The sequence below is a fragment of the Lysobacter enzymogenes genome (assembly GCF_900106525.1).
Classification (GTDB): Bacteria; Pseudomonadota; Gammaproteobacteria; order Xanthomonadales; family Xanthomonadaceae; genus Lysobacter; species Lysobacter enzymogenes.
The window spans coordinates 428221-483447 of sequence record NZ_FNOG01000002.1 but is presented as its reverse complement, the minus strand read 5'-3'; the positions used below and the strand labels follow the sequence as shown (position 1 = coordinate 483447).

The following is a 55227-nucleotide window of genomic DNA, read 5'->3' as shown; positions in this document are numbered from 1 at the left end:
TGAGCGGGGGATGAAGTCGGGGTGATGGTGGCGCTGCGGTATGGCTCATCGCCGTGGCTGCGGCGGCTATCGAAACTTCGCCGTCATTCCGGCGAAAGCCGGAATCCATTTTGATCTGGCTTCGCTCGCAGCCTCGACGCAGCGACGGCAAAGGCAAAATGGATTCCGGCTTTCGCCGGAATGACGGGGTGGGGGAATGTCGCGGGACGAGTAAGCCGGATCGCGGCAGAGGGCGACTGACCGGAATCAATCCGAGCGCTTTTTCCCCGGCGTTCCCGGCAGTTTCTTCGCGGCGCGCTTATTCGCTGCGGTCTTCGTCGCGGCCGCTTTCGTCGCGACTTTCTTTGCGGCTGCCGCCGGCTTCGCGACGACCTTGACCACCGGCTTCGTCGCCTTCGTTGCGCCACCCTTCGCAGCCGCCGCGCCGCCACCCTTCGCCGCCGATTCGCGCACGCGCTTCCACACCGCCCCGATCTTGTCGATGCGCGCATACGCCGGACACGTCTCGCGATGCGCGCCCGGCAGATAGCTCAGGCTCATCAGGAACTCGTTGGTGATCTCGCCGCCGGTGAAGCGGAAGGTCTGCTTGAACAGCTTGATCCAGCCGGCCTTCTCGCGTGGGCGGCCCTCGTCCAGGACATGCGCGTCCAGCCACTGGGCGAAGCCGCCGTGGCTGGCGCGCATGCGCTGGATCACCTGGGCGTTGTGGATCGCCGCGTCGACCTTGAGCCGGTTGCGGATGATGCCCGCGTCTTCGAGCAGGCGCAGGCGGTCGGCTTCGCCGTACGCGGCCACGGCGTCGACGTCGAAGCCGTGGTAGGCGCGGCGGAAGCCCTCGCGCTTGCGCAGGATGGTCTCCCAGCTCAGCCCGGCCTGGTTGATCTCCAGGATCAGGCGCTCGAACAGGTCGGACTCGTCGCGCTGAGGGAAGCCGTATTCGCGATCGTGGTAATCGCCGTGGATCGGATGGCCGGGGGCGATATCGCAATAGCCGGACATGGGCAGCCTCGTGGCGGGCCGCGGACGCGGCGTGAGCGGGGATTGTCGCGGTGCGGCGGGCGCGAATCCAGGTCCATGGCTGGCCGGATTGCCCCGGCTCCCGAGTGCTGACAGCGGCGCTTGTGGGAGGGGCTTCAGCCCCGAAGCTGTTTTCTCGGATCGCCGCGCCTGCGAGGTCCGTCCCGATCGGAGCGCAGAGCATCGGGGCTGAAGCCCCTCCCGCAACCCTCTCCCACAAGCTCCTCCCACACGGCCTTCCCCTCAATCTCCCGCCATGCCCCAACCGTCCCGAATCGGCCGCATTTCGCGTTATGGCGACCTCGGCCCGCCGCTCGACCCCGCAGCCCGGCTCGGCACGCTAGAATGGCCCCATGCCGGTAATGCCCACGCCCCTCGCCAGTCAGGTCCTGATCGCGCTGCCCGCGCTGGCCGACACCAATTTCTCGCGCAGCGTCGCGCTGATCTGCCAGCACGACGACGACGGCGCGATGGGCATCGTGGTCAACCGTCCCTCGGAATACACCCTGGGCGAAGTGTTCGGGCAGATGGGCGTGGAAGGCGGCGACGAGGCCCTGCGCGCGCAGATCGTGCTGGCCGGCGGCCCGGTCCATCCCGAACGCGGCTTCGTCCTGCACGACGGCGGCGCGCGCTGGGATTCGACCCTGGCCATCACCGACGGCCTGTTCCTGACCACCTCGCGCGACATCCTCGAGGCGATGGCCAAGGGCGAAGGCCCGGACCACGCCATCGTCGCGCTCGGCTGCGCCGGCTGGGGTTCGGGCCAGCTCGAACACGAGATCACCGAAAACGACTGGCTGACCGCGCCGGCCGACGCCGAGCTGCTGTTCCAACTGCCGCTGGACGCGCGCTGGCATGCCGCGGCCGGCCGCATCGGCGTGGATTTCGCCCACCTGGCCGATTACGCCGGGCACGCATGAGCGCGAGCGCCCCCGATTCGATCCGACGCGACGGCACCGTCCTCGGATTCGATGTCGGCGCGCGCCGCATCGGCGTGGCCGTGGCCAGCGCGTTCGGCCACGGCGCGCGCGCGCTGGCGGTGATCGACGTGCACGGCGCCGGCCCCGACTGGGGCGCGATCGACCGCTTGCAGAAAGAATGGCGGCCCGACGGCCTGATCGTCGGCGACCCGATGACCCTGGAAGGCGGCGACCAGCCCGCGCGCCAGCGCGCGCTCGCCTTCGCCCGCCAACTGCGCGTGCGCTACAAGCTGCCGGTGGTGCTGGTGGACGAGCGTTCCAGCTCGGTCGAGGCCGCGCACCGTTTCGCCGCCGACCGCGCCGAAGGCCGCAAGCGCCGGCGCGACGCTGAGGCGCTGGACGCGGTGGCCGCCGCGGTGATCGTCGAGCGCTGGCTGGCCTCGCCCGACGACGCCACCCCGATCGATTCGATTCCGCATTCCTGAAACCGTCTTCCCCCGATCCGCAACGCCCAGCACCGTCATGACCACTTTCGTTTCCGCCCACGGCGGTTCGCGCCACCTGCTGAGCCTGCGCGAGGCCACGCGCGACTCGCTCGAAGCTCTGTTGATCCGCGCCCAGGCCTTCGCCGAAGGCCATTACGACCATCGCGCCCTGGCCGGCACCGCGGTGTGCACGCTGTTCTTCGAACCCTCCACCCGCACCCGCCTGAGTTTCCAACTGGCGGTGCAGCAGCTCGGCGCGCACGTGCTGAGCTTCGACGCCTCGACCTCGTCGACGACCAAGGGCGAGACCGCGCTGGACACGCTCAAGAACATCGAAGCGATGGGCGTGCGCGGCTTCGTCGTGCGCCATCGCGACGACGGCGCGGTCGCCGAGTTGGCCGCGCACGCGCGCCCGGGCACTTGCCTCATCAACGCCGGCGACGGCCGCAGTGCGCATCCGACCCAGGGCCTGCTCGACATGCTGACCCTGCGCCAGGCCAAGGGCAACGATTTCTCGCGCCTGCGCGTGGCCATCGTCGGCGACATCAAGCACTCGCGGGTCGCGCGCTCGGACCTGCAGGCGCTGCGCGCGCTCGGCACCGGCGAGATCCGCGCGGTCGGCCCGGCCTCGCTGTTGCCCGACGACGGCACCTTGGACGGCTGCAGCGTCGGCCACGACTTCGACGCCGCGCTGGACGGCGTGGACGCGGTGATGATGCTGCGCCTGCAGCGCGAGCGCATGGAAGAAGGGCTGGTGGATTCGCTGGAGGACTACCACCGCGACTACGGCCTGACCGTGGCCCGGCTCAAGCGCGCCGCGCCCGATGCGGTGGTGATGCATCCCGGCCCGATGAATCGCGGCGTGGAGATCACCGACGAAGTCGCCGACGGCCCGCAATCGCTGATCCTGACCCAGGTCGCCAACGGCGTCGCCGTACGCATGGCGGTGCTGGAAACCTTGCTCAAGGGTTGAGCGCGGGCGGCGCGGCGATTCGCGCGGCTGCGCGGATCGCCGGCGTTGCGTTCGATTTTCGAAGACGCGCGCCGCGATATTTCGCGATGCGTGCCTGTGCCGCGCCTTCGCTTCGCGTCGGCGCCGCTCAGCGGCCCGCCGACGCCGACGCCGCATCCGGCCGCCGCTGCGCGAACAGCCAGGTCCACAGCTCCTCGCTGGCATAGGCCGCATCCCAGGCGTTGTGGTCGGCCTCGGGGAATTCGGTGTAGCGCACCGGCGCGCCGGCGCGCTTGAGCGCGGCGACCATCTCGCGCGAGCGCTGCGGCGGCACCACGTCGTCCTGGGCGCCGTGGAAGATCCAGAACGGCTGGCCCTTCATCCGCTGCGCGGCGTCGTCCAGGCTCCACAGCCCGCCCAATTGCTCGACCCGTTCGCGATCGCCCGCCTTGGGCGCATCGAACCCGCCGCACACCGGCACCACCGCGGCGAAGCGCTGCGGCTGCATCAGCGCCAGATCGAAACTGGCGAAGCCACCCATCGACAACCCGGTCATGTAAGTGCGCGCGCGATCGCCGCCGAACTCGGCCTGCACCGCGTCCAGCACCGCCAGTGCGGTGCGGTTGAAGCGCTGCTGGTCGGCCTTGTCCTTGTGCATCTGCGGGAACGCCACGATCGCCGGGAAACTGTCCAGGCGCTCGCGGATCGCCGGCGCCAGACCGACCTCGACCTGCTTGCGATTGTCGTCGCCGCGCTCGCCCGAACCGTGCACGAACAAGATCAGCGGCGGCGTTTCGCCGCCGGCCGCGCGCGAGGGGATGAACACCTGATAGCGGTGGGTTACACCGTCGGCGAGCGAGAGTTCGCGGCTGACGAAGCGGCCGTGCGCGCGTGGATCGGTCATGGCGGAACCGGCAGGTGCGTGCGCCGCGATGGCGGCGTCGGGACGGGGCGCTGCGGATTGGCAGGCGGCGAGCAGGGTAAGAACGAGACAGGAAACTGCGATAGAGGACAGCATTTTCATCGGAAGTACGCCTTCTCTCAAAAGACTGATCGTGTCGCCGACGGGAGGCTGTGGGTTCGGGGATTTCGGCTGTGCTAGCGTGAAGTGGCGCCAGGATAGGAAGGGTTGAATATATATGCGCTCGACGTGTCTGCGTGCATCGCGACGGCATCTGGCTTACAGCCTTGCGTTGGCCTTCGCCGCCTGCGCCCTGATGTCTTGCAGTACGACGGGAGCTCGCGCACCTGAACAGCGCCAGGCCGCTGCGGATCCGGCCGGCTCGATAACCATCGAAAATTTGTTGCGCTGGCCGCTCGAGGGCGAAGCCGGCAAGCGCAGGGTCGACGCGGCATTACGACGGATCTTCGAAATGAAGCCGCTGCAAGCCCGGCAATTCTCCGGCGATGGTCCGGTAAAACTGTCCGACGGGAACGTACTGAGCTTCGCCTGGATCGCAGAGCTGAGCGGCCAGGTCGATATCGGCGTGGCAGGCGAGCCTTGCGTATCGCCCGAGCAGGCCGCCGGATGGATCGGTGCGCAAGCGGCGATAACCCAGGATGCGCACGGGCAAGACCGCGGGAAAACCTACCGGACGCAACGCGCAGGCAACTGGATCGAATTCACCACCACGCCCGCGACCTATCGTTGCATCGATTCGATCAACCTGTATCCGGCAAAGCCGCCGAAATGAGCGACGATGCCGAGCCGAAGCCGAGGCTGTCGCAGGCCCCGCAGTTTCGGCAAATGCCAGCGGCGATGCGCGAATGGATCCTCGAGTCGCCCAGCGCCACCTCGCAGTTCGACGGATTCTTCGCCCGGGGCGGCATCATCGATCAGCGGGCCGGCATCGGCCTTCCGTACTATTCCGCGGAGGATCCTCCCCGGATCGTCGTCGACCGGGGCGCTTGGAATGCGATGCTCGCGCCCGATGCTTCGCTCTGGCCGCAACGGCATATGTTCGGCACGCTCGCGCACGAAATCGGCCATGATCGCTTCAGCACCGGCTCGGTCCCGTTCGCCGGCGCCACTGCCGATGAATACGTGCGCTATCGCGCTGGCCTGGAAGCGAACGCCATTTTCAACGCGTTCCCGATCTTCAAGGAATTGGAGGCGGTTGCCGAGTTCAAGAGCAGCAAGCCGTTCGGTTCCATCGGGTATCTGAACGAAGTCGAGTTGGGCGTTCTCTATGGCGACTGGGAGGCCGGAAGGCTGGACGATGCCGCTGCCGTCGAACGGATCGCCGCGAAGGTGGCGGACGCGCCTTATACCTTGAACAATCCACCTGCGGACATGAATCGCGATGGTGCCCTCACCCACCGCGACGCCTATCTGCAGGATTACGCCAAGTACATCGAGCCCAAGCTGCAACAGGCGCCCGTGCCGGCTTCCTCGAACGGCCCAGGCGATGCGAAGCATCCCGATAACGGGTTGCTCGAACATTTGCGCGGGCAGGTGCGCGCATTGGACCGGCAGGCCGGAAAAGACTGGGATGAGGGAAGCGAAAGGCTGAGCGCCAGTGCGTTGGCGATGGCCAAGACGAAGGGCTTCACGTTGCTGGACGATCCGCAGCTCGCATTCAACCGCCCGACCGGCCAACTCGCGGCGGGCGAAGTGCTGCACCTGTTCCGGCAAGGTCCGAACGTGTCGCCGGATCCGGATGCCAATCGCATGCACATGCAAACGGCCGAGGCGCTTTCGATGCCTGCCGAGCAACGCTACCGACAAGCAGAAGCGATCGGATTGGCTCGGCTGGAGGAGCAGGCGCGGGTGGTGCAGCAAGAACCCGCGCGCGGCGTCGGCGATACCGAGAAAAGTGGTCCCGGGTTTACCCGGTAATCTGCGGATGCAGGGCAGAACCAATGGAGGCCGGAAGCATGTCCCGGTCGAGCCTCGCCTCCGGGCGCATGCGCGCGCTCAACGCAACAGAATCAACGTCGCCAACCCCAGGAAGCTCAAGAACCCCATCACGTCCGTCAGCGTGGTCAAAATCACGCCGCCGGCCAGGGCCGGGTCGAAGCCCAGGCGCTTGAGGGTGATCGGCACCAGCACGCCGCCGGTGGCGGCGGTGAGCAGGTTGATGGTCAGCGCGCTGCCGATCACGAACGACAGGCCGGGCTGGCGGAACCAGATCAGCACGATCAGGCCCAGGCCGATGCCGAGCACCAGGCCGTTGATCAGCGCCACCGACAGCTCCTTGCGCAGCAGCACGCCGACGTTGGACGCGCCGATCTGGCCCAGGGCGAGGCCGCGGATCATCAGCGCCAGCACCTGGGTGCCGGCGTTGCCGCCCATGCCGGCGACGATCGGCATCAGCGCGGCCAGCGCCACCAGCTTGGCGATGGAGTCTTCGAACTGGCCGACCACGCTGGCGGCGAGGAAGGCCGTGCACAGGTTGACGCTGAGCCAGATCAGGCGGCGGCGGAACGCGCGCCGGACCGGGCTGAACAGGTCTTCGTCCTCGTCCAGGCCGGCCGCGCTCAGGGCCTGGTGCTCGGCCTCTTCGCGGATGATGTCGACCACGTCGTCGATGGTGATGCGGCCGAGCAGGATGTTGTTGTCGTCCACCACCGGCGCGCTGATCCAGTCGTGGTCGGAGAACTGGCGCGCGACTTCGCCGGCGGTCTCGCCGACGTCGATGGCCGGTTGTTCGTCGTCGACCAGCTTGTTGATCGGGGTGCCGGGCTCGTGGGTCAGCAGCGCGGCCAGGGCGATGCGGCCCAGGTATTGGTGGCGGCGGCTGACCACGTAGAGGTGGTCGGTGTGCTCGGGCAGTTCGCCGCGCAGGCGCAGATAACGCAGCACCACGTCGATGGTGGTGTCGGCGCGCACCGTCACCACATCCGGGTTCATCAGGCGGCCGGCGGTGTCTTCCGGGTAGGACAGCACCTGCTCGAGCCGCTCGCGGTTGTCGCGGTCCATCGACTTGAGCACTTCGTCGATGACCGTGTCGGGCAGGTCTTCGACCAGGTCGGCCAGGTCGTCGATGTCGAGGTCTTCGACCGCGGCGACGATTTCGTCGGGGTCCATGTCCGCGAGCAGGCTTTCGCGCACTTCCTCGCCGACGTGGACCAGCACCTCGCCGTCGTCCTCGGGATCGACCAGCCCCCACACCACCTGGCGCTTGCCGGGCGGCAGCGATTCGAGCAGGTTGCCGATCTCGGCCGGGGAGAGGGTGTTGACCAGGCGGCGAACCGGCCCCAGACGGCCGCTGTCGAGCGCATCGGAAAGCAGGCGCAGCTGACGTGCGGTCTTGTCGTGGCGGACGGCTTCGGCCATGCGGTACTTCCTGGCGGGGGACGGATGCGGCCACGAAGCCGGCGGGATCCAACGAGTGCGCGGCATTATCGCCCGCAGCCGCGGCAAAGCCCAGTGACGATGGGGCCCGCGACGCCGGGCGCAGATGAACCGCGGCTGCGCGGCGGCGGCCGCGGCGCGTGCAGCGGCAAGCTGCATAGGGCTTGCGCGAGCGCAGCGGCGGTAGCGGCCGCCGCTGCGGGCAGCGAATCCGGCAGCGCCGCCGCCGAGCGTTTCAGCGCAAATGCAGCGCCGCGCGCGCGATCCGCGACGATGCGCAGAACGTGAGCGACAGTGAATCACCTCGCCGCGACAGCTCGCTAGACTCGCGCCCGGCCCGATCCGCGGGCGCTAAGGACAGCCGCCATGACCGCACCCGACCGGCAACGCGTCGGCGCACTGATCGCCCCGTTGTTCGAGCCCTTGATCGCGCCGCTGGACGTGGCGGAGAAGGGCAGAGTGCCCGGCGTGCTGGTCGGCGTGCTGCATCAAGGCCAGCGTTACTGCTACGCCTTCGGGCAAGTGCCGTTGCAGCAAGGCGGCAGCGCGGCGCCCGAGGACACGGTGGTGATGATCGCGTCCAACACCAAGGTGTTCACCGCGACCTTGCTGGCGATCGCGGTGCTGCAGTCGCGGGTCGAGCTGGACACGCCGGTGCGGGAATTGCTGCCGCCGGGCGTCGACATCCATCCTTACCTCATGGACCAGCCGGTGCGGCTGCGCCATCTGGCCACCCACAGCGCCGGCTTTCCCAAGGGGCTGTGCCCGCCGCGCGACGATGTCTTCGGCCACTATTCCTTCGATGCCGCCACGCGCTTCCTGCGCGAGTTCGAGCCGCAGTATCCGCCGGGGCAACAGTGGTGCTACAGCAATCAAGGCTTCGCCCTGCTCGGCGCGCTGATGTCGCACGTCCACCACGACTCGCCGCCGAGCGAGCCGGGCTGGGGTTCCAGTTATCGCGATTGGCCGCAGGTGGCGCGCCGGCTGCTGTTGGAACCGTTAGGCATGGCCTCCACCCAGGTCGAGCTGAGCCCGCCGGTGCGGACGAGGCTGGCCCAGTCCTACGGGTTGCGCCAGCCGGGGCAGCGCTATGAGCCGATCGGCGTGGGCGAGATCGACCCGCAGTCCGCGGCGATCGGCGCCGGCGCGCTGTCGTCGACCGTGCCGGACATGCTCGCCTTCCTCGCGCGCCAGATCGACCACGGCCCGGACGTACTCGGCCGCGCGATCGCCTCGACCCAAAGCCCGCAGGAGCCGCTCGGCCTGTGCATGGGATTGGGCTGGCAAGTCGGCGACGGCTGCCTGGCCAAGGACGGGCTGAAGTTGGGCTATGCCTCGTACATGATCGTGGACCCGTCTTGCCGCGTGGCGGTGTTCGCCTTCGCCAACGCCGAGGGCAGCGATCTGAACGGCGCGGCGCGCGCGGCGCTGGGCGCGCTGCGCGGATGCTCGGTGCAGTGGCCGCGGCCGACGCCGCAGCCCAAGCGCAAGCCGCAATGCCCGCCCGACGGGATGTCCGCGCGCTGAGCGTTGCGCGCGCCAGCGCTCAAGCGCTGGCTTGGCTCAGCCAACGTTCGATCGCCTTGCGGTCGCCGGCGCGCAGCAGCGCCGGCGCGCGCTTGCGCAGCGCTTCCAGGTTGAGGCCGCGGATCGCCCGGCGCAGCTCCAGCAGCGTGGCCGGGTGCAGGCTGAACTCCTCCAGCCCCAACGCCAGCAGCAGCGGCGCGAACATCGGGTCGCCGGCCATTTCGCCGCACACCGCCACCGGCTTGCCGCGCGCCTTGCCCAGCTTGATCACATCGCGGATCACCCGCAGCACCGCCGGATGCAGCGGCGTGTACAGGCCGGCCAGGGCCTCGTTGTTGCGGTCCACCGCGAGCAGGTACTGGACGAGGTCGTTGGTGCCGATGGAGAGGAAGTCGACCGCGCCGATGAAGGCCGGCAGCGCCAGCGCCGCGGCCGGCACTTCGATCATCGCGCCCAGCGGCACCCGCTCGGCGATCTCGTGGCCTTCGCGGCGCAGGTCGATGGCGACCTTGTCGAGCAGCGCGCGCACCGCGCGCACTTCCTCGCTGGCGCTGATCATCGGCACCAGCACCCGCACCGGGCCGTAGCCGGAGGCGCGCAGGATCGCGCGCAACTGGGTTTCCAGCAGGCCCTCGCGCGCCATCGACAGGCGCACGCCGCGCACGCCCAGCGCCGGGTTGGGCTCGTCGCGCAGGGCCAGGCCGGTCTTGTCGGCCTTGTCCGCGCCCAGGTCGAGGGTGCGGATGGTGACCACGCGGCCGGTCATGCCCAGCACCACGTCGCGGTAGACGCGGAACTGTTCGTCCTCGTCGGGCAGTTCGTTGCGCTGCAGGAACAGGAATTCGGTGCGGTACAGGCCGACGCCGGCGGCGCCGAGCGCGTGCGCCTCGGCCACGTCTTCGCGCGATTCGGCGTTGGCGTAGAGCTTGATGTCGACGCCGTCGCGGGTGATGGTCGGCTCGCGCCGCAAGCGGTGCAGCTGCTTGCGCTCGCGCGCCAGCTCGCGCATCCGCGCGCGGTGCGCGCGCAGGTCGCCGGCATCGGGCTCCAGGATCACCGAGCCGGTGGCGCCGTCGACCACCACCGCGTCGCCGTCGTTGATCTTCAGCAGCGCTTGCGCGGTGCCCACCACCAGCGGCAGGTGCAGGCTGCGCGCCAGGATCGCGCTGTGCGACAGCGCGCTGCCGGCGGCGGTGACGATGGCCATCACCCCCTGCGCCTGCAACTGCGCCAGTTCGGCCGGGGCGACGTTGTCGGCGATCAGGATCTCGCCGGCCACGCCCTGGGTGTCGTGGTCGCGCCGGTGCAGGGCGGCGTGGATGCGGCCGATGACCTGGTCGATGTCGTCCACGCGGCTGCGGAAATACGCGTCGTCCATCGCCTCGAACACCGAGGCGATGCGGTCGCGCTGCAGGCGCAGGGCGTAGTCGGCGGCGTAGTGGCCGGTGCGGATCAGCTCGTCCAGGCCCTGCAGCAGTTCGGGATCGTCCAGCAACAGGGTGTGCAGGTCGAGGAATTCGCCGACCTCGTGCGCGAGCGCGCCGTGCAGGCGTTCGCGCAGCACGTGGATCTCGCCGCGCACCGTGTCGATGGCCGCGTGCAGCCGCGCCAGCTCGCTGTCGACCTGGTCGCGGCCGATGCGCTCCTCGGCGACTTCCAGCGCGTGCGGCAGGCGCACCCGCGCGCGTCCGAGCGCGCTGCCGCGCGAGGCGCCGACTCCTTGGAATTCGTGCCGCATCCGCGCCTCCGGCCTCAGCTGTCTTCGTCGAAACGGCGTTCGAACAGGGCGGTCACGGCGTCGGCCGCGTTGGCCTCGTCCTCGCCTTCGATGCGCAGTTTGACGTGGGTGCCCTGGCCGGCGGCGAGCAGCATCACGCCCATGATGCTCTTGGCGTTGACCTCGCGGCCCTTGGCGGTGAGCGTGGCGTTGCTGCGGAACGCCGACAGCACCTGCACCAGCTTGGCGGTGGCGCGGGCGTGCAGGCCCAGTCGGTTGGAGACGGTGAGTTCGCGTTCGATCATGTCGGGGTCCTCAGGCAATGGTCAAACGCAGCGGGCGCGGATGGCGGGAACGGTAGTAATGCGGCTTGCGTCATGCGGTGTTCGGGCTTCCTGTCGCGGCGGCGGGCGCCGCGGGGGTCATGCGTCGTCGTGCAGCACGCCGTTGCGGGCGCCGGCCGCGGCGACCGCGGGCAATTGGTCCAGTTCCAGTTCGGCGTAGTTCATCACCCGCAGCAGCATCGGCAGGTTCAGCGCCGAGACCCGCCGCACCGGCGTGCCGAGCCGGGCCACGCGCGCGGCCAGGTTGCTCGGCGAAGCGCCGTACAGATCGGTCAGCACCAGCACGCCGTCGCCGCCGTCGACCCGGCGCAGGGCCGCGCTGGCTTGCGGCAGCAACTGGTCGAGATCGGCGTCGAACGGCACTTCGAACGCTTCGGTGCGCAGCGGCAGCGGATTCAACAGACGGCCGGCGACCTGCAGCATCGCGCTGCCGACTCCGGTGTGGGTGATGAGAAGGACGCCTACGGACATACCGTCAACTTAACAGAGCACGGTGACAGGCCGGAAGCGCCCGAACGGTCGATCGGCGTCCCCAGGCCGCTGTGCGGGGCGGCGGCGCGTGTCGGGCGTACGAAAATGCGCCGCCGGCGGTTGCGGATTCGGCCCGACGCGGTCCGCCATCGGGACGTGCGGGCGACGGCGCGCGGCGCGGACGCGACGAGGGCCGCCCGAAGGCGGCCCTCGCGGCGAGACGCGGCGCTTACTGCTTCGGCGGCGTCTCGGTCTGGCCCTTGTTCTGGCCTTCGTCCGGCGGCGGTTGGGTCGCGGCCGGGTCGGCCGGCGGTGCGGGGTTCGGCGCGATATCGGTGGCCGGAGGCGGCATGTCCGCCGGCGGCGCGGCATCGGCCGGCGGCGTAGTGTCCGCGGGCGCGGTCGGCGCCGGGCCGGCGGCCGGGTCGGGCGGCGGGGACTGCTCGGGCGGCTTGCAGGCGCCCAGCGCGACGGCGGCGAACGCGGCGCTCAGCGCCAGGGCCAGCGAGCGCGGTCGCAGGGTGGGGCGGATGTCGTTGCGGCTCATGTCGATCCTTTGCTGATTCGGGTCAGCGCAGTGGGAGTGGGGAGCGCGGTCGGCGCTCGTCGCTGCTGCAGCATGCGGATCATGGAGATCGTCTCGCGGCTGCGAATGCAGACGCAGCGGAGCCTGCGGTCTGCGATGCGCGCGGTGTGCGGCCCCGGTGCGGCTTCGAAACTACGGGGCCGCGTGCAAGCATCGCGGCACAGAGATGGGAAAATTTCGTAATGCGCGGGGTTTGCGCCGGCATGGCGGTGCGCGCCGATTCATGCGCGGCGATGCGATGCGGGAGTGGCGCGGAGCATCGCGCTTGCGTCGCGAGCGATGTTTCGCGGTCGCGGCTCGCGCCGCTCCTACAGCGGCTTCGGCTGCGACCTGGGCTGCCTGTAGGAGCGGCGCAAGCCGCGACCGCGGCAACGCGACTACGGCGAAAGCCCCACCAAACCCGCGTTACCGCCGCAGCGAGCCGAACTCAATCCAGCTCGCGATGATGCACCGCCACCTCATTCCACCCGCGCAACCGCGCATGCTCGGCCATGCGCTCGGCCAGATACACCGAACGATGGCGCCCGCCGGTGCAGCCGAAGGCGATGGTGGCGTAGCTGCGGGTGCTGTCGCCCTGCAGCCGCGGCAGCCAGGTGTCGAGGAACTGGCCGACTTGCTCTACGTACAGTTGCACGTCGGCCTGGGTTTCCAGGTAATCGCGCACGCCCGCGTCGCGTCCCGACAGCGGCCGCAGCGCCGGGTTCCAGTGCGGGTTGGGCAGGGCGCGCGCGTCGAACACGAAGTCGGCGTCGGCCGGCACGCCGCGGCGGTAGGCGAAGGATTCGAACAGCAGCGACATGCCCGCTTCCACGCCCAGACCGAACTCGGTGATGACGTGGCGGCGCAGCTGATGGATGTTGAATTCGCTGGTGTCGACGATGGCGTCGGCGATCTGGCGCAGCGGCTTGAGCACCTGCCGTTCCAGCGAGATCGCATCGGCCAGGGCCAGCCCGAACTGGCTCAGCGGATGGCGCCGGCGGGTATCGGCATAACGCTTGAGCAGCACCGCGTCGCTGGACTCGAAGAACACCAGGCGCGGATCGGCGCCGAGCGCGCCCACCGCCGACAGCCACTCGGGAATGTTGGCCAGGTCGCTGTGGCGGTTGCGCACGTCGATGCCGACCGCGAGCTTGGTCGGCATGCCGTCTTCGGCCTTGATCACGTTCTGCACGAACTGCGGCAGCAGCTCAGCCGGCAGGTTGTCGACGCAGTAGAAGCCCAGGTCTTCGAAGGTGTTCAGCGCCACCGACTTGCCCGAGCCGGACATGCCGCTGACGATGACCAAGGTGAAGCCGGCGGTCTCGGCCGCGTTGCCGGGCGTCGCTCCGGCCGGATTGGACGCCACGCCGCTCACGATTCTCCGCGCTCCAGGAAGTTGCTGTGCCGGGCGATGAACGCCGCGGCGGGGTCGAGGCCTTTCATGCGCAGGCTGTGCAGGCGCGTGGCCGCTTCGGTCAGCACCGCGAGGTTGCGGCCGGGCATGACCGGCAGGGTGATCATCGGCACGTCCAGGTCGAGCACGCGGCGCAGGCTGGTGTCGCCGGTCAGGCGCTCGATGCCGGTGGCCTTGGGCTCGCTCATCGGCTTGGTCAGGTGCACGATCAGGCGCAGGTACTTGTTGTTCTTGACCGCGGTGTCGCCGAACATCTGGCGGATGTTGAGCACGCCCAGGCCGCGCACTTCCAGCAGGTCCTGCAGCATTTCCGGGCAGGTGCCGTCGAGCACGTCTGGCGCGATCTGGGTGAACTCGGGCGCGTCGTCGGCGACCAATCGATGCCCGCGCGTCACCAGTTCCAGCGCCAGCTCGCTCTTGCCCGAGCCCGATTCGCCGGTGATCAGCACGCCGATGGAATAGATCTCCATGAACACGCCGTGCAAGGTGATCTGCGGCGCCAGCGCGCGCGCCAGATGGTATTGCAGGTGGTTCAGCAGTTCGTGCCCGCGCCGCGGCGACACCCACAGCGGCGTGTCGCTTTCTTCTGCGGCGATGCGCAGGTCTTCGGGGCAGGGCTGGTCCTTGCTGATGACCAGGGCCAGCGGCCGGTACTGGATGATCTTTTCGATCGTCTCCCAGCGCAGCCGCGAATCCAGGCCGTCGAGCCAGGTCAGCTCTTCGGTGCCGAGGATCTGCACTTTATTGGGATAGATCGCGTTGAGATAACCGGCCAGCGACGGCCGCCGCGCGACGGTGTTGACCGCTTCGACCAGGCGGCCTTCGCCGCGTTGGCCGGCCAACCAGCGCAGCGCCAGCTTCTCGCGCTGCTGCTCGAACAGTTCGCCTGCGCGGATGCTTTTGCTCATGCCGGTAGTTTACGGGATTGGAGATTGCACGCGCCGGCAGGCGGCCCGCTTCGCTGCGCCCGGCGCTGCGCAGGTCTAGTTCCGAAGCCGCGATTCCGGCGTCAGGCGGCGCTGCGCCGGCACTGCTCGAGCAGGCGCTGACTCAGCTCCGCCGCGTTCGGCGCGCTGCGCAGGCAGTCGCGGAAGGCCGGGTCGGCGAAGCGCTCGGCCAGTTCGGCCAGCAATTGCAGGTGTTGCTGCACGTGGTGTTCGGGCACGGCCATGGCCAGCACCAGATCGACCGGCTCGCCGTCGGCGGCGCCGAAGTCGACCGGCTGGGCCAGGCGCAGGAACGCGCCGCAGCCGGTTTCCAGCAGCGGCGAGCGTCCGTGGGGAATGGCCACGCCGTGGCCGATGGCGGTGCTGGCGAGGCGTTCGCGCTCGCGCAGGCCGGCGTCGAGGGCGGCGGCGGTGTGCGGGTCGCCGCCGGCGAGCAGGCGGGCGGCGGTTTCGAGCACCGCGTTGCGATCGCCGGGGTTTCCGAGGATCGCAACGCGCTCCGCGCTCAACAGGTCGTAAAGCGGCATGGCGGCAGGGTGTGGCTTGGCTAGCTTTGGCTGGCGCGGAGTTTACGCCTGAACTCAGCCGATTTCGCCGATTTCCCCGTTGCGGGCCAGGCTTTCGCCGCGGTGGTGGTCGACCAGCTTGCTCTTGTGCTTCAGCAGCAGGCGGTCGAGCTTGTCGGCGAGCAGGTCGATGGCGGCGTACATGTCGACGGCGGCGGCGTCGCAGTGCAGGGTGCGGCCGGCGAGATTGAGGGTGGCTTCGGCGCGATGGTCGGGCTTGTCGAGGCTGAGCTGGGTGCGGACGTCGAAAGGTTGGTCGAAATGGCGCTGCAGACGAGCCAGCTTGGATTCCACGTAGTCGCGCAAGGCTGCGGTGACTTCGATTTGCTGGCCGTGGGTTTCGATACGCATCTGGGGACCTCCTTCACGTCGCGGATGAATGCAGAACTGGGTTCCGCCCGGCCTTTGACCGGACCGAAACGGAACCGGGTGACGCCCTGGCCGGGACCACCGGACCAGGGAGTCCAGCATCGCACGCTGATGAGCCGGCGCAAGGGGCCGGCGTCGTGCTTTGGTCGTAGGTGCGCGCGAAGGCCTTGATCGGCCTGGGTTTTTCGAACTGTGTAAAGTTTTTGCAATGGCGATGGACGCAATCGGCATAAGCCGCGGCGCGGTCGCGTCGAGCGCTGAGAAGCCCGTGTTGCTGAGAGGCCCGTACTGCTGAGAAGCCCGGGCGACGGGCCCGGCGTGGACCCGGCGGCGCGGCCGCTCAGGCCATGCGCACGCGGTCCTGCGAGGACGGGATGCTCATGGCCTCGCGGTACTTGGCCACGGTGCGCCGCGCCACCGGCACGCCGGTGGCCTTGAGCGTCTCGGCCAGGCGCGCGTCGGACAGCGGCTTGCGTGGGTTCTCGGCCTCGATCAGGCGCCGGATCATGGCCTGGATCGCGGTGCTGGAGGCCTCGCCGCCGGCGCCGGTGTCGATGCCGGAGGCGAAGAACGCCCGCAGCGGCACGGTGCCGCGCGGGTTGCGCGCGTACTTGCGCGCGATCGCGCGCGAGACGGTGGATTCGTGCAGGCCGACTTCGTTGGCGACCTCGCGCAGGGTCAGCGGGCGCAGCGCGCTGTCGCCGAACTCCAGGAACGCGGCCTGCTGCTTGAGCAGGCAGCGCGCGACTTTGAGCAAGGTGTCGCCGCGCGCTTCCAGGCTCTTGAGCAGCCAGCGCGCTTCTTGCAGATGCCCGCGCAGGTAGCTGGCGTCGGACGCGCTGGCGTGGCGGATCATGCCCTCGTAGCCGCGGTGGATGCTGATGCGCGGGCGCATCGCTTCCGACAGCGCCACCCGCCACAGGCCGTGCTGGCGCCAGATCACCACGTCCGGGGTGACATAGGTGTCGGTGGAGATCGCGCCCATCTGCGCGCCGGGGCGCGGGTCGAGCGAGCGCAGCAACTGCACCGCGGTCTCGACCTGGGCCGGGTCGAGCTTGAGCTCGGCGGCGAGCCCGGGCACGCCGATGCGCGGCAGCCGTTCCAGCGGGCCGACCGCGATCTGCAGCGCCAGCGCCTTGCCGGGCGTGTCGTCGGGCAGCGTGCCCAACTGCAGGCTCAGGCATTCGCCGAGCGAGCGCGCGCCGGTGCCGACCGGGTCGAAGCGCTGCACCTGGTGCAGCACGGTCATGACTTCGTCTTCGCCGACGCTGAGCTCGGGCGCGAGCGAATCGGCGATGGCCTGCAGCGGTTCGCGCAGATAGCCGTCGTCGTCGATGGCTTCGATGATGGCCACGCCGATGCTGCGGTCGCGCAGCGACAGCGGGCTCAGGTGCAACTGCCACAGCAGGTGGTCGAGCAGGGTTTCGGCGTCGGCGACCTGTTCGGCCGCGGGCGAGTCGTCGTCGTGGTCGGACGGGCCGACCCGCTCGTACCAGGTCTCGCCGTCGTCCATGGTCCATTCCGGCTCAGGTGTGGCGTCGGAATTCGGGCCGTCGCCGCCGGGTCCGGCGCCGTCCTCGGACGAGGACGCGGAGGTGACGCTGGAAGCGTGCACGGGTTCGCCGGAGGCGTCGGGTTCCGGCGCGGCCGGTTCGGTCCAGTCCAGCAGCGGATTGCTTTCCACCGCGCTCGCCAGCTCCGCCTCCAGCTCGACCGCCGACAGTTGCAACAGGCGGATCGCCTGCCGCAATTGCGGCGTCATCACCAGCTGTTGTCCGAGAGAGGCTTGGAGGCGGGGCTTCATATCGATGGTTGACGCGACCGGTTGGGCGGACGCCCGCCTCAAGGCGGGTGGCCGGAGTCGCGCATCGCGGGCGTGGCCTCACGCCCGGCAACCGCTCGAAGAGGTTACAGACGGAAGGAGTCGCCCAGGTATACGCGACGGACATCGGGATTGGCCAGCAGCGCGTCCGGAGCCCCCTGCGCGAGCACGCCGCCGTCGTTCAGGATATACGCACGGTCGCAAATGCCCAAGGTTTCGCGCACGTTGTGGTCGGTGATCAGCACCCCGATCCCGCGATTCTTGAGGTGGCGCACGATTCGCTGGATCTCGCCGACCGAAATGGGGTCGACGCCGGCGAAGGGTTCGTCCAACAGCATCAGCCGCGGCCGCGCGGCCAGGGCGCGGGCGATCTCCACGCGCCGGCGCTCGCCGCCGGACAGGCTGGCGCCGAGCTGGTCGGCGACGTGGCCGATCTGCAGTTCTTCCATCAGCGAGGCCTGCTCGCGCTCGATCCCGGCGCGGTCGAGGTCTTCGCGCAGTTCCAGCACCAGGCGCAGGTTGTCGGCGACGCTGAGCTTGCGGAACACCGAGGGTTCCTGCGGCAGGTAGCCCACGCCGTACTTGGCGCGCGCGTACATCGGCTCGGTGGTGATGTCCTTGCCGTCGAGCACGATCCGGCCGGCGTCGGCCGGGACCAGGCCGACGATCATGTAGAAGCAGGTGGTCTTGCCGGCGCCGTTGGGACCGAGCAGGCCGACCACTTCGCCGGCGTCGAGGGTGAGGCCGAAATCGCGCACCACCTCGCGCTGGCGGTACGCCTTGCGCAGGCCCTGGGCGACCAGCATCAGCCGCCCCCCTTCTTGGCCGGCTTGGCCGGTGCGGGCTTGGGCGCGGCCGGCTTCGGCGCGGGCGCCGGCGCGGCGCCGGCGTCCTTGTTCTTGGGCTGCAGCTGCATCGACACGCGGCCGCCGGTGCCGCCGCTTTCGACCTGGCCCGACTTCATGTTGTAGACGATGCGCTCGCTCTTGATCGTGTCGCCGGCCTTGTCGACGAAGGCGTTGCCGGTCAGCACGACGGTGTCCTTGGGCATGTCGTAGTCGATCTTGTTGGCGCGGCCGTTGAACGGCGAGCCGTCGTCGAGCTCTTGCTTGATCGTGGCCTGGTTGCCGGTCAGCTGGACGGTGCTGATGTCCCCGCCGGCTCGGCGGATGTCGGCCTTGGCGGCGTTGATGACCAAGGTGCCCTGCACGGCCTTGACGTTGCCGGTGAGCACGCAGGGGCCGTCGTCGGCGGTCGAGCAGTTGCTGGCGTCGGCGTCGACGTTCATCGGCTGGTTGCGGTCGGACGAACGCGCGCCGGCGGCCAGCGGCGCCAGCGACACGGCGGCCACGGCCAGGCACAGCGCCAGCGTCTTAGCGGGCTTTCGCTTCATAGCGGACCTTGACGTCTTTGAGATTGATGTTCTTGGAGTCCAGATCGGCCTCCATCGCTTGACCGGTAAGTATAGTGCCCGGCTGGATCATCTGGACCTGGACGTCGGAGGTGGCCCGGTTGGTGTCGGGGAACACGTTCAGTTGCTCGGTCGCGATGTTGATCGGCTTGCCGTTGGCGTTGGTGCTGTCGGCCTTGACCTGGCCGCGCAGCCGCACCTCGTCGCCTTCGCCGTTGACCCAGCCGCGCTGCGAGCGCACTTCCCACGGGCCGCCGTTGCCGCCGGTGCGCGGGGGGATCAGGAACAGCGGAGTGACGATGTCCATCGTCTTGTCGGCCGGATTGCGGGTCAGCTGCGGCGCGCGCAGGGTGAACGATTCGCGGCCTTCCTTGTTGAGCACGACCACGTTGAAGTCGGTCAGCACGTAGTCCGGGCGCGATTGCTTCGCGGTCGCGGCGGGCTTGTCGCGTTGCGACCACCAGGCCCAGCCGGTCAGCGCGGCGGCGGCGAGCAGGATCACCGTGGAGAGGAAGCGCCAGTTCATCCCAGCGCTCCGGCCAGGATCGCTTCGGCATGGCCTTGCGCGCCCAGCAGCAGGTCGCACAGCTCGCGCGCCGCGCCTTCGCCGCCGCGCGCGTGGGTGCGCCAGTGCACGCGCTCGCGCACCCACGGGTGCGCGTTGGCCGGCGCCACCGCCAGGCCGACGTGCGGCAGGATGCGCAGGTCGGCGAGGTCGTCGCCCATGAAGGCGACCTGGTCGAGCGTCAGCGCCAGGCTCTCGGCGATCTGCTTGACGCACACCAGCTTGTCCTTGACGTCGCCGTGCGAGCTCGCGCCGAGTTCGGCCGCGCGATGGGCGGCGATCGCGCCGCCGCGCGCGGTGACGAAATGCACCGCGATGCCGTGCTTGCGCAGCAGCGCCAGGCCCTGGCCGTCCTGGACGTGGAAGCTCTTGGACTCGCGGCCGCTCTCGTCGTAAGTCAGGCGCCCGTCGGTGAGGGTGCCGTCGACATCGAAACAGGCCAGCCGGATGCGCGCGGCGCGCTCGCGGATGTCGGCGGGGTAGTCGTTTAGGTGGCTGTAGGGCATGGAGCTAGGAGATGGCGGATAGGAGTTGGGAGTTAGCGGAGGCGATTTTTGCTTGCAGCGGAATCGGAAACTGTAGGGCGGGCGATTTTGGAGGCCGCGGCGAACCCGCCAACTCCCAACTCCTATCCGCTATCTCCTGGCTTCTGGCCTTAAACCACCCGCGCTCGCAACAGGTCGTGAATATTCAGCGCGCCGACCACGCGGCGTTCAGTATCCACGACCAGCAAGCCGCTGATCTTGTGCGTTTCCATGAGCTGCGCGGCTTCGACCGCAAGCGCGTCGGCGCCGATGGTCTTGGGCGAGCGGGTCATGACTTCTTCGATCCGGGTCGAGCGCAGGTCCACGCCGCGGTCGTCGAGGGTGCGGCGCAGGTCGCCGTCGGTGTACAGGCCGATCAGGCGGTCGTCTCCGTCGACCACCGCGGTCATGCCCAGGCGCTTGCGGCTCATCTCCACCAACGCCTCGCTGACGCTGGCGTCGGCATGGATGCGCGGCACCTCGTCGCCGGCGTGCATGATGTCGGTGATGTGCAGCAGCAGCCGGCGGCCGAGCGCGCCGGCCGGGTGCGAGCGGGCGAAGTCGTCAGCGGTGAAGCCGCGCGCTTCCAGCAGCGCCACCGCCAACGCGTCGCCCATCGCCAGCGAGGCGGTGGTGCTGGAAGTCGGGGCGAGGTCGAGCGGGCAGGCCTCGGCCGGCACGCTCACGTCCAGGTGGACGTCGGATTCGCGCGCCAGGGTCGACTGCGGCCGCCCGGTCATCGCGATCACCGCGTTGCCCTGGCGCTTGAGCACCGGCAGCAGCATCAGCACCTCGTCGCTCTCGCCCGAGTAGGACAGGGCCAGGACCACGTCGGCGTCGGTGATCATGCCCAGATCGCCGTGGCCGGCTTCGCCCGGATGCACGTAGAAGGCCGGGGTGCCGGTCGAGGCCAGGGTCGCGGCGATCTTGCGCGCGATGTGGCCGGACTTGCCCATGCCGGTGCAGACCACGCGCCCGCTGGCGGCGAGGATGCGCTGGCAGGCGCGGGTGAAGTCGCCGTCGATGCGCTCGGCCACCGCGGCCAGGGCCTGGGCCTCGATCGCGAACACGCGCCGGCCGCTATCGGCCAGGCCGGACGCGGACCCGGCGGGAATCGTGGCGCCGGCGGCGCGGGCGGGGGCGGGCTGGGTCATGGGGCGGGGCGGTCCTGAGCTGTGGTTCTTGAGCACGATGGCGCGGCGGCGGGGCGTTGCGGGCACCCGCGGAAACGCTCGTTGCGGCCGCCGGCATTCCGGCGACCGGGGCTTTGGGCTAGGCTAAGCCGCCAATTCTAAGCGGTTCGTCCGCCCCGCGCCGTCCCCGCCGGCAGATCCGCCGCTGCCGGGCCTTTCGTATTCAGCCCTGCGCCGGTCCGATTCGGGCCGAACCCTTATCCGGTTTCGCCCCGGTTTCGGCTGCGCTGCGGGCGCATCGGGCCGCCGCCGTCCCCCCTTTCCATCGCTCGCCGGCCTAGCCGCCGGCCCGTCCAGCCAAGAGGTTTCGCCGTGAACGCCGACATCATCCGCTCCCTGATCGAACAAGGCCTGCCGGGCGCGCAAGCGCAGGTGCGCGGCGACGACGGCGTGCATTTCGAAGCCACCGTGGTCGCCGAGGCCTTCCGCGGCAAGCTGCCGCTGGCCCGTCACCGCCTGGTCTACGCCACCCTGGGCGAGCGCATGGGCGGGGAAATCCACGCTCTGGCGCTCAAGACCCTGACCCCGGAAGAAGCCGGCCAGGCCTGACCGGCCGCCGCCGCACCCGGCGCGCCGGCCCACTTCCACTTCACCGTCGCCTCACTCAATCGGGCGCGCCTGCTTCTACCATGGGCGCCCCCGCGATCCGCTTAGGCGGTCGCGCCGCAGCGGCGACGCCGCTCACGTTATCTTTGTCCGGCGGCCGGCCGCGCCCTGCGGCGGCGCCGGTCTTCCCGCTCACTCTTTCGACTTCAGCGAACCCGTCAATGCAAAAAATCGTGGTGGAAGGCGGCCAGCCGCTCAACGGCGAGGTCCAGATCTCCGGCGCCAAGAACGCCGTCCTGCCGATCCTGTGCGCGACCCTGCTGGCCGATGCGCCGGTGACCATCCGCAACGTGCCGCGCCTGCACGACGTGCTGACCACGGCCAAGCTGCTGGGCGAGCTCGGCGCCGGCGTGGTCAGCGAGGGCTCGCAGATCACGGTCGACCCGACCACGGTCAACAGCCACGTCGCGCCGTACGAACTGGTCAAGACCATGCGCGCCTCGGTGCTGGTGCTGGGCCCGCTGCTGGCCAAGTACGGCGAAGCCGAAGTGTCGCTGCCCGGCGGCTGCGCGATCGGTTCGCGTCCGGTCGACCAGCACATCAAGGGTCTGCAGGCGCTGGGCGCGGAGATCGTGGTCGAGAACGGCTACATCAAGGCGCAGCGCCGCGGCCGGCTCAAGGGCGCGCGCTTCGTGTTCGACATGGTGACCGTCACCGGCACCGAGAACGTGCTCATGGCGGCGGTCCTGGCCGAAGGCACCAGCGTGCTGGAGAACGCGGCGATGGAGCCGGAGGTGGTCGACCTGGCCGACTGCCTCAACGCCCTGGGCGCGCGCATCGAGCACGCCGGCAGCGGCCGGATCGTCGTGCACGGCGTCGAGAAACTGCACGGCGGCAGCCACGACGTGCTGCCCGACCGGATCGAGACCGGCACCTTCCTGGTCGCCGCGGCGATGAGCGGCGGCCGCGTCACCGTCACCGGCAGCCGCGCCGATACGCTGGATTCGGTGCTGGACAAGCTGCGCGACGCGGGCGCGCAGGTCGACGTCGACGGCGACCGCATCACCCTGGACATGGGCGGCCGCCGCGCCCGCGCCGTCGATCTGGTGACCGCGCCGTACCCGGCGTTCCCGACCGATATGCAAGCGCAGTTCATGGCCCTCAACTGCACCGCCGAGGGCGCGGGCGTCATCAACGAAACCATCTTCGAAAACCGCTTCATGCACGTCAACGAGCTGCTGCGCCTGGGCGCGGACATCCGCGTGGACGGCCACACCGCAGTGGTGCGCGGAGTGAGCAAGCTCAGCGGCGCGCCGGTGATGGCGACCGACCTGCGCGCCTCGGCCTGTTTGATCCTGGCCGGCCTGGTGGCGCAGGGCGAGACCACGATCGACCGCATCTACCACCTCGACCGCGGCTACGAGAACATCGAGAAGAAGCTGTCGGGGCTGGGGGCGAAGATCCGCCGGGTCGATTGATCTTCCCGAGCAAGGCCCTTGCTCTTGTGGGAGGGCCTTCAGGCCCGATGCTCTTTTTTCAGGTCGTCGCGATCGGATCGAAGAGCATCGGGCCTGAAGGCCCTCCCACAAAAAAGCCCCGCATTCGCGGGGCTTTTTCGTTGTTGCGGCGAACAAAGCGCCTCAGCGCACCGCCTGCACCCGCAGGTCGATCGCGTCGCTGCCGTTCTCGCGCTGCAGGATGCGCACCGGCACCGGCACGTCCGCGACCACCCAGGCGATGGTTTCCTTGTCGCCGTTCTTGCTCGACACCTTGGTCGCCTGCTGCGACTTGCCGCCGACGCTGATGGTTTCCTTGCCGACCACGCTGTAGCTCAGTTCCTTGACCCGGCCGTCCTCTACCATGCGGTAGCTCATCGGCTTGCCGGCGGTGGCGTCGCGCACGATCGCCAGGTTGATCAGCAGGCCGTCGAGGTCGCCGCTTTGCAGCTTGATCGGGCCGGCGCGATCGCCCTTGACGTCGCCGGTCCAGGTGGCCACGCCGCGGGTCCAGTCGTAGCTGGCGTCGATGTTCTTCTTCTTGGTCAGCACCTTGCTCGAATCGCTGCCGCTGAGCGGGCGCAGCTTGCCGCTGGCCTCGTCGAAGGTGGTGGACTGGCGCAACTCGGCGAGCGGGCTGGTGATGGACAGCTCGTACTTCCAGCGGCCGCCGTCGGCCTGCGACACGGTCATGCGGCCGGCGCCTTGCATGCCCATGTAGCTGGCCGAATAGTCGGCGCTGAACGGCTTGACCGCGAGCGCCGGCGCGCTGAACGCGGCCAGGGCGCCGGCCAGTGCGGCCACGCGGAAAAGCTTCGAAAACTTGGCGGTCGTCATTGCTCGTTGACTCCTTTGTATTCGACCAGGCGCAGATCGTAGGTGTCCTGGCCGTCTTCGCGTTGCAGGATCCGGACCGGCGTGGGCACGCCGTCCACGACCCAGATCGAGGTTTCCTCGTTGCCGCTCTGCACGCGGTTGACGCGCATCGCGTTGAAGCTCATGTCGTCGATCTTGACCCCTTCCAGCTCCTGTTGCACCACATATTGGTGCGGGCGGGCGCGGCCGGAATCGACGAATCGGTAACTCAGCGTCTTGCCGGGCTGGGCATCGCGGACCACGGCCAGGTTGATGAGCAGGCCGCTCATGTCGCCGTCCTGCAGCGGGATCGGCTTGCGCCGGTGTTCCTTGACGTCGCCGCTCCACTGCGCGGCGCGCTGGTTCCAGTCGTAGTTGCCGTTGATGATGCGCTTGGAGAACAGCACCTTGCGCACCATGGTCTGGCTAAGCGGGCGATAGGCATCGCCGACCAGGTCGAACACCGTGGTCTGCTGCGCGGCGGCGCCGGCCAGGCTCATCATGCCGTGCTCGGCGCGGATGTCCAGGTCGATGCGCCAATGCCCGCCTTCGGGCCTGACCTGCATGGTGGCATCGCCGAGCGCCTTGCCGCCGTTGAACACCTGGTAATTGGCTACGAACGGTTCCAGCGCCAACGCGCTGGTGGGCGCGGCCGCGCCCGTCAGCGCGGCCAGCAGCAGGGGCAGGAAGGGCTTCATGACGACGCGGGCGGATCCTGGAGCGCGGGGCGCGGAGGGGAGGGGCGGTGCGTTCGGTCGTTCGGGTGGCGACGCCGCGCCTGCGGGGCGCGGCCGCGGTTTCAGGCCGCGACGCCGCTGGCGGGATCGCTCAGACGGCCGGCGAAATCTAAACGCAGCGGCGTAAATAGCGGATGACCATCGACCTGGACGGTTGCGCCGTGTTCAGCCAAGCGGCCGGAGACGGCCAGGCGCATGACCGCCAGCAGCAGCGGGTGCTCCACACCCAGGACACGCTCGGCCAGCAACTCCGGCGTATCGCCGGCATTCACCGGCACCACGGCCTGTGCGATGACGGCACCGGCGTCGAGCTCGGGGATGACGAAATGCACGCTCGCGCCGTGCTCGCCGTCGCCGGATTCGATCGCCCGGGCGTGGGTGTGCAGGCCGCGGTACTTGGGCAGCAGCGAGGGATGGATGTTGATGGTGCGGCCGCGGAAGCGCTCGACGAAGGCATCGCCCAGGATGCGCAGGTAACCGGCGCACAGCACCCAGTCCGGACGCACGGCGGCGACGGCGTCGGCGAGATCGGCGTCGAAGGCCTCGCGGCTGGGGTAGCCCTTGGCCGCGGCCGACCAGCGCAGCGCCGGCGCCACCCGCTGCAGCGCGGCCGCGCCGGGCTTGTCGGAGAACACCCCGACCACGTCGCCGGCGAGGGTGCCGGCGGCGATCGCGTCGAGCACGGCCTGCAGGTTGCTGCCGCGGCCCGATGCGAGGACGGCGATGCGGGGAAGCGGCTGGGGCATTGCGGGCGGCGGGTTGGGAGCGGTGCGGCATTTTAGGCGATCCGGGGGATCGCGGTGGGGCGGAGCGGAAAAGCAAAGTCAAAATGGGTTCCGGCTTTCGCCGGAATGACGGTGTCCGGGGCTTGCGGCTTGCCCCCATCCCGTCATTCCGGCGAAAGCCGGAACCCATTTTGATCTTCGCTTTCCGCTACTTGCCCTTCGCCCCGCGCTCGCCCGGCATCAAGACCGGGCAAGCGCGCCGGCCGTCGTCAGAACTGCGCGTCCACCGACACGAACCACTGCCGCGGCGCGCCGGTCAGCAGGGTCTGGAAGGTGCCCTGCGGGTCGTAATCGCGGAAGCCGTTGCTGCCGAGCGTGGCGATGTAGGTCTTGTCGAGCAGGTTGTAGACGTTCAGCGCGACCCGCAGCGACTTGATCTGGCCGACATCGCGCTTATGCCAGCTCACCCCCGCGTCCCACAGCCAGAACGCGTCGGTGCCGGCGTCGTTGCTGTAGGTGTAGTAGCGCTTGCCGGTGTACTTGCCGCCCAGGCGCAGTTCCACGTCGCCCAAGCCGTAGCTCAATTCGGTGGCGAACAACTGCTTGGGCGTGTCGACCATCTGCTTGCCGCGCACTTGCACCAGTTTGCCCCCGGTGACGTAGTTCGAGCGGTACTGCGAATCGTTGTAGGCGTAACTGGTCAGCCAGCGCAGGTGTTCGCTCGGCGTCCACACGAACGCGACTTCGCCGCCGAGCGTGCGCGCCTTGCCGACGTTGGCGAACTGGTTCGGGCAGCTGACCACGCCGGGGCAGGGCACGATCACCAGCTGACGGTCGTCGAAGTTCACCGCGTAGGCGGTGGTCGAGAGCTGGTAATGCTCGTCGCCGTAGCGCCAGCCCAGTTCCAGGGTCTTGGATTGCTCGGGCTTGGCGCTGGCGCGGCTGAGGTCGAACGCGGCCTGGGTCAGCGACCACGCGCCGTTGACGCCGGGGCGGAATGCGGCCTGGTTCTCGGCGTAATTGGCGAACACGTCGCTGCGCTCGTTCAACTGCCACGACGCGCCGAGCTGCGGCAGGAAGCTGTCGCGCGCGCTCAGGCGGCCGCCGGCACGGCCGGGCACCACCACGGCGCCGTCGGTGACCACGTGCTGGCCCTTGAAGCCGGCGTTGACGGTCAGGCGCTCATCGAACAAACGCAGGGTGTCCTGCAGGTACCACTGGCGGGTGCGGGTGTCGAAGCGCTGGCGGAACAGGCGCTGGGCGAATTCGCTCGAGTCGAAGAAGCGCTGGTCGTCGATCGGGCCGTCGATGTTGACGAAGCTGCGGCCGGCGCCGTGCACGCTGTCTTCGAACCAGAAACCGCCTTCGAGCGTGTGGCTGCCCAGGGTGTAGCTCAGGCGCGCGTTGAGGCCGCTGCGCTCGATGTCGTAGCTGGTGATGCGCAGCGCCATCGGAATCGTCGGCGAGCTGATGTACGGAGTGAACCAGTGGCCCTGGCCTTCGTTGCGGTGGTAGTAGCCGGTGGCGTTCAGGCGCAGCGCGTCGCTGAGGTCGAACTCGCCCGACAGGCCGGCCAGATCGTCGTTGCGCAGGCCGCGGGCGAGGTAATAGGCGTCGTCCTTGGTCTTGACGCAGCCGCTGAAGCGGCCGTTGGCGGCGGCGAGCGCGCGCTGCCAGTCGGGCGCGTAGTTGTCCCAGCCCGAGCCGCAGCGGCGGATCAGGTCGAGCGAGAGATCCGGATCGTCGGTCTCGTTGCGGCGCGAGGACGACAGCCACAGCGCGAGGCGTCCCTTGTCCCACTGGTACACGGCCTTGCCGTTGAACTGCTGCTGTTCCTGCGCGCCGGCGCCTTTCCAGCGATCGGCTTGGTTGCGCATGCCCGAGACGTAGGCGCTGAAGCCGCCGAGATCGCCCGTATCCACGCGCACGAAGCTGCGCAGGGTGGCGTTGTCGCCGAAGGCCAGACCGGCGCGCGCGCCGAATTCGGCGGCCGGGTCGGAGGAATGCAGCAGCAGCGCGCCGCCGAGATTGCTGGTGGAGGGAATGCGCAGCGCGCCGGCGCCCTGGGCGAGTTCGAGTTCGGCGACGTTCTCCGGCAGGATCGCGCGGTTGGGCGAGAGGCCGTTGTTGTTGGCGTAGCTGTTGTCGCCCAAAGGGATGTCGTCGAGCGCGTAGCCCAGTTGATTCTGGGCGAAACCGCGGATGGCGATGCGGTTGGACCATTCGTAGCTGCCCCACGGATCGGAGCTGACGAAATGCACGCCGGGCAGCTTCTCCAGCACCTTGACCGGATTGGTGCCGGGCGCGACCGATTGCAGTTCGGCCTGACCCACATGCTGGACCTGGCGGGTGTCGCGGTGGCCGATCACCGACAGGGTGTCGAGGCTGACGGCATCGTCGCGTTCCAGCGGCGCGCCGGCGGCCGCGTCGGCAGCGGGCGTGGCGGCATGGCCGGCCGGCGACAGCGCCGCGGCGAACAGGGCCAGGGCCAGGGGAGTGCGGGTGAGGGCGTTCATGGGGTCTCGTGGAGTGCGCGCCGCGGTGGCGATGGGGCGGCATTACAACGAGGCGATATGAAGGCGGGGGCGCGCGGTGCGGACTGCGGGGGGAACCTGTCTAGTGCTTCGTGACGGCGGGGCGGATTCAGGTGGTTTGGCGGTTGCAAAATCGGGCGAGATCGCGATTGCTGGCCGTTGCCGTTGCCGTTGCCGTTGCCGTTGCCGTTGCTGTTGCTGTTGCTGTTGTTGTTGCTACTGGCTCCCCCCGCCGCCTCGAACTCGCCACAAGCAAATGGAGACCCGAAGGGCGGCGCGCAGGAAGCGCGCCGTGCGCCACCCAGGCCATGGATGGCCTGTGTGGCGCATCCCTGCGCACGCTCCGACCCTTAGTGGCTCTTGATTCGAAAACAAGGAAAGCGCCTTTCTTTGGTTACTTTCTTTGGCAAGACAAAGAAAGTGACCCGGCCGCTTGCGGACGGAAGCTTTGGATTGCAGCTTGTCCTCACTCGTTATCCGAGTAACGACGAAAGCCACCGCGGAACGCCCCCTGTAGGAGCGACGCAAGTCGCGACCGCGAGAATGCAGCCATTGCGAAGGTTTCGTCGTAGTTGCATTTTCGTGGTCGCGGCTCGCGCCGCTCCTACAGTCGGATACGAAACTGGCCGGAACCCCTGTAGGAGCGACGCAAGTCGCGACCGCGCCAACGCACCTACGACAAACTTCGCCTAAGTCCGTTAGGTACGCCTGACGACACGCGCAAGATCAACAGCTTCCGTCCGCAAGCGGCCGGGTCACTTTCTTTGTCCAAAGCAACAAAGAAAGTAACCAAAGAAAGTGCTTTTCCCTGTTTTCGAATCAAGAGCCACTATGGTTCGGAGCGGGCGCAGGGATGCGCCACACAGGCCATCCATGGCCTGGGTGGCGCACGGCGCACATCCTGTGCGCCGCCCTTCGGGTCTCTCATTGCCTGTGGCGAGTTCGGGGCGGCGGGGGGAGCGAAGAGCAACAGCAAGGTCAACGTCAACGGCAAAATGGATTCTGGCTTTCGCCGGAATGACGGGCTAGCGGATCCGAAGCGATCCAGCCATTGCACTCAGTATCGCCGCTCCCCACCCACCCACACCGCCTCCAACTGCGGCAACCCCCGCACCCGCCGCACCCGCAACAGATCCGCACGCTGCCCGGCCGCCAATTCGCCGCGATCGTCGTAGCCAACCGCGCGCGCCGGCGTGCGGGTGACCATCGCCACCGCGCGCGGCAGGCCGATGCTGTCGCAGTCGCCGAGCTGGAACGCGGCCAGCAGCAAGCTCGCGGGAACGTAGTCCGACGACAGCGCGTCGAGCGAGTCGGCGCGGGCGAGGTCGATCGCGGCCACGTTGCCGCTGTGCGAACCGCCGCGGACCAGGTTCGGTGCGCCGGCCAGCACGCTCAGCCCGGCCGCGCGTGCGGCACGAGCGGTGGCGAGGTTGACCGGGAACTCGGCGATGCGCGCGCCGGCCTCGACCGCTTCGGCGATATGGCTCAAGTCGGAATCGTCGTGGCTGGCCAGCGGCAGCGCGCGTTCGCGCGCCAGGGTCAGCACCGCGCGCCGGTGCGCGCAGGCGTGGCGATGTTGCAGGTCTTGCAGGCGGCGCACTTGCGCCTGGAACGCCGCGTCGTCGCGCGCGTTGCCGTGGCGCGCGGCGTAGGCGCGGTAGCGCTCCAGGTCGTGGAACTGGCGCTGGCCGGGCGTGTGGTCCATCAGCGACAGCAGCCGCAGCTGCGGCGTGTCCAGCAGCGGTTGCAGGCGTTGCGGCAGGTCGGGGCAGGGCAGTTCGCAGCGCAGGTGCACGCCGTGGTCGATGCGCAGGCCGCCGTCCTCGCGCGCCTGCGCCAAAGCGGCGAGCACGCCGTGCGGCTCTACCGCTTCTTCGGCCTCTTCTTCGCCGACCGAGATCGCGTTGAGCGCGGTGGTGATGCCGGCGGCGAGCAGTTGCGCGTCGTGCGCGCGCACCGCCGCTGCCGCGGGCCAGTGCGCGCCGGGGCGCGGCAGCAAATGTTTTTCCAGATTGTCGGTATGCAGCTCGACCAGCCCCGGCAACACGTAGTCGCCGTCGCAATCCAGCGCCGCCGGCGAGCGCAGGCGGCCGGCGCCGATCTCGAGCACGCGGCCGCCGGCGGCGCGCAGATGGCCGTGGACGATGCCGTCGGGCAGAACCAGACGGGCGTTATCGAGCAGAAGTTCGGGGGCGGACATTTCGGTAGCAGGCATCGGTTCGGGCCGGCGCGCGAGCGGTTGTCACCGTCGTGCAACGCCGGCGGGTTCTCATGGCCTCGGCCGCGCGATGCGACCTGTCTAGTGAACCAAGCGCAGATGGAGGTTGTATGACACCCCCCGCCGCAGTGGACCACGCCCAGCGCGACGCCGCGATGCCGTTGTGGCAGCAGATCGAAACCGCCTTGCTCAAGGACATCCGCGGCGGCGCGCTCAGCGAGGGCGACAAGCTGCCGTCCGCGTTCGACCTGGCCAAGCGCTTCGGGGTCAACCGCCACACCGTGCGGCGGGCGATCGAGGCGCTGGAGGAGCGCGGTTTCCTGCGCACCGAAACCGGCCGCGGCAGCTTCGTGCAAGAGCATCCGTATCACTATCCGATCGGCCGCCGCACCCGCTTCGGCAAGGCCATGCACGATCTCAACGTGGAAAGCCGCTACCGCCTGATCGAAGCCGGCACCCAGTCGCCGCCGCGCGCGGTGGCGCGCTCGCTCGGGCTGCTGGCCGGCGAGCGCGTGCACCGCGTGGTCTATTCCAGCGAAGTCGAAGGCCGCACGGTCGATCACAGCGAAGCCTGGTTTCCGGCCGCGCGTTTTCCCAGCCTGGACAAGGTGTTCGCCCAGCAGTTGTCGGTGACCCGCACCCTGGCCGAATTCGGCGTGCGCGACTATCTGCGCAAGCACACCGCGGTGATGGCGCGCCTGCCCAGCGCCGAGGTCGCGCGCGTGCTCGGCCAGTCCACGCGCCGGCCGGTGCTGTGCGTGCATTCGCTCAACGTCGATCCGCAGGGCGCGCCGGTGCAGTTCGGGGTGACCTCGTTCGCCGGCGATTGGGTGCAGCTGATGGTCAGCAACGACGCCTGAGCGCGGCGCTGCGGTTCCGTACGTCCGATGCAGGCCGAATGCAGTCCGAACGCATGCGCCTCGCGGCGGCGATGACCGAACCGTGACACGGGCCCGCCAGGCCGTGGCCGCTGCGCGCTTCAGGTCACATCCATCGCCGCAATCGGCCTCTAGCCTGCGCGCTCCCTTCCGCTGCAGGAGCGCCGCATGCCGTTGCCCCGATCCTTCCTCCATCCGCTCAGCGCCGGCCTAGCGCTGGCGCTCGCGTTCTGCGCGCCGGCCGCGGCGAAGACGCCGAAGGTGCTGTTCATCGGCACCGACGGTTTTCGCGGCGACGTCTACGGCGCGGTCGCCACGCCGAACCTGGACGCGCTGGTCGCCGACGGCTATCTGGCGCGCGAAGGCCTGACCGCCGACACCGCGATCAGCGGCACCGGCTGGTCGTCGCTGTTCACCGGCGTGGAGCGCGACAAGCACGGCGTCTACGACAACAGCTTCAGCGGCAAGAACTACGCCGACTGGCCCGACGTGCTGACCCGGATCGAGCGCGCCGCGCCGAACAAGAACACCGCGGTCGCGGTGGCGTGGTCGCCGCTGGCCTCGCAACTGCCGTGGACCGGCGTGGACACCGTCTACGACGCCGGCAGCGACGCCAAGGTGCTGGCCAAGGCGCTGGAACTGCTGGCGCAGCCGGCCGGCCCCGATGTGCTGCTGCTCGACTTCAACGAACCCGACGGCGCCGGCCACGCCGGCAGCTATTTCAACCGCGACGCCGACGGCTACACCGCGGCCATCCGCGGCGTCGACGCATCGATCGGCAAACTCACCGCGGCGCTGCGCGCGCGGCCGAACTACGCCAACGAAGATTGGCTGATCATCGTCGGCACCGACCACGGCGGCTCCGTGCACCACGGCCACAACACGCCGGAAGACCGCAAGACTCTGATCGCCTTCAGCGGCGCGTCGGTGCCCAAGCTCGGCCTGGAACCGCTGCGGCTGGCGCCGCGCCAGGTCGATGTCGCGCCGAGCATCCTCAATCACCTCGGCCTGGCCGTGCCCGCCGGGCTCGACGGCCGGCCGATGCAGCGTCCCGCGCGCGAGGCGGCGCCGGCGTTCGGCGTCAACCTGTTGGCCAACGGCGATGCCGAGTATTCGATCGGCCGCCGCGACCGCGGCTACGACAGCGACGTGCCGGGCTGGCGCAAGGGCCGCGGCGGGCAGGTCGTGGACTACGCGCAATACCCGTGGCTGCCGGCGCGCCCGGCCGGCGGCGGCGCCAACCTGTTCATCGGCCGCGACAGCGCGCGCAGCAATACCTTGAGCCAGCGTGTCGACCTGCGCGGGCTCGATTTGAGCACCGCGACGTTCTCGCTGTCGGCCGACCTGGGCGCCTCCAGCGGCCACCGCGCGCGCGTGTTCCTGCGCTTCTACGACCCGCGCCGCCTGGCCAGCTTCGGCAGCGGCAGCGTCGGCCACGTGTTCCGCGGCGGCGAGTACTACCGCTACGACATCGCCGCCGACCGCGTCGCCAGCGGCTATCCGCAGCCCATCGCCAGCAACTGGACGGGGCTGGAGCGCTTCGCCGGCGGCGCGCGCGACATCGATGCGGCCTTCGACGGCGGCAACGGCAAGGCGTTCTTCTTCAAGGGCGATCAGTACATCCGCGTCGATCTGGCCACGCGCAGCGCCGATGCCGGCTACCCTTTGCCGATCGCCGCGAACTGGCCGGGCCTGGAGAAATTCGCCGGCGGCGCGCGCGATCTCGACGCGGTGCTGATGTTCAGCCGCAGCCAGATGTATTTCTTCAAGCGCGATCAATACATCCGCTACAACCTCGATCTGGACCGCGCCGAGCGCTACTACCCGGCGTATCTGTCCGAATCCACGTGGTCGGGCAGCGGCGAATGGCCGGCGCATTGGGCCGGCGCGTTGAACTTCGCCAACGGCAAGTCGTATCTGTTCAAGCCCGGCCAGTACCTGCGTTACGACCGTGCGCTCGACCGCGCCGACGCCGGCTATCCGGCGCCGATCACCGCCGGCAACTGGCCGGGGCTGCAGGCGCTGTACGCCGGCGCCGCGTTCGAACTGGCGCCGGCCGGCGGCAGCGGCGCGATGCAACGCTACCGGCTCGACGGTGCGGTGCCCGCCGACGCGCAGTGGGCCGAGGTCGAGATCCGCTTCGAACACGGCAACGCGCAGGGCGACGGGTTCGCCGACAACCTCAGCTTGAGCGTGCAGCGCTGAGCGATTGCGTTGGCGCCGCCGGGCCGGGGATTCGGCCCGGCGGCGCCGGGCGCGCTCGCGCAGGCTTTGCGCGAGGATGAACTGAACGGACACCTCCGCGGCACGCGCGGGTCACACGCGTGCCGCGCGATTGCGATTGAAGTCCGCGCTGAATGTGATCGCGAACGCGGAAGCCCGCGTGTCTGGCCCCGTCCGCCGCCCGGATCGGCAAAGTTGCCGACAGGGGGCACAGGGAGCGGTCAGTGGTCGAGGAAAAGCTCAGGCGTGTCGCGGTGCTGGCGGCCGTGTTGGTGGGATCGCTCGGCATCGGCGCCGATGCGCTGGCCGCGGCGGACACGCACGCGCCGCCGGCCTGCGTCGCGGCGACTACGGTGCTGCCCGATCCGGCGCAATGCCTGCGCGGTTATGGATTCGACTCGGCGGCAGGCCGCGGCGACCGGGCCGAGGCGACGTTGGCGGCGTTGTACAAGCGCGCCGGCACGCACATGGACTTGAGCCAGTTCGCCGAGGCGACGCAGATATTGGACTGCGCCGAAGCCGTCGCCGGCGCGCATCCCTCCGCTGCCGTCGCGCAGGAACTGGCGCGCCGCCGCGGCGTGCTGGAGTTCCGCCGCGAGTGCCCGCTGCAGGCGCTGAACTGGTTCAAGCGCGCGCTGGCCGAGGCCGAGCGTTCGGAAAACCGCGTCGCTCAGGGCAAGAACTGGACCAACATCGGCGCCGCATTGTTGCGATTGGGCGACGTGCGCGGCGCGCTGCAAGCGCAGACCGCGAGTCTGGATCTGCTGCGCGGCGTGCCCACGGAGGCCGCGCGCCCGCTCAACAATCTGGCCGAGATCTACCGCGACCTCGGCGATGCCGCGCAGGCGTCGCGCTATTACCGCCAGGCGCACGATGCGCACCTGGCCACCGGCAATCAGGTCGAGGCCGCGCATACGCTCGAATCCTGGGGCGCCTCGCTGCTCGACCGCGGCGACAATCGTGGCGGCGAAGCCTTGCTGCTGCAGGCGCGCGAGGCCCTGCTCAAGACCGACAACCGCAAATACCTGCAACGCACTTATGCCGAATTGGCGCGCGCGGCGCAGGCGCGCGGCGACCTCGACGCGGCGGAGCGCTGGGCGCGCAGCGGGCTGGCCGCGGTGAACGCGGGTGCGGGCGAGATCGCGCCGGCACCGTTGCAGTTGCAGGCCGCGCAGGTGGAACGTCTGCGCGGCCGGCCGCGCGCCGCGTTGCAGCGGGTGGAGGCCGCGCTGGGCGCGCTGTCGGCGCACGACGGCGATCGCCCGGCGCTGCAGGCCGAAGCCGCCGCCGCGCACGAGGCGCTGGGCGAATGGCCGCAGGCGATGGCCGCGCTGCGCCGCTCCGAGCAGGCCGCGCGGGTGCTGCGCGAGGCGCAGTACGACCGCGAGACGCAATGGCTGCAACTGCGCTTCGCCACCGCCGAACGCGACCGCACCATCGCCGCCCTGGCCGCGCAGAACCGCGTGCGCAGCCTGGCGCTGTGGCTGACCGTGGTCTCGGCGCTGGCCGCGCTGCTGGGCCTGACCGTGTTCTTCCTGCGCCGCCAGCAGCGCGCGCGCGTGGCCGAGGCGGCGCGGCGCGCGCGCCTGGACGAGGAGATCGACTATTACCGCCGCGCCGCCGACGAACTCGGCGTCGACCGCGCGCGCCTGCAGGCCGCGCTGGACAGCCGCGAAGACGCGGTGCTGGTGCTCGACGGCGCCGGCCAGGTGCTCGCCGCCAACCGCGCCGCCAGCGAACTGGTGCAGCCCGGCGCGCAGGCGCCGGTGGCCGGTCGCGGCTTCGGCGAACTGCTCGACGGCGACGATGCGCGCCGCTTCGCTCAGGCGCTGGAGCACCTGGAAGAATCCTCGGCGCCGCAGCGCCTGGCGTTCTCCTTCGGCGGCGAACGCTTGAACGCGCAGCTCAGCGAAAGCGGCCACGGCGAGGGATCGATCGTGCTGGGCTTGCGCCGCGCCGAGCACAGCGCGGCCGGACGCAGCGTCGCCGAACATGCCGTCGATGCGCTGCCCGAAGCCGGCGCGGAGGCGGCGGTCGAGTTCAAGGTGGAGCCGGCCGGCCCGGGCGACGAGGCGCTGCGCAGTTCGTTCCGGCGCGCCTTGGTCGAACTGATGCTGGCGGTGGTCGAGGCCTGGGAGCGCAGCACCGGCCAGGGCCGGTTGGAGCTGGCGGAGAAAAGCCGGATCTGGCGCGTCACCGTCGATGACGGCCGCCTGCGCGCGCGGGCGATGGAGCGTTATCTGAGCCTGTCCAAGCTGCCGCGCCAGCCGCGCTGGCGCGACGTGCTGCGCTCGGGCTATTACGTGCTGGCCGAATGCCCGCTGGAGGAAACCGTGCGCGGCGAACTGCAACGCCACGTCGACGCGGTGCTGGCCTACACCCGCCGCAACGCGCTGGTGTGAGCGCGTCGGTGTGGGCGGCGGGTGCGGCCGGCGCCGTTACTTCGGCGGCGCCTCGATGGTGAAGCAGACCACGCACATGCCCTGCAGCACGATGGTGTTGGGATTGGCGGCCTTGTAGGTGTAGCGCGAGTGGTGCTCCGGCGAGAGATAGCTCGGCGGCGCGGTCACTTCGGCGACCGGAATCAGGCGGCTGTCCTTGGCGCCGTCTTTGGCGCCCTGCAACTGGGCGCAGTACTCCGCCGACATGATCCGGGCCACGTGCCAGTGATCGACCTGGCCGCAGGACTTGGTCTGGACCCCGCCGGCACCGGCCGGACACGAATCGGGCGGCCGGCGCAGCAGCTCGGCATGGAAATCGGCGACCTGCTTGGAGCTGAAAGCGAACTTGCCGACCGGGCGGACCTGCACGCCGTCGGCGTAGCACTGCGGGTTGGTCTGGTGGGCCTGGGCGCTGCCGGCGGTCAGGGCGGCGGCGAGCAGCAGCGTCTTGGCGGTGGTGGCGGTGAAGCTCAATCCGTTGAACAGCGTGCGCATCGGTGATTCTCCTGGCTGCATCGCGGGGAGCGCGACGCAGTCAGCCTAGGAGCCGCCCGCGGCGGCGTCCAAGCAAATAGCGGGCACAAAAGGGGACGATTTCCAGGCGAATCTGTCGCGATTCACGCTGCCGGCGTGACCGGGTTCGCGACTGGCCGCGTGCGAGCGCGCGCATGCGGCGAAATCTTCCCGCCGCGTCCCGGTTCGATCCCGGCTTGAGCCTCGTCACGCGCGCCGCCGCAGCGCTAAATGAACGCCGTCGCCTCGTCGTTCCGAGGCCCGCCGCGAGCCGCACGCGCCGCGCGGGCCGCACGGGTGGAATGCAGCGGCGACGGTGGAGACACAGGCACATGGAGGTGCCGCCCGTCCCGTTCCGGCCAAGGACGCGCCGGCACGGTCGGCGCCGGCGCGCGATGCGCCCGCTGGCGGGTAGCGGCCGGTTCGAAGGGGGAGCCAGCGAACCGGACGACGCGGGCTATGGCGGGTCAGGCCGCCATAGCCCGCGCAGGGACTGCGCCGCGCTCAGGCGGCGCGGCGCACGGCGCCGTAGCGGCCGTCGACGATCTCCTCGGCCAGGCCGAAGCTCAAGGTCATGCCCAGCCCGCCGCCGCCGACCGCATTGACGATGGTCACGCCCGGCAGCGGTTCGGCGACGAACTCGCTGCTGCCGTCGGTGAGCTTGGGATAGATGCCGTGCCAGGTCTGGATCGGGCGCGGCTCGCCCAGGCGCAGGAAGCCGCCCAGATAATCGAGCACGCGGGCGTTGATCGCCTGCTCGTCGAACGGGTCGTGGGTGTGGGCGTAGGCGTGCGAATCGCCGACGGTGATCTCGCCGCGGCCGTTCTGCGCGGCCATCACGTGGATGCCCAACTCGATCAGCTCGCCGTATTGGGCCTGGTAGCGCGCGCGCAGCGGCGCCACGTCGGCGGCCTGCTGGAAGCCGGCGTAGTGCACCAGCGACAGGCCGCCGCACAGCGCCGCGCCCAGGCGCAGGCCGTCGGCCGGCGGCGCCAGGCGCAGCATCTGCAGCTTGCAGCGGGTCAAGGGCGCGGCGGCATAGAGCTGCGGGAACAGTTGTTCGAACTCCGGGCCGCTGCATACGAACACGCGGTCGGCTTCGAAGCGGCGGGTGCCGGAATGGACGCGGCCGGTTTCCACCGCGGTGACCGGCGTGCGCCAATGGAACTCGACGCCGTAGCGTTCGTGCAGATAGCGCGGCAGCGCGGCCAGCGCCTCACGCGGATCGACCAGCATCTCGTCGCGGTTGAACAGCGCGCCGCGCAGGCCCTCGGCGACCAGCGCCGGCGATTTCGCCAGCGCCTCGTCGCGGCCGAGCAGCGAACACGGACGCAGCGCACGGTTGGCCTGCGCGTACTGCGCCAGCACCTCGAGCTCGTCCTGCGCATAGGCCACGTGCAGCGAACCGCAGGGGTCGTGCCACAGCTTGGCGCCGTCGATCACTTCCTGCCAGATCGCGCGCGAGCGCAGCGCGCGCTCGTAGGCGGCGCCGTTGGTGACGCCGATCGGCCAGATCATGCCGAAGTTGCGCACCGAGGCGCCGACCGCGCGCTCGTAGCGTTCCAGCACGGTGACGCGGTAGCCGCGCGCGGCGAGCGCGCGGGCGATGGCCAGGCCGACGATGCCGGCGCCGACGACTAAAGCGGATTCGGTTTTCATGTGGGTTCGAACCAGTCAAACGGGCGCCAACGCCGGCGCTTGCACGCGGCGGCTGGCGCGGTGATGGAAATAAACGGCCGAAGCCAGCAGGCAGGCGCCGCCGAGCGTGCTCAGCACGAGCACGATCTGGGCGAAGAACTGGGTCCACGACAGCTGCACGCCGGAGAACTCCTTGGCCAGCAGCACCGCGACGCTGCCCAGGTAGCCGAACGCGTCGGACAGGTACATCAGGAAGCCGACGTTGCCGGCGACGCGGAAGGTCGCGATCAGGCGCTCGTAGAACACGCAGTTGAATGGCACATAGGCCAGGTACAGGCCGAAGCCGACCAGCGCCAGCCACCACAGCGGCGGCAGCGCGCCGGCGCGGAAGGCGAGGGTGGCGAAGCCGGCGGTCAGCAGGCCGGCGAACATCAGCCCATGCAGCGCCATCAGGCCGCGCAGGTTGTCGCGGAACCACGTAAGGCCCGCGGTCAACGCGAGAACAGCCAAAGCGACAGGCGTCTCGATCAACGCGAACACGCCGGCGTTGTTGCCATACCCCAGATCCGCGAACAGCTCCGCCTCGAAGTTGTCGCGAAAATCCCGCACCACGGTCAGCGCCACATAGCAGCCGATCATCAGCGCCAGCCCCGGCAGGAACCGGCGCACGAACGCGAGCCGCTCGGCGCGGTTCATCGGCAATCGCTCGCTGCGCGCGGCGCGGTCGGCGGCGTCGGGCTCGGGCACGCGCTCGAGCAGGCGCAGCGCGATCAGCAGCGGCGGCACGAACAACAGGCCGGTGAGGAACGGCATCCAAAATTCGTCCACGCCCGCCAGCAGCAGCCACTTGCCGACGCTTTTGACGATACCCGAGGCCATGATGAAGCTCGACGCCAGGATCGCGCCCATCGCCTCGGTGGTGCGGCGGCCTTCCAGATAGCTGAACACCAGACCCCAGACCATACCCAGCGGCAGGCCGTTGAGGAACAGGAAACCGATATTCCACGGCGCCGGCACCAGCGCGAAGCCGAGCAGGGCCAGCCAGGCGCTGCCGATCAGCAGCAGCATCAGCGGCGCGCGGCGCTCGCGGCGCAGCCCGCCGATCACGCCGATGCCGATGAACTTGCTGCACATGTAGCCCAGGATCTGTGCGACCACCAGCCAGACCTTGTAGTCCACGTCCAGCCACTGCTGGCCGTGGAACGAGGCCGCGGCGAACGGCTTGCGGAACGCGTACATGCTGGCGTACGCCATCAGCGCCGCGCCGCCGGCGAGCAGGGTGACCCGCCAGGAGCGCAGGGTCGCGGCGGACACCGGCGCGTTCATGCGGCGTCGTCGCGGGCGCTGGCGTCGATGCCGAGCAGCGCCGGCAGCTCGAACAGCGAATCGACGATGGCGTCGGGCGCGTAGGGTTCCAGTTCGTCGCGGCGGAACGCGCCGGTGGTGATCGCCACCACCAGGCCGGCGCCGGCGTTGCGGCCTTCGCCGATGTCGACTTCGGTGTCGCCGATCTTGACCAGCGCGCGCGCGTCGTCGATGCCGAACCGGCGCAGCAGCGCCTGGGCCATGTACGGCGCGGGCCGGCCCGAGGGCACTTCGTCGCTGGCGATCAGCGCATCGATGCGGCCGCTCCAGCCCAGGCGCGTCACGATGGCTTCGGCGATATCGCGCGAGAACCCGGTGTTGAGCGCGACCTTGATGCCGTGCGCGCGCAGCAGGGCGAAGGTCGACTCCGCGCCCGGCAGCGGCGCCACCCCGGGGCGTTCGCGATAGCAGCGCAGCATGCGCGCGACGAAGTCGTCGTGGATCGCTTCGATCTTGGCCGGCGTCGCCGCCTCGCCGAGCAGGCGCGCGATCGCCTCGGGCTTGCGGTAGCCCATCAGCGCGCGGCAGGTTTCCGCCTCAATGGGATGGCCGGCGGCGGTCATCGCGCCGACGAAGGCTTCGGCGACGAAGCCCGGATCCGACACGGTAGTGCCGGCGATATCGAACAGGGCGAGACGGTAGTTCATGGAAACCGGAGGCGCTGCGGAACAGGCCTCCAGCTTGGGCACCGGGCGCAACCCGGTGATGACACCGCGGGGACAGGCGGGTGGACCTGTCTAGTGGCCCGGCCTGGCGGGCGCCGCCCGCCGCGGGCCGGCCTCCTCAGCCGCGCCCGCGCCGCGCGCTCAGTCGGCGAACGCCGCCCGCACCTGCGGCCGCGCCAGCACGATGAAGGTGAACACGCCCAGCGCGGTGCCGAGCGGGAACGACAGGCAGGTGATCGCCGCGGTGAACTGGCACAGGCCGCGGCTGCGCCGCTGGCGCAGGCGTTGGGCGGTCAGGAACTGCAGCACGGCGCCGGCCAGGCTGAGCGCGGCCGAGAGCAGCAGGACCACGGTGAGCACGGCGATGTCGCCGCCGTCGAACGCGGCGCTGCCGTGGCCGTCGCGGCCGACCATGCCGAACACCAGTGCGCCCAGTCCGGCCACCATCAGCAAGGTCAGCGCGCCGAGCGCGGCGAGCACGTAGTAGAAGATCGACAGCAGCTTCAGGTGCGACTCGTCTTCGGCGCTGAAGGCGGAGACGGCGGGGGCGGGATTCGACATGGCTCGGTCCTTGAGTGGATGCGCTCGCGCGCGCGTTTCGATTCGTCGCGGATCAGTTCGCGGCGAACAGGGCTTTGACTTCCGGCTTGACCAGCAGCACCAGCGCCAACACCCCCAGCACGGTGCCGAACGGCATGAACATGCAGCTCAGGCCGGCGACGACGATGCAGAAGGTGTGGCCGCGGCGCTGGCGGATGCGCCGGCCGCCGACGGCCAGCAGCGCGGCGAAGGCCAGGCCGCACAGGATGAAGGCCGAGCCCATGACGATGAACAGCCAGCCCACCGCCGGCGGCGGCGGGGTGCCGTGGCCGGGCTGGTCGAATGCGCCGGACAGCATCGCCACGCCCATGCCCACGTGGATCAATGGGAACAGCGAGAACAGCGCGGCGATCGCCGCGACCACGTAGTAGAAGATCCCGATCAGGTCGAGGTTGGCGGCGTCTTTCGACGGCGGCGGCGCGCTCGGCGCGGCGGACGGCAGCGGCTCGCTCATGGTGCGGTTCCTTCGATGGGGCGGGGCGGCTCAGCCGGCGGCGCGCTTGCGCGGCCACGCCGCCAGCGATCCTAGTGTCGCAAGAAACATGTCCGTGTGCGCATCCCACACGTCGCCCTGCTGGCCGTTGTACGACTCCGCATCCTGCGGCGACATGGTCAGGGCGATGGCCCACTCGAACCACTCGTAGATCAGGCTGGTGCACATGATCGCGGCCACCGCCAGCACGAACGCCTGGCCCGCGCCGAGCGCCGGCCAGCGCTGACGGAAGTACTCGCGCAACGGCGGGGCGAAGCAGGCGCCGTAGAGGAAATGGATCAGCCGGTCGAAATGGTTGCGCTGGAAGCCCAGCGCGCGGTCCAGCGACCAGCCGCCGGTGAGCCACTGGATCCACTGGTCGTAGGGCACGTAGGAATACAGCCAGCGCGCGGCGATGCAATGCAGGGTCATGAAGCCGCAGATGGCGAGGAAGTGCGCATCGCGCATCGGCCAGCGGCGGTCGTGCCGCCACAGCCACAGCAGCCCGACCACGGTCAGCACGCTGTGCATGGCCTGTTCGAACGGGCTCTTGGGCGCGATCCAGGTGATCGCGAAGACGGTCAGGACGAAGGCCAGTGCGGCTTTCTTGGGGGGGCTCATGCGTCCTTGCGCGGCGGGCATGCGGTGTACTTCCATTGACCAAGCCGGCACGCTACCGGAGCGCAGTGGGGAAGGGAATAGGCCGTAGAGCCCGCGCCGCGCGGTTGTCTTCGCCGCACCGGCCGCTCCTGCAGGCGTTGCATAAGCCGCGGCAGGCTGGCGCAACTGCGGCGGACTTGCGTCCTTCGCTCGGCACGGACAATGCGCCCCTACGCTCGGGACGCCGATTGCGCTGGGGGAAAGAACCGCGCCGCGCGACATGCTGTAATGGCCCGACCACCATCGCGAAGGAACCGCAATGCTGAAAGAACTCATCGACTTGTTGACGGCCCACGAACTCGAGCCCGAGCAACTCGAATCGACCGTCGACGCCATCGAAGGCGCGGCGGACGATCCGGATCTGGCCTGGCTGGACGAGCCTTCGACCGAAGAACTGATGCAGACCGCGATCGTCTTCCAGCTCGTCGACTTCACCGCAGTCGGCGACAAGATCGACGAGGTGCATGAGCTGATCAGCGATTTCTTCGCCGACCCGCTGCCGGACTTTCCGATGCATGAAGACGGCCGCTATTTCCTGCCGGACGAGTATTTCGCCTGGCTGGATCGGCAGCTGATCGGCCGCGCCGGAGACAACGGCGGCTACGAACTGCTCCTGCTCGGCCAGCATTACAGCGAAGAGCTGCACGCGATCGCGGTGCTGCGCGCGGACACCCCGCGGATATTGGAGCTTGCCACCGAGCATGCGCTGATCATCGAGCGAGCCACGCAGCGCCATCTGGCGTAGTCGAGCCGCCCGGGACGTCCCGGGCGGGCCGTTGTCGAACCCACGCCGCACCGTTGTCGCCGGCTGTCGGCGCTCGTGTTCTGGAGTCCTATGGAAAACGCTCAGCCCGATGCGGCTCCCGCCGCTCATGCCGGCAAATGGCTCGCCCTCATGGCGACCGTGGCGATCACCCTGTTGTTTCCGTCGATCTTTTTCGGCTTGCTGCGGGTGGGGCAGCACTGCGCCATCCAGGATATTTTCGCCGGCGACGACGATGCCGCCGCGCTCAAGATCTTCAGCGTGACGCTGATCTATTCGGCAGTGGTGTTGCTGTTGAGCCGCATCAACAAGCGCCTGGGGTTCTATCCCTTGCTCGGCGCGGCGGTGGTGTTGATCGCGGTGGCGGCGGTGTATGCATTCGCGCTGGCCGTGGTTCCGGCGGTCGCCTTGGCGATCGTCGTGTTCCTTATGTGGCAAGGCCGATACCACCGTGCGCCGATCAATCGATGGCTCGCCATCGGCGTGTTGATTCCAGGCGTGTTGGCGGCCGTGGTGATCGCTCTGAAAATCAGGGACGAACTGATTTATTGGAGCTACGGCCTGAGCTGAGAGCTCTCGCGGCCTTCGGGCTCGACGCGCGCGGGCGCTGCGGCCCAAAACGAAAAACGGCGGGCCATGCCCGCCGTTTTCCTGTCGCCAGGCGCGTCGCGCTCAGCCGATATGCACGCGCTCGCCGCCGCTGTGGCCGACCACTTCGCCGATGCGCCAGTGGCCCAGGCCCAGGCGGGTCAGCTCGGCTTGCGTCGCCGCGGCGGCTTCGTCCGGCACCACCAGCACGAAGCCGATGCCGCAGTTGAAGGTGCGCCACATCTCCTCGCGCGGCACCGCGCCTTCGCGCTGCAGCCAGTCGAACACCGGCGGCAGGGTCCAGGTGGCGGTGCGGATGTCCAGGCCCAGGCCTTCGGGGATGACCCGGATGATGTTCTCGGTCAGGCCGCCGCCGGTGATGTGGGCCATGGCGTGGATCGAATGCTCGCCGCCGCCCGCGCGCAGCAGTTGCAGGATCGGCTTGACGTACAGCGCGGTCGGCTCCATCAGCGCGTCGATCAGGCGCACGCCGCCGACGGCGACGTCGCCCGGACGGCCGGCGCGGTCGAAGATGCGGCGAATCAGCGAATAGCCGTTGGAGTGCGGGCCGCTGGAGGCGATGCCGATCAGCACGTCGCCCTTGCGCACGCGCGAACCGTCGAGGATCTGCGACTTCTCCACCGCGCCGACGGTGAAGCCGGCCAGGTCGTACTCGCCCGGCGGGTACATGTCGGGCATTTCCGCGGTTTCGCCGCCGATCAGCGCGCAGCCGGCCAGTTCGCAGCCGCGGGCGATGCCGCCGACCACCGCGACCGTGGTGTCCACGTCGAGCTTGCCGGTGGCGAAGTAGTCGAGGAAGAACAGCGGCTCGGCGCCCTGCACCAGCACGTCGTTGACGCACATGCCGACCAGGTCGATGCCGATGGTGTCGTGGCGGTTCAACTGCTGGGCCAGCTTGAGCTTGGTGCCGACGCCGTCGGTGCCGGAGACCAGCACCGGCTCGCGGTACTTGCCCGACAGGTCGAACAGCGCGCCGAAGCCGCCCAGCCCGCCCATCACCTCGGGACGGAAGCTGCGCTTGACCAGCGGCTTGATGCGTTCGACCACCTCGTTGCCGGCGTCGATGTCGACGCCCGCGTCGCGGTAGGTCAGCGGCTTGGGGGAAGTGTCGGAGGAGGAAGCGGTCACGGCGGCCCCGGGGTGGTCGCGGAGGGAAGCCGGCGATTTTAGCAGGCCGCGGGGGCCGAGAAGTGAGCGCGCAGCGGCGGGGCTCGGGTAAAAGCCCCGGCCTGCTTGGCTTTGGCGCGCTTCTCGCGGCTGCGCGCTCAGGGCTCGCCGCATCCCGTTCAGCCCCCGAATGGACTCCCTGGCCCACCTGCGGCACCATTTCCGACCTTGAACGCCGAAGTCGGCCCCAGGCCGGCGCACGGCCGGACGGCCGGGCCAGGCGGCTCGCAACGCGGGCGGGAAGCCCGCTCCACGCACTGATAGGGACAGCGATGGGCTGGTCGATGGGTAAGGCAATCCGGACTTGGGCAATGGCGGCGGCGCTGCTGGCGAGTTTCGCCGCGAGCGCGCAACGCGTAGAGGGCGACCGCGCCCAGGCCGAAGGCGCTTATTCGGCCGAAGTGCCGGTAGGCGGGCAGAGCGAGAACGAGCGCAACGGCGCGATGGCGCGGGCGCTGGCCCAGGTGCTGGCCAAGATGTCCGGCGACCGCGCCGCGGCCGGCCGTCCCGGCGTCGGCCAGGAGCTGCGCCGGGCCAAGGACTACGCGATCGGCTACGACTACCGCCAGGACGAGGGCGTGTCCCAGGTCACCGGCGCGCCGACCTTCCAGACCACCTTGGTGGTCAATTTCGACCAGGAGAAGGTCGAGAACCTCGCCGCCACCCTCGGCCTGCCGATCTGGCCGCAGCCGCGGCCCAAGCCGGTGCTGTGGCTGGCGATCGACGACGGCAGCGGCCCGCGCCTGGTCGGCCTGGGCCAGGCCAACGCCGCGCGCGCCGCGCTCAACCGCGCGGTCGAGCGCGGCTACCGCCTCGGCCTGCCCAGCGGCAGCGCCGCCGAACAGGCCAGCGCCGGCGCGATCTGGCGCGGCGACGCCGCCGCGGTGGCGCGCGCCTCGGCCCGCTACAGCCCGCCGATGCAGCTGATCGGCAAGCTCTACCGGGTCAAGAGCGGCGGCTGGAAGGGCGATTGGTCCTTCGTCGACGGCGGCAAGGTGCTGGCCAGCTGGAACCTCACCGACCCGGACGCGCGCAAGGTCATGGCCGGCGGCGCCGACGGCGCGGCCGACGCGCTGATGAAGCGTTACGCCAAGCGCAGCGTGTCCGGCACCCCGGGCACCTACCGCATCGTCTTCACCGGCGTGCGCAGCGCCGACGACTACATCCGCCTGGCGGGCTACCTGCAAGGGCTGGCGGTGGTGCGCAAGATCGTGCCGATCCGCGCCACTCCGGAAAGCGTCGAGTTCGACCTCGACCTGCTGTCCGGCCTGCCCGGCTTCAAGCGCATGACCGATGCCGGCGACACCCTCGTGGGCCTGGAAGGCCTCGAAGGCCAGCCGCCCGTGTTCCAACTGCACTGAGCGCCGCATGACCGACCAATCGCCCGGCCGGGCCCCGCTGGAAGACATCGCCCTGTTCCTTCGCCGTCTGCAATGGACGGCGCTCGGCGTGGGCGCCTGCTGGTTGCTGTGGGTGCTGGCGCCGGTGCTGACCCCGTTCGTGGTCGCGGCCATGCTCGGTTGGCTCGGCGATCCGCTGGTCGACCGGATCGAACGCACCGGCCGCTCGCGCAACACCGCGGTGACCCTGGTGTTCGCGCTGATGGCGCTGCTGGTGGTGCTGATCCTGCTGATCCTGGTGCCGCTGATCGAGCGCCAGATCACCACCTTGATCGTGTCGCTGCCGGCCTACCGCACCTGGTTCACCGACACCGCGATCCCGTGGCTGGAGCAGCGCACCGGCTTCCAGATCAGCGTCTGGCTCGACCTCAACCACATGATCGAACTGGTGCGCAGCAACTGGGAGCGCGCCGGCGGCATCGCCACGACCTTGCTGGGCTATCTGTCGCGCTCGGGCTTCGCCCTGATCGCGATGGTCGCCAACATCGCCCTGCTGCCGGTGCTGACGTTCTTCTTCCTGCGCGACTGGGACAAGCTGGTCGAGCGCGTGGCCTCGCTGATTCCGCGCGCCTACCTGAGCACGGTCAGCCGCCTGGCCAAGGAATCCAACGACGTGCTCGGCGCGTTCCTGCGCGGCCAGTTCCTGGTGATGCTGGCGCTGGGCGTGATGTACGGCGTCGGCCTGTGGGGCGTGGGCCTGGACCTGGGCATCCTGATCGGCATCATCGCCGGCCTGCTGACCTTCGTGCCTTACCTCGGCCCGGCCAGCGGCATCATCCTGGGAGTGATCGCCGCGCTGGTGCAGTACGGCGACTGGAAGCACGTGCTCGGCGTGCTGGCGGTGTTCGGCGTGGGCCAGGTGGTGGAAAGCTACTGGCTGACCCCGAAGCTGGTCGGCGACCGTATCGGCCTGCATCCGGTGGCGGTGATCTTCGCCGTGCTCGCCGGCGGCCAGCTGTTCGGCTTCCTCGGCATGCTGCTGGCGCTGCCGGTGGCGGCGGTGGTCAACGTGCTGCTGCGCTACGCTCAGGAGCGTTACACCCATAGCCGCCTGTACGCGGGCGATCAGGCGGCCGTGCCGCTGGAGCCGGCGCTGGCGCCGGCCGGCGCGGACGCAGCGGAGCGCGAGAGCAAGCAGTGAGCATTCCGCAGTTGCCGCTGGCCCTGCGTCATTCGCCGGACCAGCGCTTGGAAACCTATGTGAACGCGCCCGAGGGCGCGATCGCACAGTTGCGTTCCTTGGCCCACCACAACGAAGAAACCGCCGGTTACCGCGATCCGACCCAGGCCGACTGGGTCTATCTGGTCGGCCCCGGCGGCGTCGGCAAGACCCATCTGCTGCTGGCCGCGTGCGCGCAGGCCGATATGAGCGGGCGCCGCGCCGCCTATGTGCCGTTGAGCGCGGCGGTGGGCCGCCTGCGCGAGGCGCTGCAGTCGCTGGAAACCAACGACCTGCTGGCGCTGGACGGCATCGAGGCCATCGCCGGCCGGCGCGAGGACGAGATCGCCCTGTTCGACACCCACAACCGCGCGCGCCAGGCCGGCATCGCGGTGATCTACGCTGCGCGCGAGAACCCCGACGAGCTCAAGCTGACCTTGCCGGACCTGCGCTCGCGCCTGTCGCAGTGCACCCGCATCGTGCTGACCCCGCTGGACGACGACGGCCGCGCTCAGGTCCTGCGCCAGCGCGCGCAGCGGCGCGGGTTGGCGTTGGAAGAGGCGGCGTTGGAGTGGATGCTCAAGCGCATGGATCGCGATCTTGGCGGGCTGACGCAGTTGCTCGACAAGCTCGATCGCGCTTCGTTGGCGGCGCAGCGGCGGATTACGGTGCCGTTTTTGAAGCGGACGATTGACGACGAGACTTGAGTGCGCGGGGTATGTGCGCAGCATCGCTCGTTGTTCCGAGCGAATACGAAAGCATCCGCGGAACGCCCGCTGTAGGAGCGACGCAAGTCGCGACTGCGCCAATAAACCTGCGACGAACCTCGTCTACGCTCGTGGGCTGTGCCTGACGACCAGCGAAGATCAACAGCTTCCGTCCGCAAGCGGCCGGGTCACTTTCTTTGTCTTGCCAAAGAAAGTAACCAAAGAAAGGCGCTTTCCTTGTTTTCGGATCAAGAGCCACTATCGTTCGGCGCTTGCGCGGGGATGCGCCACACAGGCCATCCATGGCCTGGGTGGCGCACGGCGCGCGTCCTGCGCGCCGCCCTTCGGGTCTCCGATTGCCTGTGGCGAGTTCGGGGCGGCGGGGGGAGCGAGGAGCAAGGGCAACAGCAAGATCAACATGGATTCCGGCTTCCGCCGGAATGACGAGCCGAAGGCTGCGTGGCTTTAGGCCGCAGTTGCGGAGCTGTGGCGCTTTTAGTCGACTTGGTCCAGCAGCTCCAGATAGATCGAAAGATCCGCGTCGCCGAAGCAACAAAACACGACCGTTTCCGGCATCTGAGCGCCGAGCGCGTGCCGACGCACCGTATCCACCGCTACGCGCGCGGCCGCTGCGGCCGGATACCCGAAGATGCCGGTGCTGATGCACGGAAACACTAGCGTCGCGAAGCCGCGACGCGCGGCGATGTCGAGACTGTTGCGATAACAATCGGCCAACAGCTCCGGCTCGCCGTGGTCGCCGCCGCGCCACACCGGCCCGACGGTGTGGATCACATGCCGCGCCGGCAGTTTGTGGCCGCCGGTGAGCTTGGCCTGGCCGGTCTTGCAGCCGCCGAGCAGGCGGCATTCGGCCATCAGTCCGGGGCCGGCGGCGCGGTGGATCGCGCCGTCCACGCCGCCGCCGCCGAGCAGCGAGGAGTTGGCCGCGTTGACGATGGCGTCCACCGCCAGGGTCGTGATGTCGGCGCGGATCGCACGCAACTCCATCGCCTCACCCCTGCGCCGGCCAATCGATGAACTCCGGCGCGACCGCGTCGGTGAGCCATACGCCGTTGTCGGCGCGGTAGAACGCGAAGCCGCATGCGTGCATTTCGGCGGCGCGCACGTGCAGCACCAGCGGTGCGCCGTGGCGGCTGCCGACCTTGACCGCGGTGTCGCGGTCGAGCGAGAGGTGCACGTGCTGGCGGCTACGTTTATCCAGCCCGGTCTTGCGGATCGAGGCGGCGAAGTGGGTGGCGGTGCCGTGGTAGAGCGTGGGCGGCGGTTCGAGCGGCTGCAAGGCCAGGTCGATGTCGATCGAATGGCCCTGGTTGGCGCGGATGCGGCGGCCATCGTCGCTGAGCTTGAAGCGCTGCTTGTCGTTGTCGCGCACGATCGCTGCGATCAGCGTGCGGCTGTAGAGCCTGCCGTGCGCGCCGGCCTTGGCGATGAATTCGTCGACGTCGGCCCAGCCTTGGGCGTCCAGGGTCAGGCCGATGGCCTGCGGGTCGTGACGGAGGATGAGGCTGAGGAACTTGCTGAGTTTCTTGTGTTGTTGGTCGGTCATAAGCTTTCGGCGCGCATGCTAGTCGCGCGCCGGAGCCGGCGCCAGTGCCGCGGCGGCCGTCAGTCGGCGACGAACGTCGCGTCCAGTTCGCGCAGGCGCTCGGGCGTGCCGACGTCGGTCCAGCGGCCGCGGTGGTACGAGCCGTGCAGGCGGCCGCGCTGCGCGGCGCGGCGCAGCAGCGGGACGACGCTGAAACGCGGCGGATCCAGCTCGGTGCCGGCGGCATCGCCGAGTGCGTCGCGCCAGTCGGCGAACAGCGAGGCGCGATATAGGCCGATGCCGGCGTAGGTGAGCTTGTCCTCGCCGTCGTTGCCGACGCGGCCGTCGGCGTCGAGGCGGAAATCGCCGCGCGGATGCTGTGGCGGATTGTCGACCAGCAGCAGGTGCGCGTCGGCGTCGAACTCGCGCGGCAGTCGGGCGAAGTCGTAGTCGGTCCAGATATCGCCGTTGGCGACCAGGAACGGCGCCTGCGGGTCGGCGTTCTCCTGCAGCAGCGCCAGCGCATTGAGCATGCCGCCGCCGGTTTCCAGCGGCGCGGCGCCTTCATAGGAAAAACGCAGGCGCAGGCCCCAGCGCGAGCCGTCGCCGAGCGTGGCGGGAAACCGCTCGGCCAGCCACGAGGTGTTGACCACGACCTCGTCCACGCCGAGCGCGGCGAGTTTTTCCAGATGCCATTCGATCAGCGGCTTGCCGCCCACCGGCAGCAGCGGCTTGGGCGTGTGCAAGGTCAGCGGGCGCATGCGCTCGCCAAGGCCCGCGGCAAAGATCAGCGCCTTCATGCGCGCGTCGCCAGCGCCGGGCGCACGTAGCGCTCGACGATCTCGCTCAGCGGCTGCAGCTCGGGATAGCGCGGCAGGACCAGATCGAGATAGCCGAGGAAACGCGGCGCATCGGCGAGGTATTTGGGCTTGCCGTCGCGGTGGTTCAGGCGCGCGAACAGGCCGAGGATCTTGATGTGGCGCTGCAGGCCGGCGAAATCGGCGTCGCGGCGGAAGCGCGCGTAGTCGGGCAGCGGAATGCCGGCGGCGACGGCGCGCGCGTGGTAGCGCGCCAGCCACGCCTCGACGCGATCCTCCGGCCAGCTGACGAAGGCGTCGCGGAGCAGGCTGATCGGGTCGTAGGCGATCGGCCCGCGCAGCGCGCCCTGGAAATCGATCACCGCCAGCCCGCCTTCGGCCGGCATCAGATTGCGCGGCATGAAATCGCGGTGGATGAACACCTGGCGCTGCGCCAGCACGTTGTCGAGGATGCGGCGGTAGGCCAGGTCGAGCCGTTCCAGGTCGCCGCAGTCCAGTTCCACGCCGAGGTGGCGGCCGAGGAACCATTCGTCGAACAGGCGCAGTTCGCGGCTCAGGAAGGCTTCGTCGTAGGGCTGCAGGTCGTCGGGGCAGGGCAGGACCTGGATCTTCAGCAGTTGGTCGAAGGCGGCCTCGAACATCGCGTCGGCATCAGCGTGGCCGGCTTCGACCGCCTGCAGGAAGGTGTCGCGGCCGAGGTCTTCCAGCAGCAAGAAGCCGCGTTCGGGATCGGCCTGGAACACCCGCGGCACGCGCACGCCGCCGGCGTCCAGCACGTCGCGCAGGCGCAGCCAGGGGCGCGGGTCCTCCAGCTCCGGCGGCGAGTCCATGACGATGGCGTCGCCCTCGGGCAGCGCCGCGCCGGCGTGCACGCGGCCGCGCCAGTAGCTGCGGAAGCCGGCGTCGAAGGAGGCGCGGACGAGCTCGAGGCGCTCGTCGCCGGTCGCGGCGCGGGCCCAGGCCAGGCGCGCGGCGTCGCGGTCGGAGGGGGACGGCTGGGTCATGCAGGCTCCATGCGGCGAAGGCCGCCGGCGCACAGGGTAGCCGGCCGGGCAGGGAGCGCAACCGCATCAGCCGGATTGCGTTGCGTTCGCTGATGCGAACCGGCTGCGTCGCGGCTCGCCGGAGCCCCTGTAGGAGCGGCGCGAGCCGCGACTGCGACAACGCAACTGCGCCGAAACCGGCGCCGCGAGCCGTAATCCCGCGGTCGCGGCTCGCGCCGCTCCTACAGGTAGCGGCCGTAGCCGTGTCGCGATCGGGAAAACACCACTGCTTCGCGATCCGCAAAAAAGTGTAGGGCGAAGCCCGCGTCGCCTTTGGCCGGGAACGGTCGCCACCGCCTTCCCCTGCCGCTTGCGCCGCGGGCCCCGCCCTACGGGTGCCCGGGTGGAACTGAATCTCTTGCCGGCCACGCCTCAGGCGGCGACCGGTTCCTCTTGCTCCAAGGACTTGAGCCACTCGTCGTCGGAGCCTTCGTTGACGCCTTCGAACAGGAACGTGGACAGATAGCGCTCGCCGGTGTCGGGCAGCATCGCCAGCAGCACTGAGCCTTCCGGCGCGGCCTGCGCGACTTCCAGCGCCGCGGCGATGGTGGCGCCGGCGGAGATGCCGACGAACAGGCCTTCCTCGGCGGCGAGGCGGCGCGCGGTGTCGCGCGCGGTGACGTCGTCGATGGGGCGGATCTCGTCGGCGATGCTGCGGTCGAGCACGGCCGGGACGAAGTCCGGCGTCCAGCCCTGGATCTTGTGCGGCGCCCAGTCCTTGCCGCCCAGCAGCGAGGCGCCGGCCGGCTCGGAGGTGACGATCTTCAGGTCCGGGCGCGCCAGCTTGAGCACTTGCCCGGCGCCGCTGAGGGTGCCGCCGGTGCCCCAGCCGGAGACGAAGTAGTCCAGCCGCTTGCCGGCGAAATCGCGCAGGATTTCCGGGCCGGTGGTGTTGCGGTGATAGGCCGGGTTGGCCGGGTTCTCGAACTGGCGGGCGAGGAACCAGCCGTGCTTTTCGGCCAGTTCGGCGGCCTTGCGCACCATGCCGGTGCCGCGTTCGGCGGCCGGGGTCAGGATCACCTTGGCGCCGTAGGCGCGCATCAGCTTGCGTCGCTCGATCGAGAAGGTCTCGGTCATCACCGCCACGAACGGGTAGCCGCGCGCGGCGGCGACCATCGCCAGGGCGATGCCGGTATTGCCCGAGGTCGCCTCCACGATGGTCTGGCCGGGCTTGAGCTCGCCGCGCTGTTCGGCGTCGAGCACGATCGCCAGCGCCAGCCGGTCCTTGACCGAGCCGCCCGGATTGAACGATTCGACCTTGGCGTACAGCGAGACGTGCTTGGGCGCGAGGCGGTGCAGTTTGACGATCGGCGTGTCGCCGATGGTGTCGAGGATGCTTTCGTGCAGCGACATGTGGGTGCTCCCGTGGCGTGGGGTGTATGGGGAATCAGGCGGCCTGGGCCAGCGCGTCGTCGGCGTCGGCTTCGGGCAAAGCGGTGAGCGGGGCATCGCCGAACCAGTGCAGGCGCTGCGCCAGCGCGGCGACTTCGCCGACGATCAGCAGCGCCGGCGATTGCACGCGATGGCCCTGCGCGCGCTCGGCCAGTTCGGCCAAGGTGCCGGTCACCACGCGTTGCTCGCGGCGCGAGCCGTTTTCGATCAGCGCGAACGGGGTGCTGGCGGCGCGGCCGTGTTCGATCAGCTTGTCGCGCAGCACGTCCAGGCCGGCCACGCCCATGTACACGGCGAGGGTCTGCTTTTCCTGCGCCAGCGCCTGCCAGTCCAGATCGTCGGCGGAATCCTTGAGGTGCGCGGTGACCAGGCGCAGCGACTGCGCATGCTCGCGATGGGTCAGCGGCACGCCGGCATAGGCGGCGCAGGCCAGCGCGGCGGTGATGCCGGGCACCACTTCGAAGGCGATGCCGGCCTGCGCCAGCACTTCCAGTTCTTCGCCGCCGCGGCCGAACACGAACGGATCGCCGCCCTTGAGCCGGACCACGCGCTTGCCGGCGCGGGCGTGCTCGAGCATGAGTTCGTGGATGCGGTCCTGGGTGGTGTGGTGGTTGCCGGCCTGCTTGCCGACTTCGATCAGCTCGGCGTCGCGGCGCGCCAGTTGCAGCACTTCGCGGCTGACCAGGCGGTCGTGCAGGATCACATCGGCCTGGTTGAGCGCGCGCAGGCCGCGCAGCGTCATCAATCCGGCGTCGCCGGGGCCGGCGCCGACCAGCACCACCGAACCTGCCGGCGGCGCGGCCGGCTTGTCGTCGATCAGGGCCGCGCCGAACGCGCGCTGCGCGTCTTCGCGGCGGCCTTCGCGCAGCAGCGCGGGAATCGGGCCGGCCAGCACGCGCTCGAAAAAGCGCCGGCGCTGGCCGAGATCGGGGTAGTGGCGGCGGATGCGCGCGCGTTCGCCGCTGAGCAGCCGGGCCAGTTCGCCCAGCGATTCGTCCAGTTCGGTTTCCAGGCGCTCGCGCAGGTGCCGCGCCAGCATCGGCGCACCGCCGCCGCTGGAGATGGCGACCTGCACCGGGCCGCGTTCGACCCGCGCCGGCACGTGGAAGCTCGAGCCTTCGACATCGTCGACCACGTTGACCCAGACCCGGCGCGCTTCGCCGGCCGCGGCGACGGCGCGGTTGACCGCTTCATCGTCGGTCGCGGCGACCGCCAGCCAGGCGCCGTCGAACCATTCGGCGGCGAATTCGCCGGCCAGGTGTTCGATGCGCCCTTCGGCGGCCCAGGCCGCCAGCGCCGCGTTCAAGCGCGGCGCGCCGATGCGTACCTGCGCGCCGGCTTCGAGCAGGGCCGCGGCCTTGCGCTGCGCCACCGCGCCGCCGCCGACCACCAGCACGGCGCGGCCGCGCAGGTCGGCGAACAGCGGGTACATCGGCGTCGAGGCGCGGGAGGACGAGGCGCGGGTCACGGCGGCGTTCGTGCGTTGAGGGGAGGATGCGACGACCCTACGGCCGCCGGCGGGCGCGGCGGAAATGACGGCGGCGCCTTTGCACATGCCGTCACGTAATGAGCCGTAGCGTTGCGGGGCCGATACTGGACAGCCGGCCCGGCGGATGGTTAATCTATAAATCCTTTCATCCGAATAGAGCGATAGATACGTGGAATCCAGGTGCCAGCGAATGCGAGCGATGCATCCGCGCTGCCGCGGCGACGCGGGCGCCGGCTGTTGTCGCCGCCGCGCCGTTCTCCGCATTCCACATCATCGACTTTCATTCCGGATCGCCACCCCATGACCCTGACCCAGCTGCGTTATCTGGTCGCCATCGCCGACTCCGGCCTCAACATCACCCTCGCCGCCGAACGCGTCCACGCCACCCAGCCCGGCCTGTCCAAGCAGCTCAAGCAGCTCGAGGACGAGCTGGGCTTTCTGCTGTTCGTGCGCAAGGGCCGCAGCCTGGAGGCGATCGCGCCGGCCGGCGAGCGCGTGCTCGCGCATGCGCGGCGGATCCTGGAGGAAGCGGCCAACATCCGCGCCTACGCCGCCAACGAGCGCGGCCAGCACGCCGGCCGCCTGGTGCTGTCGACCACCCACACCCAGGCGCGCTACGTGCTGCCGCCGGTGATCGCCCAGGTCAAGCGCGATTTCCCGCAAGTCAGCGTGCACCTGCAGGCCGCGGCCGATGGCGAGGTGCTGACGCATCTGTCGCACGGCAACGCCGACCTGGCGGTGATCAGCACCGCCGGCGCGCCGCCCGAGGGCGGCCTGGCGGTGCCATTGTTCCGCTGGCGCCGGGTGGTGCTGGTGCCACGCGGCCATCCGCTGGCCAAGCTCGAGCGCGCACCGACCCTGGCCGAACTGGCCGCGCATCCGCTGATCAGCTACGAATCCTCGACCCGGCCGGAATCCTCGCTGCGCCGCGCCTTCGCCGCCGGCGGCCATGAGCCGCAGCTGGCGATGACCGCGCGCGACGCCGACCTGATCAAGACCTACGTGCGCACCGGCCTGGGCGTGGGCCTGCTGGCCGAAATGGCGGTGACCTCGCGCGACGACGACCTCAAGGCGCTGGTCGCGCCCGACGCGGTGCCCGAGTGCATCACCTGGGCGGTGATCCCGCGCGCGCGGGTGCTGCGCGACTACGCGCTGGAACTGGTGCAGGGCCTGGCCCCGCAGATCGACCGCCGCGACCTGCGGCGGGTGCTGGAAGGCAACCTGGAACCGCACTGGCCGAAGGCCCCGACCTGGGTCGAGCTGACCCAGTCGATCAGTTCCTGAGCGCGAACCGGCGCTAAGGCGCTGCGCGATCGACCTGCAGGAGCGGCGCAAGCCGCGACCGCGGACGACCCGCTCGCGCCGAAAGCTGCGTCGCAGTTGCGTTCCCGCGGTCGCGGCTCGCGCCGCTCCTACAGGGCTTTCGGCGATGGCGCGAATGGCTGCGAGTCGCAGCGCCGCTGCG

53 protein-coding genes and 2 pseudogenes are annotated in these 55227 nt (G+C 69.8%); 19 read left to right on the top strand and 36 right to left on the bottom strand.

The window, feature by feature from the left end; translation table 11 throughout:
* Window positions 1-453: 453 nt before the first annotated feature.
* Window positions 454-999 (bottom strand): annotated as a pseudogene (locus BLU84_RS06380) (DNA-3-methyladenine glycosylase I); the annotation flags it as partial.
* Between the two features lie 50 nt (window positions 1000-1049).
* On the opposite strand from BLU84_RS06380, the gene BLU84_RS29010 reads away from it, so the two are divergent.
* From BLU84_RS29010 to BLU84_RS06365, 4 genes are read left to right on the top strand one after another with little or no spacing between them, the layout of a single operon-like run.
* Window positions 1050-1361: a DUF6053 domain-containing protein gene (locus BLU84_RS29010; RefSeq protein ID WP_484502533.1), complete on the top strand. Its 312-nt coding sequence runs from the start codon at window positions 1050-1052 to the stop codon at window positions 1359-1361.
* 9 nt (window positions 1362-1370) lie between these two features.
* Window positions 1371-1937, top strand: a complete 567-nt coding sequence (locus tag BLU84_RS06375) for a YqgE/AlgH family protein (protein ID WP_074864150.1) — start codon at window positions 1371-1373, stop codon at window positions 1935-1937.
* Window positions 1934-2422 carry a Holliday junction resolvase RuvX gene (gene ruvX / locus BLU84_RS06370; protein ID WP_074864147.1) on the top strand — a complete coding sequence of 163 codons (489 nt, stop codon included), beginning with the start codon at window positions 1934-1936 and terminating at the stop codon, window positions 2420-2422. Before BLU84_RS06375 ends, ruvX begins: the two co-directional genes overlap by 4 nt.
* Before the next feature lie 37 nt (window positions 2423-2459).
* Window positions 2460-3395: an aspartate carbamoyltransferase catalytic subunit gene (locus BLU84_RS06365; protein ID WP_074864145.1), complete on the top strand. Its 936-nt coding sequence runs from the start codon at window positions 2460-2462 to the stop codon at window positions 3393-3395.
* A gap of 127 nt (window positions 3396-3522) precedes the next feature.
* Here BLU84_RS06365 and BLU84_RS06360 read toward each other — a convergent pair whose 3' ends face one another.
* On the bottom strand, window positions 3523-4278 hold the full coding sequence (locus BLU84_RS06360; RefSeq protein ID WP_074864144.1) for a carboxylesterase family protein: 756 nt from the start codon (window positions 4276-4278) through the stop codon (window positions 3523-3525).
* Window positions 4279-4513: 235 nt separating this feature from the next.
* On the opposite strand from BLU84_RS06360, the gene BLU84_RS06355 reads away from it, so the two are divergent.
* On the top strand, window positions 4514-5068 hold the full coding sequence (locus BLU84_RS06355) for a hypothetical protein (protein WP_139174716.1): 555 nt from the start codon (window positions 4514-4516) through the stop codon (window positions 5066-5068).
* Window positions 5065-6213: an XVIPCD domain-containing protein gene (locus BLU84_RS06350; RefSeq protein WP_074864140.1), complete on the top strand. Its 1149-nt coding sequence runs from the start codon at window positions 5065-5067 to the stop codon at window positions 6211-6213. Before BLU84_RS06355 ends, BLU84_RS06350 begins: the two co-directional genes overlap by 4 nt.
* Before the next feature lie 78 nt (window positions 6214-6291).
* On the opposite strand, the gene mgtE is transcribed toward BLU84_RS06350, so the two are convergent.
* Window positions 6292-7653, bottom strand: a complete 1362-nt coding sequence (gene mgtE, locus BLU84_RS06345) for a magnesium transporter (protein ID WP_074864138.1) — start codon at window positions 7651-7653, stop codon at window positions 6292-6294.
* A 384-nt stretch (window positions 7654-8037) separates the two neighbouring features.
* On the opposite strand from mgtE, the gene BLU84_RS06340 reads away from it, so the two are divergent.
* On the top strand, window positions 8038-9198 hold the full coding sequence (locus tag BLU84_RS06340; RefSeq protein WP_074864136.1) for a serine hydrolase domain-containing protein: 1161 nt from the start codon (window positions 8038-8040) through the stop codon (window positions 9196-9198).
* A gap of 19 nt (window positions 9199-9217) precedes the next feature.
* On the opposite strand, the gene ptsP is transcribed toward BLU84_RS06340, so the two are convergent.
* From ptsP to BLU84_RS06270, 14 genes are all read right to left on the bottom strand, one after another.
* On the bottom strand, window positions 9218-10936 hold the full coding sequence (ptsP, locus tag BLU84_RS06335; protein ID WP_074864134.1) for a phosphoenolpyruvate--protein phosphotransferase: 1719 nt from the start codon (window positions 10934-10936) through the stop codon (window positions 9218-9220).
* Between the two features lie 14 nt (window positions 10937-10950).
* On the bottom strand, window positions 10951-11220 hold the full coding sequence (locus BLU84_RS06330) for an HPr family phosphocarrier protein (protein ID WP_074864132.1): 270 nt from the start codon (window positions 11218-11220) through the stop codon (window positions 10951-10953).
* 117 nt (window positions 11221-11337) lie between these two features.
* On the bottom strand, window positions 11338-11730 hold the full coding sequence (locus BLU84_RS06325; protein WP_074864130.1) for a PTS sugar transporter subunit IIA: 393 nt from the start codon (window positions 11728-11730) through the stop codon (window positions 11338-11340).
* A 229-nt stretch (window positions 11731-11959) separates the two neighbouring features.
* Window positions 11960-12277, bottom strand: coding sequence for a hypothetical protein (locus tag BLU84_RS06320; protein WP_074864128.1), 318 nt, complete (start codon window positions 12275-12277; stop codon window positions 11960-11962).
* A 466-nt stretch (window positions 12278-12743) separates the two neighbouring features.
* Complete coding sequence (gene rapZ / locus BLU84_RS06315; RefSeq protein ID WP_074864710.1) at window positions 12744-13601, bottom strand: RNase adapter RapZ; 858 nt, start codon at window positions 13599-13601, stop codon at window positions 12744-12746.
* A gap of 65 nt (window positions 13602-13666) precedes the next feature.
* Window positions 13667-14617, bottom strand: coding sequence for an HPr(Ser) kinase/phosphatase (gene hprK, locus BLU84_RS06310; protein ID WP_074864126.1), 951 nt, complete (start codon window positions 14615-14617; stop codon window positions 13667-13669).
* Between the two features lie 101 nt (window positions 14618-14718).
* Window positions 14719-15183, bottom strand: coding sequence for a PTS sugar transporter subunit IIA (locus tag BLU84_RS06305; RefSeq protein WP_074864124.1), 465 nt, complete (start codon window positions 15181-15183; stop codon window positions 14719-14721).
* Window positions 15184-15237: 54 nt separating this feature from the next.
* Window positions 15238-15573: a ribosome hibernation-promoting factor, HPF/YfiA family gene (gene hpf / locus BLU84_RS06300; RefSeq protein ID WP_074864123.1), complete on the bottom strand. Its 336-nt coding sequence runs from the start codon at window positions 15571-15573 to the stop codon at window positions 15238-15240.
* Window positions 15574-15931: 358 nt separating this feature from the next.
* Window positions 15932-17395, bottom strand: a complete 1464-nt coding sequence (locus tag BLU84_RS06295) for an RNA polymerase factor sigma-54 (protein ID WP_074864120.1) — start codon at window positions 17393-17395, stop codon at window positions 15932-15934.
* A 104-nt stretch (window positions 17396-17499) separates the two neighbouring features.
* On the bottom strand, window positions 17500-18219 hold the full coding sequence (lptB, locus tag BLU84_RS06290; protein ID WP_074864118.1) for an LPS export ABC transporter ATP-binding protein: 720 nt from the start codon (window positions 18217-18219) through the stop codon (window positions 17500-17502).
* Window positions 18219-18806 carry a lipopolysaccharide transport periplasmic protein LptA gene (gene lptA / locus BLU84_RS06285; protein ID WP_074864116.1) on the bottom strand — a complete coding sequence of 196 codons (588 nt, stop codon included), beginning with the start codon at window positions 18804-18806 and terminating at the stop codon, window positions 18219-18221. The genes lptB and lptA overlap by 1 nt, the downstream gene beginning before the upstream one ends.
* Complete coding sequence (lptC, locus tag BLU84_RS06280) at window positions 18787-19350, bottom strand: LPS export ABC transporter periplasmic protein LptC (RefSeq protein ID WP_074864114.1); 564 nt, start codon at window positions 19348-19350, stop codon at window positions 18787-18789. The genes lptA and lptC overlap by 20 nt, the downstream gene beginning before the upstream one ends.
* A complete protein-coding gene (locus BLU84_RS06275) occupies window positions 19347-19895 on the bottom strand; it encodes a KdsC family phosphatase (RefSeq protein ID WP_074864112.1) in 549 nt (182 codons plus the stop codon). Before BLU84_RS06275 ends, lptC begins: the two co-directional genes overlap by 4 nt.
* 149 nt (window positions 19896-20044) lie before the next feature.
* Window positions 20045-21067: a KpsF/GutQ family sugar-phosphate isomerase gene (locus BLU84_RS06270; protein WP_074864110.1), complete on the bottom strand. Its 1023-nt coding sequence runs from the start codon at window positions 21065-21067 to the stop codon at window positions 20045-20047.
* Between the two features lie 351 nt (window positions 21068-21418).
* On the opposite strand from BLU84_RS06270, the gene BLU84_RS06265 reads away from it, so the two are divergent.
* The 3 genes and pseudogenes from BLU84_RS06265 to BLU84_RS28300 all read left to right on the top strand — a co-directional run.
* Window positions 21419-21655, top strand: coding sequence for a BolA family protein (locus BLU84_RS06265; RefSeq protein WP_074864108.1), 237 nt, complete (start codon window positions 21419-21421; stop codon window positions 21653-21655).
* 218 nt (window positions 21656-21873) lie between these two features.
* Entirely contained in the window at window positions 21874-23130 is a 1257-nt protein-coding gene (gene murA, locus BLU84_RS06260) for a UDP-N-acetylglucosamine 1-carboxyvinyltransferase (RefSeq protein ID WP_074864106.1), read from the top strand.
* Between the two features lie 26 nt (window positions 23131-23156).
* Window positions 23157-23231 (top strand): annotated as a pseudogene (locus tag BLU84_RS28300) (DUF6053 domain-containing protein); the annotation flags it as partial.
* Between the two features lie 61 nt (window positions 23232-23292).
* Here BLU84_RS28300 and BLU84_RS06255 read toward each other — a convergent pair.
* From BLU84_RS06255 to BLU84_RS06235, 5 genes are all read right to left on the bottom strand, one after another.
* Window positions 23293-23985, bottom strand: coding sequence for a DUF3108 domain-containing protein (locus tag BLU84_RS06255; protein ID WP_074864105.1), 693 nt, complete (start codon window positions 23983-23985; stop codon window positions 23293-23295).
* A complete protein-coding gene (locus BLU84_RS06250; RefSeq protein WP_083382365.1) occupies window positions 23982-24701 on the bottom strand; it encodes a DUF3108 domain-containing protein in 720 nt (239 codons plus the stop codon). The genes BLU84_RS06255 and BLU84_RS06250 overlap by 4 nt, the downstream gene beginning before the upstream one ends.
* A 101-nt stretch (window positions 24702-24802) precedes the next feature.
* On the bottom strand, window positions 24803-25486 hold the full coding sequence (gene purN / locus BLU84_RS06245) for a phosphoribosylglycinamide formyltransferase (RefSeq protein ID WP_074864101.1): 684 nt from the start codon (window positions 25484-25486) through the stop codon (window positions 24803-24805).
* A gap of 248 nt (window positions 25487-25734) precedes the next feature.
* On the bottom strand, window positions 25735-27981 hold the full coding sequence (locus BLU84_RS06240; protein ID WP_074864099.1) for a TonB-dependent receptor: 2247 nt from the start codon (window positions 27979-27981) through the stop codon (window positions 25735-25737).
* A 1075-nt stretch (window positions 27982-29056) separates the two neighbouring features.
* Window positions 29057-30199 carry an alpha-D-ribose 1-methylphosphonate 5-triphosphate diphosphatase gene (locus BLU84_RS06235; protein WP_074864097.1) on the bottom strand — a complete coding sequence of 381 codons (1143 nt, stop codon included), beginning with the start codon at window positions 30197-30199 and terminating at the stop codon, window positions 29057-29059.
* 128 nt (window positions 30200-30327) lie between these two features.
* Between BLU84_RS06235 and phnF the strand changes: the two genes are divergently transcribed.
* The 3 genes from phnF (at window position 30328) to BLU84_RS06220 (ending at window position 35720) form a co-directional block, all read left to right on the top strand.
* Window positions 30328-31077, top strand: a complete 750-nt coding sequence (gene phnF, locus BLU84_RS06230; protein ID WP_170849101.1) for a phosphonate metabolism transcriptional regulator PhnF — start codon at window positions 30328-30330, stop codon at window positions 31075-31077.
* Between the two features lie 186 nt (window positions 31078-31263).
* Window positions 31264-33300, top strand: coding sequence for a hemopexin repeat-containing protein (locus BLU84_RS06225; protein ID WP_074864095.1), 2037 nt, complete (start codon window positions 31264-31266; stop codon window positions 33298-33300).
* A 242-nt stretch (window positions 33301-33542) separates the two neighbouring features.
* Complete coding sequence (locus BLU84_RS06220) at window positions 33543-35720, top strand: tetratricopeptide repeat protein (protein WP_074864093.1); 2178 nt, start codon at window positions 33543-33545, stop codon at window positions 35718-35720.
* A gap of 36 nt (window positions 35721-35756) precedes the next feature.
* Here the strand turns inward: BLU84_RS06220 and BLU84_RS06215 are convergent, their stop codons facing one another.
* From BLU84_RS06215 to BLU84_RS06185, 7 genes are all read right to left on the bottom strand, one after another.
* Entirely contained in the window at window positions 35757-36254 is a 498-nt protein-coding gene (locus tag BLU84_RS06215) for a hypothetical protein (RefSeq protein WP_074864091.1), read from the bottom strand.
* 522 nt (window positions 36255-36776) lie between these two features.
* A complete protein-coding gene (locus tag BLU84_RS06210; RefSeq protein WP_074864089.1) occupies window positions 36777-37931 on the bottom strand; it encodes a TIGR03364 family FAD-dependent oxidoreductase in 1155 nt (384 codons plus the stop codon).
* 15 nt (window positions 37932-37946) lie between these two features.
* A complete protein-coding gene (locus BLU84_RS06205) occupies window positions 37947-39236 on the bottom strand; it encodes a DUF5690 family protein (protein ID WP_074864086.1) in 1290 nt (429 codons plus the stop codon).
* On the bottom strand, window positions 39233-39922 hold the full coding sequence (locus tag BLU84_RS06200; protein WP_074864084.1) for an HAD family hydrolase: 690 nt from the start codon (window positions 39920-39922) through the stop codon (window positions 39233-39235). The genes BLU84_RS06205 and BLU84_RS06200 overlap by 4 nt, the downstream gene beginning before the upstream one ends.
* Window positions 39923-40081: 159 nt before the next feature.
* Window positions 40082-40501, bottom strand: coding sequence for a hypothetical protein (locus tag BLU84_RS06195; RefSeq protein WP_074864083.1), 420 nt, complete (start codon window positions 40499-40501; stop codon window positions 40082-40084).
* Between the two features lie 52 nt (window positions 40502-40553).
* On the bottom strand, window positions 40554-40994 hold the full coding sequence (locus BLU84_RS06190; RefSeq protein ID WP_074864081.1) for a hypothetical protein: 441 nt from the start codon (window positions 40992-40994) through the stop codon (window positions 40554-40556).
* Window positions 40995-41024: 30 nt separating this feature from the next.
* On the bottom strand, window positions 41025-41633 hold the full coding sequence (locus tag BLU84_RS06185) for a DUF2238 domain-containing protein (RefSeq protein WP_074864705.1): 609 nt from the start codon (window positions 41631-41633) through the stop codon (window positions 41025-41027).
* A gap of 298 nt (window positions 41634-41931) precedes the next feature.
* Here BLU84_RS06185 and BLU84_RS06180 point away from each other — a divergent pair, with 298 nt between their 5' ends.
* Both BLU84_RS06180 and BLU84_RS06175 read left to right on the top strand, forming a co-directional pair.
* A complete protein-coding gene (locus BLU84_RS06180; RefSeq protein ID WP_074864079.1) occupies window positions 41932-42417 on the top strand; it encodes a hypothetical protein in 486 nt (161 codons plus the stop codon).
* Window positions 42418-42507: 90 nt separating this feature from the next.
* Window positions 42508-43005, top strand: a complete 498-nt coding sequence (locus BLU84_RS06175) for a hypothetical protein (RefSeq protein ID WP_139174714.1) — start codon at window positions 42508-42510, stop codon at window positions 43003-43005.
* Between the two features lie 102 nt (window positions 43006-43107).
* Here BLU84_RS06175 and purM read toward each other — a convergent pair whose 3' ends face one another.
* Window positions 43108-44172: a phosphoribosylformylglycinamidine cyclo-ligase gene (gene purM / locus BLU84_RS06170; RefSeq protein WP_233431083.1), complete on the bottom strand. Its 1065-nt coding sequence runs from the start codon at window positions 44170-44172 to the stop codon at window positions 43108-43110.
* A gap of 311 nt (window positions 44173-44483) precedes the next feature.
* On the opposite strand from purM, the gene BLU84_RS06165 reads away from it, so the two are divergent.
* From BLU84_RS06165 to hda, 3 genes are read left to right on the top strand one after another with little or no spacing between them, the layout of a single operon-like run.
* On the top strand, window positions 44484-45572 hold the full coding sequence (locus tag BLU84_RS06165; protein ID WP_083382362.1) for a DUF2066 domain-containing protein: 1089 nt from the start codon (window positions 44484-44486) through the stop codon (window positions 45570-45572).
* Window positions 45573-45579: 7 nt separating this feature from the next.
* Window positions 45580-46752 carry an AI-2E family transporter gene (locus BLU84_RS06160; protein ID WP_074864074.1) on the top strand — a complete coding sequence of 391 codons (1173 nt, stop codon included), beginning with the start codon at window positions 45580-45582 and terminating at the stop codon, window positions 46750-46752.
* On the top strand, window positions 46749-47477 hold the full coding sequence (gene hda / locus BLU84_RS06155; protein ID WP_074864072.1) for a DnaA regulatory inactivator Hda: 729 nt from the start codon (window positions 46749-46751) through the stop codon (window positions 47475-47477). Before BLU84_RS06160 ends, hda begins: the two co-directional genes overlap by 4 nt.
* A gap of 495 nt (window positions 47478-47972) precedes the next feature.
* Here hda and BLU84_RS06150 read toward each other — a convergent pair whose 3' ends face one another.
* From BLU84_RS06150 to cysG, 6 genes are all read right to left on the bottom strand, one after another.
* A complete protein-coding gene (locus BLU84_RS06150; protein ID WP_074864071.1) occupies window positions 47973-48482 on the bottom strand; it encodes an O-acetyl-ADP-ribose deacetylase in 510 nt (169 codons plus the stop codon).
* Window positions 48483-48486: 4 nt separating this feature from the next.
* Window positions 48487-49041: an RNA 2'-phosphotransferase gene (locus BLU84_RS06145; RefSeq protein ID WP_074864069.1), complete on the bottom strand. Its 555-nt coding sequence runs from the start codon at window positions 49039-49041 to the stop codon at window positions 48487-48489.
* A gap of 59 nt (window positions 49042-49100) precedes the next feature.
* Window positions 49101-49820 carry an N-acetylmuramate alpha-1-phosphate uridylyltransferase MurU gene (murU, locus tag BLU84_RS06140; RefSeq protein ID WP_074864065.1) on the bottom strand — a complete coding sequence of 240 codons (720 nt, stop codon included), beginning with the start codon at window positions 49818-49820 and terminating at the stop codon, window positions 49101-49103.
* Window positions 49817-50842, bottom strand: coding sequence for an aminoglycoside phosphotransferase family protein (locus BLU84_RS06135; protein ID WP_074864063.1), 1026 nt, complete (start codon window positions 50840-50842; stop codon window positions 49817-49819). Before BLU84_RS06135 ends, murU begins: the two co-directional genes overlap by 4 nt.
* Window positions 50843-51253: 411 nt before the next feature.
* On the bottom strand, window positions 51254-52234 hold the full coding sequence (cysK, locus tag BLU84_RS06130) for a cysteine synthase A (RefSeq protein WP_074864061.1): 981 nt from the start codon (window positions 52232-52234) through the stop codon (window positions 51254-51256).
* A 34-nt stretch (window positions 52235-52268) separates the two neighbouring features.
* On the bottom strand, window positions 52269-53705 hold the full coding sequence (gene cysG, locus BLU84_RS06125) for a siroheme synthase CysG (RefSeq protein WP_074864695.1): 1437 nt from the start codon (window positions 53703-53705) through the stop codon (window positions 52269-52271).
* A gap of 357 nt (window positions 53706-54062) precedes the next feature.
* Here cysG and BLU84_RS06120 point away from each other — a divergent pair, with 357 nt between their 5' ends.
* On the top strand, window positions 54063-55046 hold the full coding sequence (locus tag BLU84_RS06120) for a LysR family transcriptional regulator (RefSeq protein ID WP_074864058.1): 984 nt from the start codon (window positions 54063-54065) through the stop codon (window positions 55044-55046).
* Window positions 55047-55227 lie beyond the last annotated feature (181 nt).

Coding starts and splice junctions, on each gene's coding strand:
- BLU84_RS06375 (WP_074864150.1), top strand. CDS start 1,371: ATGCCGGTAATGCCCACGCCCCTCGCCAGTCAGGTCCTGATCGCGCTG.
- ruvX (WP_074864147.1), top strand. CDS start 1,934: ATGAGCGCGAGCGCCCCCGATTCGATCCGACGCGACGGCACCGTCCTC.
- BLU84_RS06365 (WP_074864145.1), top strand. CDS start 2,460: ATGACCACTTTCGTTTCCGCCCACGGCGGTTCGCGCCACCTGCTGAGC.
- BLU84_RS06360 (WP_074864144.1), bottom strand. CDS start 4,278: ATGACCGATCCACGCGCGCACGGCCGCTTCGTCAGCCGCGAACTCTCG.
- BLU84_RS06355 (WP_139174716.1), top strand. CDS start 4,514: ATGCGCTCGACGTGTCTGCGTGCATCGCGACGGCATCTGGCTTACAGC.
- BLU84_RS06350 (WP_074864140.1), top strand. CDS start 5,065: ATGAGCGACGATGCCGAGCCGAAGCCGAGGCTGTCGCAGGCCCCGCAG.
- mgtE (WP_074864138.1), bottom strand. CDS start 7,653: ATGGCCGAAGCCGTCCGCCACGACAAGACCGCACGTCAGCTGCGCCTG.
- BLU84_RS06340 (WP_074864136.1), top strand. CDS start 8,038: ATGACCGCACCCGACCGGCAACGCGTCGGCGCACTGATCGCCCCGTTG.
- ptsP (WP_074864134.1), bottom strand. CDS start 10,936: ATGCGGCACGAATTCCAAGGAGTCGGCGCCTCGCGCGGCAGCGCGCTC.
- BLU84_RS06330 (WP_074864132.1), bottom strand. CDS start 11,220: ATGATCGAACGCGAACTCACCGTCTCCAACCGACTGGGCCTGCACGCC.
- BLU84_RS06325 (WP_074864130.1), bottom strand. CDS start 11,730: ATGTCCGTAGGCGTCCTTCTCATCACCCACACCGGAGTCGGCAGCGCG.
- BLU84_RS06320 (WP_074864128.1), bottom strand. CDS start 12,277: ATGAGCCGCAACGACATCCGCCCCACCCTGCGACCGCGCTCGCTGGCC.
- hprK (WP_074864126.1), bottom strand. CDS start 14,617: ATGAGCAAAAGCATCCGCGCAGGCGAACTGTTCGAGCAGCAGCGCGAG.
- BLU84_RS06305 (WP_074864124.1), bottom strand. CDS start 15,183: ATGCCGCTTTACGACCTGTTGAGCGCGGAGCGCGTTGCGATCCTCGGA.
- hpf (WP_074864123.1), bottom strand. CDS start 15,573: ATGCGTATCGAAACCCACGGCCAGCAAATCGAAGTCACCGCAGCCTTG.
- BLU84_RS06295 (WP_074864120.1), bottom strand. CDS start 17,395: ATGAAGCCCCGCCTCCAAGCCTCTCTCGGACAACAGCTGGTGATGACG.
- lptB (WP_074864118.1), bottom strand. CDS start 18,219: ATGCTGGTCGCCCAGGGCCTGCGCAAGGCGTACCGCCAGCGCGAGGTG.
- lptA (WP_074864116.1), bottom strand. CDS start 18,806: ATGAAGCGAAAGCCCGCTAAGACGCTGGCGCTGTGCCTGGCCGTGGCC.
- lptC (WP_074864114.1), bottom strand. CDS start 19,350: ATGAACTGGCGCTTCCTCTCCACGGTGATCCTGCTCGCCGCCGCCGCG.
- BLU84_RS06275 (WP_074864112.1), bottom strand. CDS start 19,895: ATGCCCTACAGCCACCTAAACGACTACCCCGCCGACATCCGCGAGCGC.
- BLU84_RS06270 (WP_074864110.1), bottom strand. CDS start 21,067: ATGACCCAGCCCGCCCCCGCCCGCGCCGCCGGCGCCACGATTCCCGCC.
- murA (WP_074864106.1), top strand. CDS start 21,874: ATGCAAAAAATCGTGGTGGAAGGCGGCCAGCCGCTCAACGGCGAGGTC.
- BLU84_RS06255 (WP_074864105.1), bottom strand. CDS start 23,985: ATGACGACCGCCAAGTTTTCGAAGCTTTTCCGCGTGGCCGCACTGGCC.
- BLU84_RS06250 (WP_083382365.1), bottom strand. CDS start 24,701: ATGAAGCCCTTCCTGCCCCTGCTGCTGGCCGCGCTGACGGGCGCGGCC.
- purN (WP_074864101.1), bottom strand. CDS start 25,486: ATGCCCCAGCCGCTTCCCCGCATCGCCGTCCTCGCATCGGGCCGCGGC.
- BLU84_RS06240 (WP_074864099.1), bottom strand. CDS start 27,981: ATGAACGCCCTCACCCGCACTCCCCTGGCCCTGGCCCTGTTCGCCGCG.
- BLU84_RS06235 (WP_074864097.1), bottom strand. CDS start 30,199: ATGTCCGCCCCCGAACTTCTGCTCGATAACGCCCGTCTGGTTCTGCCC.
- phnF (WP_170849101.1), top strand. CDS start 30,328: ATGACACCCCCCGCCGCAGTGGACCACGCCCAGCGCGACGCCGCGATG.
- BLU84_RS06225 (WP_074864095.1), top strand. CDS start 31,264: ATGCCGTTGCCCCGATCCTTCCTCCATCCGCTCAGCGCCGGCCTAGCG.
- BLU84_RS06215 (WP_074864091.1), bottom strand. CDS start 36,254: ATGCGCACGCTGTTCAACGGATTGAGCTTCACCGCCACCACCGCCAAG.
- BLU84_RS06210 (WP_074864089.1), bottom strand. CDS start 37,931: ATGAAAACCGAATCCGCTTTAGTCGTCGGCGCCGGCATCGTCGGCCTG.
- BLU84_RS06205 (WP_074864086.1), bottom strand. CDS start 39,236: ATGAACGCGCCGGTGTCCGCCGCGACCCTGCGCTCCTGGCGGGTCACC.
- BLU84_RS06200 (WP_074864084.1), bottom strand. CDS start 39,922: ATGAACTACCGTCTCGCCCTGTTCGATATCGCCGGCACTACCGTGTCG.
- BLU84_RS06195 (WP_074864083.1), bottom strand. CDS start 40,501: ATGTCGAATCCCGCCCCCGCCGTCTCCGCCTTCAGCGCCGAAGACGAG.
- BLU84_RS06190 (WP_074864081.1), bottom strand. CDS start 40,994: ATGAGCGAGCCGCTGCCGTCCGCCGCGCCGAGCGCGCCGCCGCCGTCG.
- BLU84_RS06185 (WP_074864705.1), bottom strand. CDS start 41,633: ATGAGCCCCCCCAAGAAAGCCGCACTGGCCTTCGTCCTGACCGTCTTC.
- BLU84_RS06180 (WP_074864079.1), top strand. CDS start 41,932: ATGCTGAAAGAACTCATCGACTTGTTGACGGCCCACGAACTCGAGCCC.
- BLU84_RS06175 (WP_139174714.1), top strand. CDS start 42,508: ATGGAAAACGCTCAGCCCGATGCGGCTCCCGCCGCTCATGCCGGCAAA.
- BLU84_RS06165 (WP_083382362.1), top strand. CDS start 44,484: ATGGGCTGGTCGATGGGTAAGGCAATCCGGACTTGGGCAATGGCGGCG.
- BLU84_RS06160 (WP_074864074.1), top strand. CDS start 45,580: ATGACCGACCAATCGCCCGGCCGGGCCCCGCTGGAAGACATCGCCCTG.
- BLU84_RS06150 (WP_074864071.1), bottom strand. CDS start 48,482: ATGGAGTTGCGTGCGATCCGCGCCGACATCACGACCCTGGCGGTGGAC.
- BLU84_RS06145 (WP_074864069.1), bottom strand. CDS start 49,041: ATGACCGACCAACAACACAAGAAACTCAGCAAGTTCCTCAGCCTCATC.
- murU (WP_074864065.1), bottom strand. CDS start 49,820: ATGAAGGCGCTGATCTTTGCCGCGGGCCTTGGCGAGCGCATGCGCCCG.
- BLU84_RS06135 (WP_074864063.1), bottom strand. CDS start 50,842: ATGACCCAGCCGTCCCCCTCCGACCGCGACGCCGCGCGCCTGGCCTGG.
- cysK (WP_074864061.1), bottom strand. CDS start 52,234: ATGTCGCTGCACGAAAGCATCCTCGACACCATCGGCGACACGCCGATC.
- cysG (WP_074864695.1), bottom strand. CDS start 53,705: ATGTACCCGCTGTTCGCCGACCTGCGCGGCCGCGCCGTGCTGGTGGTC.
- BLU84_RS06120 (WP_074864058.1), top strand. CDS start 54,063: ATGACCCTGACCCAGCTGCGTTATCTGGTCGCCATCGCCGACTCCGGC.